We start from the raw sequence: 57,671 nt of genomic DNA on the forward strand, positions 1-57,671 counted from the left end.
AGCGAACACTCCCCCGACCGCACCGACCGCACCGCCAGATCCAACGCCACCAACGACGACGAACACGCCGTATCCACCGTCAACGCCGGCCCCCGTAACCCCAGCACATACGCGATCCGACCCGACGCCACACTGATGCTGCCTCCGGTGAGGAGGTAGCCGTCGGACGCGCCGTCGCCCTCGTGGAGGCGGGGGGTGTAGTCCGACGCGGTCGCGCCGATGAACACGCCCGTGTCGCTCTCCTTCAACGACAGCGGATCGATGCCCGCCCGCTCCAACGCCTCCCACGCCACCTGCAACAACAGACGCTGCTGCGGATCGGTCGCCAACGCCTCCCTCGGACTCATCCCGAAAAACCCGGCGTCGAACTCACCGGCACCGCTCAGGAAACCGCCCTGCCGGGTATAGGAGGTGCCGGGACGCTCGGGGTCGGGGTGGTAGAGGGCCTCCAGGTCCCAGCCGCGATCGGCGGGAAACTCCCCGATCGCGTCCGTCCCCGACGCCACCAGCTCCCACAAATCCTCGGGCGAGGCCACCCCACCGGGAAACCGGCACCCCATCCCCACGATCACCACCGGGTCGTCGCGGTGACCGGTGATGGGGGCCGGCGCGTCCGGGGCCGTATCGGCGGTCAGGTGCCTGACCAGGGCGGCGGTGGTGGGATATCCGAACAGGGTGGCCGCGGGCAGGTCGACCTCGAGGGCGGCACCGACCCTGTCGCGCAGCTCGACCATGCCCAGCGAGTCCAGGCCCAGGTCCTTGAAGGTGGCCTCCTGGTCGACGCGGGCCGGATCCGAGAAGCCCAGCACCGCCGCCACCTCACCGAGGACGCGGCGCCCCACGTCGGCCTTCCCGGTGGAGAGGGCGGGGGCGGCGGAGACGGGTCCCCTGCCGGAAACCGGGACCTCGGCGACAGCCGGTTCCCCGCCGGGAACGGCGTCCAGCCAGTGGTGCTCGCGCTGGAACGGATAGGTGGGCAGGGCGAGGCGAGGGCCGCCGGGTGGGAAGACCGCGTCCCAGTCCATCGGTACACCGGCGGTGAACAGCCCGCCGACGGCGACCTCCACCTCGTCGTGCCTGCCGAGGACCGGCACGAATGCCGCTTTCCTGCCCTCCGCCTCCCGGCCGAGCCCGCTCAGGGTCGCCCCGGGTCCCGCCTCCACGAAGATCCCGGCACCCAGCTCGCGGAGCCGGGTGAGCCCGTCGGCGAACCGCACCGGTCGGCGGGCGTGCTCCACCCAGTACTCCGGATCGGTGCTCTCGACGAGCTCACCGGTCACGGTGGACACGAACGGGATGCGGGATCCGCCGAACGAGATCCCGGCGAGCACCTCCCGGAAGTCGTCGAGCACCGGGTCCATCAGCGGGGAGTGGAACGCGTGGCTCACCGGGAGCCTGCGCGTGCGGTACCCCCGAGCGGTACCGAGCGCGGCGACCTCCTCCAGCGTGCGCGTCCCGCCCGCGACGACCACGGACTCCGGGCCGTTGACGGCGGCGATCACCGCGGTTCCGCCGGCCAGGGCGAGCAGCTCCGCGGCGTCCGCCTCCCCCGCGCTCACGGCGAGCATGCCGCCGCCCGCGGGCAGCGACTCCATGAGCCGGCCCCTGGCGACGATCAGTTCCGCGGCGGAGGGCAGGTCGAGGATGCCCGAGACGTGTGCGGCGGCCACCTCTCCGATGGAGTGACCGGCCACGAAGGACGGCTCGACCCCCAGGGAGGCGAGCAGGCGGAAGGTCGCCACCTCGACCGCGAAGATCGCGGGCTGGGTGAAGGCGGTCCGGTCGAGCAGCCGGGCCTCGGCACTGCCGGGCTCTGCCCAGACGATGTCCTTGATCGGGCGTGACAGCCGATCGTCCAGAGCGGCGGCCACCTCGTCGAACGCCGACCGCCAGACGGGAAAGTCCCGGTGTGCCCGGCGTCCCATGCCGAGCCGCTGGCTGCCCTGCCCGGGGAACAGCACCGCGACCGGCGCGCTCCCTGCCCGTCCCGTCACGACCCCGGCCGCGGGACGGCCGTCGGCCAGCGCCTCCAGCCCGGCCGGCGCGTCACCGGTGACGGCGGCGCGCCACTCGAACGCGGTCCGTGTGGTGGCGAGGCTCCGCGGCAGCCCCGGAGGGATCTCACCGTGTTCGGCGACGAGGTCTCGCAGCCGCGCCGCCTGCTCCCTCAGCGCGGGCTCGGTCCTGGCACTGAGGACCAGCGGGGTCCGCGGCGCGCGGACGTCCGGCTCCCGAGAAGGTCCCGGCACCGTGGAATGTCCGTGCAGCGTGGAATGTCCGTGCGGCTCGGGCGCCTCGGCCACCACGATGTGGCAGTTGGTCCCGCCCATGCCGAACGAGCTGACACCGGCGACGAGCCTCTCGTCCTCTCGGGGCCAGACGCCGCCCTGGTCGCGTACCGTCAGGCGCCAGGCGTCCAGATCGATGTCCGGGTTCGGCTCGGAGTAGTTGAGGCTCGCGGGCAGCCGGCGCTCGCTGACGCTGAGAACGGTCTTCAGCAGGCCGGCGATCCCGGCCGCGCCCTCCAGGTGGCCGATGTTGGTCTTGACGGAGCCGACGTGCAGCACGGGGCCGCCGTCCCGGGCGAGGCCGAGGGCTCTGGCCTCCACCGGGTCCCCGACCCGCGTGCCGGTGCCGTGCAGCTCGACGTACTGCACATCAGACGGTGACACCCCGGCCGCCGCCCACGCCTTCCCGATCACCTCGGCCTGCGCCCGCGCGTTCGGCACGGTGAGCCCGTCGGTCGTGCCGTCGTTGTTGACGGCGCTCCCGAGCAGCACCGCGTAGACGCGGTCGCCGTCCTCGACCGCCGCGTCCAGCGGCTTGAGCAGCACCAGCCCGGCGCCCTCACCGCGAACGTAGCCGTTGGCCCGGCGGTCGAAGGTGTGGCAGCGCCCGTCAGGGGACAGCCCGCCGAAGCGCGCGACCGCGGCGGTGCCGGCGGGGTCCACGATGAGATTCACTCCACCGGCGAGCGCGAGCCGGCTCTCGCCGCGCCGCAGGCTCTCGACGGCCAGGTGCACGGCGACCAGCGACGACGACTGGGCGGTGTCCACCGCGATGCTCGGCCCCCGCAGGCCGAGGGCGTAGGACACCCGGTTGGCGATGATGCCCCGGGTCGTTCCCGTGAGCGTGTGACGCCCGATCGCCGAGGCGCGTGACAGCGCGGCGTACTCGTCGGCGATGGAGCCGACGAACACGCCGGTCGCGCTGTCGCGGAGCGTGGCGGGGACCAGCCCGGCGTCCTCCAGCACCTCCCAGGCCAGCTCCAGTACGAGCCGTTGCTGCGGGTCCATCGCGGCGGCCTCGCGCGGTGAGACCCCGAAGAACTCGGGATCGAACCCGGCGATGTCGTCGAGATAGCCGCCGTAGCGGAGGCCCGGATTGTCCTGGGCGAGCTCGGCCGGGACGGCGGAGAGGCCCCGATGAGCGGGGATCTCCCGAACGGCACCGCGCCCCTCGTCGAGCAACCGCCAGAAAGCGCGCGGGTCCGATGCCCCGGGGAGACGGCACGCTGCTCCGATCACCGCGATCGGCCGGGACACCCGCTGGTCGTTGCTGCTCAACTGCTGCCTCACTCTCGCTCGTGACGGCATGACGGCAGGGCCGTGCGAGGCCGTGGGTGTGGTGTCGTACCGGTGTCGTGGCGGTGTCGTGGGTTTGATGTCGTGGTGGGAGGTACGCGAGCTCAGTCCCGGCCGGTGAGCGCCAGCCACACCGTCTCCGCCACGTCCCGCGACCGCGGGGTCAGGTAGAAGTGGTCCCCGGGAAAGGCCCTGAGCCGGAACCTGCCGGAGGTGTTCTCGCGCCACCGCTCCACCTCGACGACGGCCGCGAGCGGGTCACGGTCCCCGGTCAGCGCCACGATCGGGCAGCCGACCCGCGCGCCCGGTGCCGGGACGTACGCCCGCAGGGCGCGGTAGTCGCTGCGCAGCGCGGGAAGGACGAGGTCGCGCAGGGTCTCGTCCTCCAGTACCCGCCGGGAGGTCCCGCCGAGGCGCACGACCTCCTCGATCAGGGAGCGGTCGTCTCGCAGGATCCGCGGGTCGACCCGGGTCAGGGCCGGGGCACGCCCGCCGGAGACGAAGAGCAGGTCGGGTACGGCACCGAAGCCCTTTTCGCCGAGCAGCGCGGCCTCGAAGGCCACCAGGGCGCCCATGCTGTGCCCGAAGAAGGCGAGGGGCGCGGCCGGCCGCTCCTCGGCGATCACCGCGGCGATCCTGCGGGCGAGTTCCCGCAGGTCCTCGACGGCCGGTTCGCCGCGCCGGTCCAGGCGGCCCGGGTACTGGACGGCGAGCACGCGCACCGCCGGTGAGAGCTCCTGGGCCAGCGGGGTGAAGAAGGCGGCCGACCCACCGGCGTGGGGGAACACCACCACGCAGGGGGCGTCGGCGTCGGCCGGGGCGAACTGCCGCAGCCAGTCGCTCCTCGCCGCCGTTCCCGTCGCGGTCATCGGCCCGTCCCCGCGCGGGCCGCCTCAAGGGCGGCGCCGAGCGCCGCCGTGACCCGGGGGTCGGCGTCGGGCCGCATCTCCTGTATCGCGAGCAGGCTCCACGCCCGGGTCTCCGCCAGGTGCGACGGGGCGCCGTGCACGTCGGAGTGCTCGATCAGCCTCAGGTCGCGCACGGAGCGTTTGAGCCGCTCGGTGTCGCCAGGCGGGATTATCTCGTCCCTGGTCGCGGTCACGGTGGCGAACGGGACCTCCAGGTCGCGCAGGCTCTCGTCGTCGAGCGCCCAGTCCCGGATACGCGCGAACACCGCCTGGGGCGGCACACCCACCAGATGCGCCAGGGTGTCCCTGGTGATCGTCGGCACCCGCGCCTGCCAGGCGGTGTCGGTGAAGAAGTCGTGGATCGGCGTTCCGTTGCCGACCAGGCCGCGGATCCGCCGATCGCGCAGCGCGGCGGTGAGCGCCAGATGACCGCCGAAGCTCAGCGCGAGCAGATATGTCTCGGACACCTTCGCCCGCCCGGCCAGGGCGTCCAGTATCGCGGTGAACAGCCGCCAGCCGTCCGGACCGTAGCGCAGGGGGTTCTCGCCGACGCCGGGGAGTTCGGCCACGACCCCGGCCATCCCGAAGGCCGCGATCTGCGGCAGCACCGGGGCCCACTGCTCCTTGGGGCTCACGATGCCGCCGGTCATCACCAGCAGCGGGCGCGGCTCCTCGGCGGACAGGCCCGTGGCCCACACCTTGACGGGCAGCCCATCGACCTCGACGGTGACCGCTTCGATCCCCGGCCACTCCCGCCGCCAGCGTTCGAACGCCTCGACGCAGCGCGCGAGCGCCCGCTTGCGGCCTGGGCCGTCGACGAACGGGAACCGTCCCAGGTTGTAGTACTGGCAGGCCGCCAGCGTCTCACCCGTAGCCTCCGCCTCCTCCCCCGCGCGGATCCACTCATACGGCCACGAGCCCGGCTCGTCACCGCTGTCGGAGGTGATCCGCTCCAGCGGGCTCGCGTAGTGGCCGGTGGGCAGGTTCTGGGAGATCGCGTGCGCCACCACGAACCGTTTGAGCTCGGCCAGGTCGTTCATTCGGCGTATCCCTCCAGCGCGTCCTTGATCTCGGTGAGTACGTCGGCGCCCTCCGCTCCGTCGATCACGCGGTGGTCGAACGCCATGGAGAGCCGCATGACCGGGGCGATCACGATCTCGCCGTCCCTGACGACCGGGCGGTCGGCGATCCGGCCGACCCCCAGGGTGATCGTGGTGCCGCCGACGGAGTGGAAGCCGTCGACCGCCCGGTGGCCGAGCGAGGTGACGCTGAACGTCCCGGTGACGGCGGGGCGCCGCTCCAGCAGTCCCGCGGCCTCCCGGAACCGGTCGAGCGCCACCTGCCAGGGAAGCAGCCGCAGGGCCCGGATACCGGCGAACTCCTCTGCGGTGTCGGGATCGGCCTCGATCGCCCGGTCCAGGTGCGCCTGGACGTCGGCGAGGCTCGCGTTCTCCAGGCGGGGGATCACCGTCGCCAGCACGACCCTGCGGCCGTCCAGCGTCTTGTCGAGGGTGACCTTGGCGGCGACGGTGTCGTACGTGGCGACGACCGGGTCCAGGCGGCCCTGGATCGCCGTGTTCGCCTCGGGGTGCTTGCGCAGCACGCCCGCGGCCGCGTGCACGACGTAGGAGACCACCGAGCGGCGCTCCCCCGCTCGCCGCGCCCGCTCGCGTCCCGCGACGATCGCCGTCGCGTCGATCTCGGTGTCGAGGAAGACCGGCGAGAAGTCACGGATCTGGTCGAGGAAGAACAGGGTGTGGCGGCGCTGGTCGGCGAAAGGCTGCTCGGTCAACGGTTCACCACCTCGTAGATCGATTCGAGGTTCGCCGCCTCCAGGAAGTCGGGGAGCGACAACGGCTTTCCCAGGTGCTTCTCCAGCAGGACGAGCATCGCCAGGAGCCGTACCGAATCCCAGCCGGGAAGATCGTCGAAGGCCCGCTCCAGGTTCTCCGCGTCGACGTCGAGCCCGATCTCGTCCTGGAGCAGGTCCACGAACTCCGCCCGCGAGATCCCGGCCGTCATCGGTCACGCTCCAGTGCGAGGCCCGCTCTGATCCACTTGCTCGACTCGATCGCCACGGCGACCGCGCGCGACGGTGTCGCCATCTCCGGCAGCAGGCGGTCGAGCTGGAAGAACAGCAGGGCGTTGCCGTTGTTGCCGGTCTCGCCGACGCAGGAGATCTCCTTGGCCGACGAGAAGTCCAGCCGCTTGGCGATCTTGTCGGTCATGGTGACGGACAGCTGGGGAGGCAGCAGATAGTCGACCTGGTCCCGCTCCCAGCCGAGGTCGTCCAGGAGTTCTTCTGCGACCTCCTCGGCCAGGACGGGCACGAGCTTCTCGATGGCCTTGTAGTCCTCACTCGCCGGCGCCTCGGCGGTGTCGCGGTCCGCCAGGCCGTACCACCGCAGGGTCTGGCCGGGGGCGCGGTCCAGGCCCGACAGCCTGGTGAGCACAGAGCGGACCACCGGCGCCCGGGGGTGGTCCTCGGTGCTGAGCACCGCGGCTCCGGCTCCGTCACCGAACAGCAGGTAGTTGACGACCTCGTCGGGCGGCAACGCGGCCAGGTCGGCCTTGAGGTCGTAGTGCTTGGCGATGACGTCCCCGCCGATCACCAGCGCGGTCCGGTACCGGCCGGTGCCCAGCAGCGCGGCCGCCACGTCGAAGGTCTGCACGGCCCCCGAGCAGCCCGACTGGAGCTGGAAGGTCGGCACGCCGTCGATACGCAGCCGGTCGGCGATCACGTTCACGGTGGTCGGCATCAGCGTGTCCGGGGTGGCGGTACCGAGCACCACCACGTCGATCTCCGCGGCGGAGATCCCCGCTCGGTCGAGGGCCTGAACCGCCGCGCGCTCGCCGAGATCGGCCAGGTCGTGGTGGCGCTCGCCCGATTTCAGGTCGATCGCGAGGTGCCGGGTCCGTGTGCCGATGAAGGTGTCGACCCACTGCCGCCAGAGGTCGTCCATTCCGAAGCGCTCGGCCAGTGCGGCGGTGTCGACGGGGGGCCCGGGAAGGGCCGTCCCCACGGACAGAACTCGTATCGGGCTTTCCCCCATGCTGCTCCTCCATCGAGCCGTGTCCGCGTCACGCGTGTCGTCGCCAGGCGGTCCGGTACTCCCGAGGTGGCGTCGCGGATCCCACGTCGGCCTTCCTCGTCGGAACGCTAATGACGCCTGCTAAAGCAGCACTAAGCGAGTGATGAACCGCCCCGCCGGACGGAGGCGCCGGACGATGGACGCCTTCGGCAAGTACCCGGTCGACGCCGAGCACCGTGCCCACGCTCTCGGCGACCTCGGCCCGGTCCCCGGTGAGCATGATCACTCGCTCGATGCCGGCGGTGCGCAGCCGCCGCAGGGTCCGTGCCGCGTCCGCCCGTACGGCGTCGCGGAGCAGGATCACGCCCGCCGTCTCGCCGTCCACGGTCACCCAGACCGTGATGGCCCCGTCCAGTGCGGCCCGCGCCCGCTGGGCCCGCTCCCACCCCGGGGAGTCCGCGGCAGGGGATGCCGTCGCCTTGCCGACCGCTGTCCGGCGGCCCTCCACCACCCCCTCGGTACCGATTCCCGGCCGCTCCAGAACCTCGGTCGGCCTCGAAAGCTCGGCCCGGCGGGACCGGGCGGCCTCGACGATCGCGGCGGCCAGGACGTGGGAGGACATCTGATCCACCGCCGCCGCCCAGCGCAGCACGTCGTCGGCGCGGACGCCGGGCGCGGCCACGACGTCGACGACCTGGGGGCGTCCCGCGGTGAGCATTCCGGTCTTGTCCACGATGAGGGTGCGGGCCTGTCTCAGCCTTTCCAGCGCCGCCCCGCCCTTCACCACCACGCCGTGCCGCGCCGTACGCGACAGTCCTGAGGCGATGGCCGCCGGTGCGGCGAGCAGCAGCGGGCAGGGGGTGGCCACGACCAGTACGGCCACAGCCCGTACCGGCTGGCCGGACAGCAGCCAGGCGGCTCCCGCCAGCAGGAGCGTGAGGGGCAGGAACCAGGCGCCGAACCGGTGGCCGTCCCGGCCCGGGGACGGAGGTCTGCTTCGGTCAGGGCTCCGGGACCGCGGACGGACGTCGGCGGCGGGAGCCGACGCGCGGCGTCCGGCTCATCCCGCGGGGACCTGGGACGGCAGCACCGGGACCAGGCGGAACATCCCCGTCATCAGCTCCGGCGGCTCCGGTTGCTCGGTGACGCGGCCGGCCACGGCTCGCAGCACGTCGGTGGCGGTCATCATCCCCACCAGCCGGTGATTTCTCCCCATGACCCCGATCGCGTCGACGCCGGCGTCGATCATCGCGGCGGCGGCGTCGGTCAGAGGCGTGTCGGGTGTGGCGTGCGGCCGGCGTCGGTCGGCCAGCAACGCGTGGACCGGCACGCGTGACTGTTCGATCGGGCCGCCGGACCAGTGGGCGGTGAGGTCCTCCCGGGTCAGGATCCCGCGCAGGCGGCCGTGCCCGTCGACGACCGGCAGGTGGTGGACCCCCGCTCGCTGCATGATCTCCCAGGCCATGAGCGGGGACTCCCCGAGGTCGACGGCGACCAGCGTCCGGCTCATCACCTGCGCCACCGTGAGGTTACCGGTGTCCATCACGCCTCCCCTCGGGCCTGGACGACGGCGACGGGGCAGCGGGCGTGGTGCAGGACTCCGTGACCGACCGAGCCCAGCAGGGCCGAACCGGCCCTGCCCAGTCCCCGGGAACCGACGACGACCAGGTCGGCGGTGGCCGAGGACTCGCAGATGACGCCGACCGGATGCCCGCAGACGAGTGTCTGTTCGACCTCGACCCGCGGGTACTTCTCCCGCCAGGCGGTGAGCGTGTCCGTGCAGAGGTTCTGCTGGGCGGCGAGGATGTCCTCGACCAGCGGGGTGTAGACGAGGGCGCCCGGTCCCACCACGGGCATCTGCCAGGTGTGGATCGCCCGCAGCCCGGCGCCGCGGCGGGCGGCCTCCTCGAAGGCGTACTCCAGCGCCACCGCCGAGTGGTCGGAGCCGTCGAAGCCCACGACGATGCGGCCGTAGGTCCGCTCGGGGACGGTCCTGACGACCACGACGGGGGCGGCGGCATGCCCGGCCAGGGCCAGCGAGACCGATCCGAGCAGCAGCCCGGTGAATCCGCCCAGCCCTCGGCTGCCCAGCACGACCTGCTCGGCGTCCTCGGCCTCCCGCCGCAGGACCTCGATCACCGGGCCCGTCCCCAGCAGGGTGTCCACCTCCAGGTGCGGGGCGCGCTCCCGGGCGAGTGCGGCCGCGCGTTCCAGCGTCCGGAGGCCGTACTCGGCGACGGAGTCACGAAAACCCGGAGGGGTCTGCAGCGGGATGTCGCCGGGCCACGCCTCGCACGCATAAACGATCTTCAAGGCGCATCCGCGCCGGACCGCGTCGTCGGCGGCCCATTCGACCGCGACGTCCGAGGGAGATGAGCCGTCCACGCCCACCACTGTGTGCGCTGCCATGTCGACCTCCTTGGGTTCTGCTTCCATTCGACCGGCCGGCGGCGTTTCGCGCAGCGGGCCAAAGGCCCGTCCGTCAGGGACTTCCGACCCGCCGCGCGAAACGCCGCCGGCCCGTCGCCCGCGGGTCCGATCATCGGACCGGCCGCTCTCGCGGCCCGCTTTCGCCGGACGAGGTCTCCTCGTGCCGGGCCACCGGGATCAGCATCACCGGGACGCGGGCGTCGGCCAGGGTTTCGCGTACGGTCCGTGCCCTTCCCTCGTCGAGGTGCTGTGACCATCCCAGTGCGATGAGATCCACGTGTTCGGCCGCCGCCACGCTCACCACCTGCTCTCCGGCGACTCCGCTGCGAAGCTCCAGGCGTACCCCGGGACACGCGCAGTGACGGGCCAGGAACTCCTGCTCCCACGCCTGTCTGGCGTGTGCGGCCTGATCCCAGAAGCGGGGAACGGTCACCTCGTCGAAGACGTGCAGGACCACCAGATCGACGCCGGTGCGGGTGAAAAGCCGCGCGGTCTCGATGACGGCCGCCGCGGCCTCGAAGGATCCGTCCAGCGGCAGGAGCACCCGGGAGATGACGTGGTGAGGTGTCAGCGGCGTCCCTCGCGCCACCGGTGTCGCCGGAGGCATCACAGGCACCGGTGAGGGAGGCAGCAGGACGACCGGCTTGGTGCAGCGGCGCACGACCCACCAGGACATGACCCCGGGCGGGGCGCCGTCGGCGAGGACGCCGAGAAGCGTGCTCGCCCGCTCCAGTTCGCGGAGCACCGTCGTCGCGGTCTCCCGTGCCCCGGAGCCGGGGACGAGGTGGATCTCTCGAATGCCCGTGCGGAGAATTTCCGCCACCGCCCGGGCGACGCCGGTCACGGCCGCGGCCTCATCCTCGTCGCCGCCGTCGTCGACCACGGCCAGCACGTCCGCCATGTTCACTTCGTCCACTCCTCTCCCTTTTCTCCGCGTCATCGGCCCAGCGGCAGGCGGGCGGAGCCGATCACCTCCCGCGGGTCGTCCGCGCCCAGCCGCACCCGCAGCGCCCCGTCGGTCCGCACGTCGACCGCCTCCGGGGTGATGTCCAGCCGCACCCGGCGGCCCAGGCACCGAAATCGCACGCCCAGGCTTCCCCACGACGCGGGAAGCCGGGGATCCAGGCACAGGATCCCTCCGCTTACGCTCGCTCCTGCGAAGCCGGTGAGCAGCGCCTGCCACACGCCCCCGAACGTGGCCATGTGCAGGCCGGTGGCCGTGGTCCCGGTGAGGTCGTCCAGATCCAGGACCAGCGCGGTGCGCAGCAGGCCGAGCGCCTCCTCCGGGCGGCCCGCCCTGGCCAGCAGGCAGGCGGTGATCGCCGGTGAGAGCGACGAGCCATGGGCGGTACGGGGACCGTAGAAGTCGAGGTTCGCCTCCAGCGAGCCCGCCTCGGCCTCCTCGGGCACCAGGTGGTGGAGCATGAGGACATCGGGCTGTTTGATGATCTGGGTGGCGGCGAGCCGTTCGTGGCCGAGCAGCAGGTCGGCGGCGACCGGCGGGACGGCGATTCCCTCCATCGTGAGCGGCTCCAGCCGGAAATATCCAGCGAACTGCTCATATCTTCCCGAGGTGGGATCGTAGCCGTCCACCAGGCGGTCGGCGAGCGCGCGCCACCGGCGGCCCTCCTCGCAGCCCGGGGCGACGAGATCGGCCGCCTGCCGCAGGTTCCACCGGGCCATCACGTTGGTGAACGCGTTGTCCGTCACCGCCTCGTGGTATTCGTCCGGCCCGATCACCTCCCCGATGTGGGCCCGCCCCTCCTCGTCCACCCGGCAGCGCGACGCCCAGTAGCGGGCGGTCTCGATCACGAGAGGGCGCGCGGGTCCGGTCAGGAAGGCGCCGTCGCCGCTCCAGCGCGCGTAGTGGGCGGCGGCCCAGGCGACGTCGGCGGTGATGTGCTCCTCCATCCGCCCGGTGAGGATGGCGAGGGGCTCGCAGCCCAGACACCCCCGGGCGGGGGTCACCTCCTCTCCGGTGGCGGCGGACTCCCAGGGAAAGCGCGCGCCGGAAAGGCCCAGGGCCGCGGCGCGGGCCCGCGCCGCGGCCAGGCGGCGGATCCGGTAGACGACCATCGCCCTGGCCGCGGCCGGATGAATGCTCACCAGGGCGGGCAGGACGAACACGTCGGCGTCCCAGAAGACATGACCGGCGTAGCCGCCACCGGAGAGCCCTCGCGCGCCGACGGCCAGTTCCTCACCGCGCCCGGCGACGCTCCACAGGTGGAACAGCGCGAACCGGACGGCGAGCTGCGCCTGGGGGTCATCGGGGATGCGGACGTCCACGGCCTCCCAGCGTGCGGCCCACGCCGCCCGCTGCTCGGCGAGCAGCCGGTCGAAGCCGAGCTCTCTGGCCGCCTCCAGCGCCGCAACGGCGTCGCGCGGCACCGGCCGGCGAGCGGGGTCGGCCGTGTAGGCGACGATCCGCTCCAGGGTGCGTACCTCGCCGTCGCGGCCCGTACGCTGCGTCGCCACGGCGGCCATGCCCGCGTGGTCGGCGGTGACGCGCGACCAGGTGTGGCCGTCGAGCCGGCCCTCGGTGACCTGGCCCTCCGAGGGCGATCGCAGGGCCGGCCCCGCCCGCAGCCGCCCGGCGCCCGCCTCGGCGCGCATCGCCACCACCCCCGGCCGGCTCACGCACGCGAACCGCAGCGTCCGTACCGGACAGGTGTGGCCGATCTCCTCCCGGACCAGTACGCCGGCGCGCAGGTCGAGCACGCGCAGGTCCTCCTCGGGAGGCGGGCGCAGGACGAGCCCGGTCCACTGAGGACCCGGCAGCAGGTGCTGCCCCGATCCGGTCCCGGTGTAGATCCCCTCGGCGAGCACCAGCGGAACCGATCCGGGAGCGGACTCCTCCACCGATCCGCGGGTGGCGAAACCTCCGGCGCCGAGGGTGAAGAGCGTCTCGGTCACCCGGTGCCGCGACGGATCGGTGCCCGTCTCGCGGATCGTCCACGCAGGATCGTCGTCCACCCGGGGAACCCGCCCGTCGCGAGCCCCGTGCGGCACCTCGGTGGCGCACCGGTCGAACACCACCGCCTCGAAGGTGCGATCACGCCGTCGGCGGTCCGGGTCGTTCATCGGCCCCCATATCGCCTCGCACCGGCGCCGGGAGCGGCGACGGCGGTCCCCACAGGTTCTCGCGGTCCCCGCCGTCGCGGCAGAGCCTTCCGCCCGGGCCAGAAAGGACTTTCGTCCCGGCAAGGCTCGCCGTCGGCGGGTGCCCGATCCTCTCCCCGGGTTTCCTGGGGGAGAGACCTCGGGTCTCAGGCCCCTGGCCAGGCGTCCCGCCGGTGACTCGGGCCGTCCGGCCACGCCGTGAAGGACTTTCGGCTCTGCTCACGAGCCCCAGGCACTCCATAGCGTGGAAATTTAGAAATCCATAGCGTGGAAATTTAGAAATATGCGGGGGTTTGTCATGAAAATGACTGTTCAGGATGTCATGAGCACCGGGGTCATCACGGTGCGGGAGAACACCGCGTTCCGCGAGGTCGCCGAGATCCTCATCGCCACCGACGTCGGCGGGGTACCGGTGGTGGACGAGGACGACCGCGTACTCGGCGTCGTCTCCGAGACCGACCTGCTGCGCAAGGAGGAGTTCAAACAGCGTTACCACTGCGAGCACTACCGGCCGCCGCTTCGCGCGTGGCTGCGTCACCGCATGAGCGGCGAGAGCGGCCTGCGGAGGAAGGCCGCGGGTGAGACCGCCGGCGAGCTGATGAGCCACCCCGCCGTCGTCATCACCGCCGACTCCCCCGTGCTGCTCGCCGCTCGCGTGATGGACCTGCACGGGGTGAGACGACTGCCGGTCGTACGCGCCGACGGCAGGCTGGCCGGTATCGTCAGCCGCCGGGACCTGATCAAGGTCTTCGTCCGCAGCGACGACGAGATCGGGCGCCGCATCCGCGAGAACCTCGTCGTCCACGAGCTGGGGATGGATCCCGCAGGCGTCGGGATCGAGGTCCGAGGCGGCCTCGTGCGGCTCTCGGGGCAGGTGGACGAGCACAGCCAGGCCGTCACCCTCGCGCAGAAGGCACGAAACCTCAACGGGGTCGTCAAGGTGACCAACGAGCTCACCTGGCGGCAGGACGACGTCGTACCTCTCTCGGTCATCTGGGGCGGGGCCTGAGCCGCCGCACCACCCGCCGATGACGTCGTAGTCGCCGACCAACGCAAGTGCGGCCTTGTGCGCGCCGTCGAGGCGTTGACGGCGGACCGTTCCGTGCGGGGCGGCGACCCGCGCCACCGCTTTACGCCGCCGGTTGGAGCCGCGTTCCTTGCGGGCGAGGTCCCCCTGGGCGCTCGCGCCGCCGGCGCGTTAGAGGCCAAGATCCCTCAGGCATCCGGGCCGGGGCACGCCGAGCGGCACGGCGCGCCTCGGCGAGGTGGCTGCGACGCCTCTCAGCTCACCGGTGGGCCGAAGTGGCGGGCGAACCACTCCTGCGCGAGAGCCGCGACGCTCTCAAGCGTTCCAGGCTCTTCGAACAGGTGACCGGCGCCGGGGACGATCCGGAGCAGGTTCTCGCAACGCAACCGTTCCTGTGCCGCCCTGTTGAGGTCGATCACCGCCTCGTCGTGACCTCCCACGATCAGCAGGGTCGCCGCCCGCACCGCGGGAAGTCGCGGATCGGCCAGATCGGGCCGCCCACCCCGGCAGACGACGGCGGCGACCTCGCAGCCCGGCTCCGCCGCCGCCCACAGCGCGGCCGCGGCTCCGGTGCTGGCCCCGAAATAACCGATCGGGACGCCCGCCACCTCAGGCCGATCCCCCAGCCGGCCGGTGACCCGGACAAGTCTTTCCGCCAGCAACCCGATGTCGAACACGTTGCCCCGGTCGAACTCCTCCTCGGGGGTGAGCAGGTCGAACAGCAGCGTCGCCAGACCCGCGCGGTTGAATGTCGAGGCCACGTACCGGTTGCGCGGGCTGTGGCGGCTACTGCCGCTGCCGTGCACGAACACGACCACCCCCGCGCGGTTCTCGGGAACGACGAGCCTGCCGGGCAGCCGGACCCGGCCGGCGTCCACCCAGACCTCCTCGGCGGGGCCGGGAGGGTCGCCTCCCCCCGCGTGCCTCTCACCCCTGCCGCCCCAGGCTTCGGCCCGCCGCAGCAACTCGACCACTTCGTCATCGGTACCCTGGCTGAAATCGAGGTACCAGGCACCGATCGCGTAGAAGGCGTGCGGTGTTCGCAGGCAGACCACCTCGTCGGCGACCTCACGCAGGCTCTCGATCGTTCCCGGCGCTCCGACCGGAACCGCCAGCACCACTCGGGAGGCCCCGCGCGCCCGAGCAACCTGGCAGGCGGCACGAGCCGTTCCGCCGGTGGCGACACCGTCGTCCACCACGATCACCGTACGGCCCGTCAGATCCGCCGGGGCGCGCTCACCGCGCAGGTGGCGACCGCGGCGCAGGAGCTCGGCGCGCTCCCGCTCCTCCACCGCGGCCATCTCCTCCTCGGTCAGATTCGCGCGCCACACGATGTCGCGATCGACGACGCGTACCCCTCCCTCCCCGAGGGCACCGAACCCGACCTCCGGCTGGAACGGCACCCCGAGCTTGCGGACGATGATCACATCCAGCGGAGCGCCGAGGGCCTTGGCCACCTCGAACGCCACCGGCACTCCCCCTCTGGGCAGTCCCACGACGACTGTGTCCCCGGCGTTCCCGGTGTTACCGGTGTTCCCGGCGTTCTTGACATCGACGAGCCCGCGCAGTCGCTCGGCCAGCCGCATTCCCGCCTCATGGCGATCGACGAACACCCCGTCCACCTCGCAATCCGCGAAACCACACCCCCGTTCACCAGCGTCGATGGAAGAATCATGCCGGCGACAGGGCTGAAGGCCCCGATTCACCTCCCTGTGTGCGGGAAACGTCCCCCTCTCAGACAGTGATCAGACGGTGACGTCGTCGGCGGTGTTCAGGTCCGGATGTGCCTGCCGCTCGTCGCGCAGCACGCCGCCGACGACGGCACCGTCGACCGTCTCCTTCTCGACCAGGATCGCGGCGAGCCGGTCCAGGGCGCCACGGTGCACCCTCAGCAGGTCGACCGCGCGTTTCTCGGCCTCGCGGATCAGGCGGGCGACCTCCTCGTCGATGACCTGCTGCGTCCGCTCCGAGTACGGCCTGCGCTGGAGCTCCTCACCGTCCTCGCCGAGGAACTGAGGGCCTGCGGGAGAGTAGCCGACCGGACCGAGCGCGGGTGACAGGCCGAAGTCGCGCACCATGCGGGTGGCGATCTGCGTGGCGGCCGCGAGATCGTTGGCGGCGCCGGTGGAGCCCTCACCGAAGACGACCAGTTCCGCGGCCCGGCCGCCCAGCCGCACGGTGAGCAGATCGGTGAGGTAGGTCTCGCTGTAGAGATGCCGTTCGGCCTCGGGCAGTTGCTCGGTGACGCCGAGTGTCAGGCCGGCGGGCAGGATGGTCACCTTCGCGACCGGGTCGGCCTGCTCGCACAGCGTGGCGAGCAGGGCGTGCCCGGACTCGTGCACGGCCACCGAGTGGCGTTCCTGGGGAAGCAGCGCGTTGGTCGTCTCCCGCCGTCCCAGCAGCACCCGCTCGCGTGCCGCGTCGAGGTCCCTGGCGTTGATGGTCGTGCGGCCGGCCCTGACCGCGTTGATCGCGGCCTCGTTGACGAGGTTGGCCAGGTCGGCGCCGGAGAATCCCGGAGTGGCACGGGCGATCACGCCGAGGTCGACGTCCGGGGCCAGATGCTTGCCGGCCGCGTGAACGGCCAGTATCGCCGCGCGTTCGACCTGGTTGGGCAGCGGGACGGTGACCTGCCGGTCGAAACGGCCGGGACGCAGCAGAGCGGGGTCAAGGGTCTCCGGCCGGTTCGTCGCGGCCAGGACGACGATCCCGCTGCTCTGGTCGAAGCCGTCCATCTCCGCCAGCAGCTGGTTGAGCGTCTGCTCGCGTTCGTCGTTGCCGGCGATCGCCCTGCCACGCCGGCCGCCGATGGCGTCGATCTCGTCGATGAAGACGATCGAGGGGGCGCGTTTACGCGCCTCGTCGAAGAGGTCGCGGACTCGTGAGGCGCCCACGCCGACGAACATCTCCACGAACGCCGAGCCGGTGACCGACAGGAACGGCACGGCCGCCTCTCCGGCCACCGCCCGGGCGATGAGCGTCTTGCCCGTTCCCGGAGGACCGACCATGATCACTCCCCGGGGTGGTTTCGCGCCCGCGGCCGCGTACCGATCAGGGGCGCGCAGGAATTCCACCATCTCGCTGATCTCCTGCTTGACGCCGTCGTAGCCGGCGATGTCGCCGAACCGGGTCGCCGGCCGCTGGGCCTCGATGATCTTCGCCTTCGACCGGCCGAAACCTCCCATCCCACCGGCCATGGACTGCTGCGCCTTTCTTCCCATCCAGCCGAACAGGGCGATGAGCAGCACCAGCGGCAGAAAGCCGACCAGGAGCGAGATCAGGGAGTTCTCCGCCCGCGTCGCGGTGATCTGGACGTGATTGGAGCGAAGCTGGTCCTCCAGCCGGGTGGCGTTGAGCGCGGTGGGGATCTGGCTGGTGAAGGTGGCGCCGTTGTTCAGCGTGCCCGACACCGTGCCCTGATCGTCGATCGTCACCGCCTTGACCTGTCCCGTGCTCACCTTGGCGACGAAATCGCTGTAGGGGTACGACGCGCTCGACGGCCCGGTGAACAGCAGGGGCACCAGCAGCCACAGCGCGACGATCAGCATGCCGATCGTCGGCAGCCAGCGCCGCCAGCCGGTGGGCGGCGGAGACGACGAAGGGGGCGTCGGTGGCGGCTCGTTCGGCGGCCCGGGCTTCGCCTTACCGGTCATGTGCCGACTGTGCCGGCCATGCGGCCGGATTCGCGTGATCACCACCTGGCCTCCCAGATATGCCCCTCACCTGCCAGTTTTCAGCCACCCGGCAGGGATCGTGCAGGGTCTAAAGACCCGAAATCAGGACATAAATCCTTTTTGGGTAGGCCGCGAGCAAGGCGAGCGGCAGACACATCCGTCCTGTCCACACCGTGTTTCCCCGCGCCCCCTCGCACCTCTGCCCCCCTCTGCGCCCTTTGGTGCTCTTTGATGGCCTTCGCTGCCTCCCTGTGCCGCCCTGACCGATCATCGGCGGCCGCGTCACAGGTCGCGACCAGGGGAAGGACCGGGAGATGGGGAGTCCGCCCACCCGCCCGAGACCACCTCAACGGCGGATCCGGCCGTTCAACCGGGGTTTCGGTCATCCGAGGGGTGGAGCTGAGCGTGGAAGGCATTGCCGATGGGACCGTGGGCGCAGATCAAGGAGACGCACATCGCCGTCGTGCTCCTGCTCGGAGATCGTGTTTTCAAGCTCAAGAAGCCGGTGGACCTCGGCTTCCTGGACTTCACCACCCGTGAGGCCCGGCGGGCCGCCTGCCTGCGGGAGGTGGAACTCAACCGGCGGCTCGCCCCGGACGTCTACGAGGGGGTCGCCGACGTACTGGGCCCGGACGGAGAGGTCTGCGATCATCTCGTCGTGATGCGGCGCATGCCGGAGGAACGCCGCCTCGCCGTCATGGTCCGTCTGGGCCAACCGGTCGAGGAGCCCCTGCGAAGCATCGCACGGATGATCGCGAGCATGCACGCCCGATCCCCCCACAGCCCGCGCATCGACCGGAGCGGGGAGAGACAGGCACTGCGGTCCCGCTGGAACGCGAGCTTCGACCAGATCCGCGCGCTTCCCGACGCGGTTCTCGACCCCGAGATCGTCACGGAGATCGAACGGCTCACGCTGCGTTTCCTCGACGGCCGCGACCCCCTGCTCACCGCCCGCGTCGAGGAGGGCCGCATCGTGGACGGCCACGGCGACCTGCTCGCGGAAGACATCTTCTGCCTGCACGACGGGCCGAGGATCCTGGACTGCCTGGAGTTCGACGAACGGCTCCGCTTTCTCGACGGCCTTGACGACGTGGCCTTCCTCGCCATGGACCTGGAGCGGCTCGGGGCACCTCGCCTGGCCGAGACCTTCCTGCACCACTACATCGAGTTCACCGCCGATCCCGCCCCGCCCTCGCTCTGGCACCACTACGTCGCCTACCGAGCCTTCGTCCGCGCCAAGGTCGCCTGCCTGCGGCAACGGCAGGAGGAGTCCGGCTCGGCGCGGGAGGCCCGGCAACTCGCCGAGCTCACACTTCGCCACCTGCGAGCGGGGGCGATCTCCCTGGTCCTCGTCGGCGGAGGTCCGGGAACCGGCAAGTCGACCCTGGCCGCCGCCCTCGCCGACCGCCTCGGACACACGCTGCTGAACAGCGACCGCGTTCGCAAGGAACTCGCCGGCATCGCGCCGGAACAACCGGCGGCGGCCCCCTTCGGCGAGGGCATCTACGATCGCCGGCGCACCGAGCGCACCTATGACGAGTTGCTGTTTCGAGCCGAGAAGCTGCTCCGGCACGGCGAGCCGGTCATCCTCGACGCCTCCTAGATCGACGCCGAGCACCGGACGGCCGCCGAGCACCTCGCCCGGCGCACCTTCAGCGACCTCGTGGCGCTACGCTGCACCGCCCCTCCACAGATCACCGCCGAGCGGCTCGCCCGGCGAACCGGCGGGGTGTCCGACGCCGATCAGGCGATCGCCGCGACCATGGCGGCGAGGACGGCGCCCTGGCCGGAGGCGACCGAGATCGACACCGGCACGACCGTGGAACAGGCACTTGAGCGGGCCTTGGCCGCGATCCACCCTCCCTCGGCCGTCGTCGCCCGGCGGTTCCGGCGCCCTCAGCTGGAACCCGGCTGAGGACGCCATCGGAGGCCGAAGAAAAGATCGACACGAAACCCGGATCCGTCACCGGACGTTAGGACGGTGACCTTGAGAGCGACCTTGGCAGCGATCCTAAGGGTGACTTTGACGGTGACTTTCGGCCGGGCGATGAGGCCGAAGGACCCCTGACAGGCGGCGGAGCACCGGGAAAGGCTTGCTTCATGTCGATCCTGGACGAATGTGACGCACTGCTTCGAACCGGGGAGATCGCCCACATCAGACCGCTGCGCGACACGGACCGCGCGGCCCTGCACGCCCTGGTGGACCACACCTCGGAGAAATCGGCCTACCTGCGGTTCTTCACCGGAGGTCGCGCCACGGCCCACCTGTACATGGACCGGCTGACCGACCCCGACTACCGCGGGCACGCCCAGGTCGCCCTCCTTTCCGGGCGGCTCGTCGCGGTCGCGGAGTACATCCCCGACGAGAGGCGGCACAGCGCCGACGTGGCCGTCCTCATCGACGACCACGTCCACGGCCGTGGCCTGGGCACCCTTCTGCTGGAACACCTCGCGCTCGACGCCGCGGCCCGCGGCGTGGGCGAGCTGGTGGCCGACGTGCTCACCGGAAACGGGACGATGCTGAAAGTCCTCTCCGACCTCGGCCTCACCACGACGCGCGAGTTCACCGGCGACGAGATACGCGTCCGGATCGACCTGCGCCCCACGGACACGCTCACGGCCGCGATCGAGCGGCGCGACCACGAGGCGGAGCGCGCCTCGCTGAGGCGAGTGCTGTCTCCCCGCTCGGTCGCCGTCGTGGGAGCGAGCCGCGAGCCGGACCGGGTGGGGCATCGGCTGCTGGGAAACCTGCTCGGCGGCGGATTTCCCGGCCCGGTCTACCCGGTGAATCCGAAGGCGACTCACATCCTCGGCCTCCCCGCCCATCCCGACCTGTCCTCGATCGACGAGACGGTCGACCTGGTCGTCGTGGCCACGCCCGCGAGCGCGGTCCTGGACGTCGCACGCCAGTGCGCCGGCCACGGCGTGGCCGGGCTCGTCGTGGTCGGCGCCGGCTTCGCGGAGACCGGCCCGCAGGGAGCGAAGCGCCAGGCCGAACTGCTGCGCATCTGCCGTACCGGAGGGATGCGGCTGATCGGCCCCAACTGCCTTGGAATCGTCAACACCGGCGCCGCCCTCAACGCCAGTTTCCTGCCCCATCCTCCGCTGCCGGGCGCCGTCGCGCTGATGTCACAGTCGGGAGCGGTGGCCGCCGGGCTCGTCGCCCGGGCCACCACACTCGACATCGGGATCTCCTCCTTCGTCTCGGTCGGCAACAAGGCCGACGTCAGCGGCAACGACCTGCTGGAGTACTGGGAGGACGACCCCCAGAGCAAGGTCATCGCCCTGTACCTGGAGTCCTTCGGCAACCCGCGGAAGTTCGGCAGGATCGCCCGCCGGGTGGGACGGCACAAGCCGATCGTCGTGATCAAGAGCGGCCGCAGCACCTCGGGAGATCGGGCCGTACACTCGCACACCGCCGCCGCCGTGACCCCGGACGTCGCCGTCGACGCCCTGCTGCGCGCCGCCGGAGTCATCCGCGTCGACGGCATGCAGGAGTTGCTGGACACCGCACGACTACTGGCCACCCAGCCGCTGCCCGCCGGAGGCCGGATGGCGATCGTCGGCAACTCCGGCGGGCCACAGGCGCTCGCCGCCGACGCCTGTGAACGCCACGGCCTTCTCGTCCCGGAACTGTCGCCCGGCACCCAGCGACGGATGCGCTCCGGGCCGCGCCCGGCCGCCGCCGTCGCCAACCCGGTCGACCTGACGGCCGACGGGCAGGCCGAGGAGCTGGAATTCGCCGCTTTGACCGCGCTGGAAGACCCGGAGATCGACACCGTACTGATCGTCTACACCCCGCCGTTCGGTTCGGGTACCGAACGCACCTGTGAGGCGATCGCACGGGTAGCGAGCTCGGCGAACAAGACCGTCGTCGCCTGCGTGGTCGGCCGTGACGGGACGACCGGCCCGGTGCCCGTCTACGCCTTTCCCGAGCAGGCCGTGCAGGCGGTGAGCCGGGCCGCGGCCTACGCGCGGTGGCGCTCACGTCCGGTCCCGCCCTTCGTCCCCCCTGCGGGGACGGACATCCAGGCGGCACGGGAACTCGTCGCGGAAGACCTGTCGCGCCATCCTCAGGGCCGCTGGCTCGACCCGGTGACGGCCGCCCGGCTTCTCGGCTGCTACGGGGTCGCCGTGGCGAAGTTCATCAAGGTGGACTCTCCGCAAGAGGCCGCCCTCGCCGCCGCCCACCTCGGATTCCCCGTCGCGCTGAAGGCGACGGGACCGGTGCACAAGAGCGACGTCGGCGGCGTCCGTCTCGGGCTGCGCACCTCGGCGGAGGTTCGCGGCGCCTACCGGGCGATGAAGGACACGGTCGGCCGGGAGATGACCGGCGCGATCGTCCAGCCGATGGCACCCGACGGCGTGGAGATCATCGTCGGCGCGGTCCGCCACCCCTCCTTCGGTCCTCTGGTCATGGTCGGCATGGGAGGCGTGAGCGCCGAACTGCTCACCGACCGCGCCTTCCGCAGTCCTCCGCTGAGCGGCCAGGACGCCGCGGAAATGATCCGGGAGCTGCACTGCGCCCCCCTTCTGTTCGGCTACCGGGGGCGTCCGGTGGCCGACACCGCCACCTTGGAAGATCACATCGTCAGGGTGGCGAAACTCGCAGAAGATCTTCCCCAGATCGCCGAGCTGGACCTGAACCCGATCGTCGTCGGTCCCGCCGACGCCGTCGTGGTGGACGTGCGGATCCGGCTGGCCCCGGCCTCGCCCGTCCCCTCCCCCCTGCGCCGCCGGCTCCGCTGACGAGCAGGCGTCCCGCAACCGGCACACGACCGGCATACGGCCCGGCGTGCGACCGGCGTGCGACCGACAAGCGACCGACAAGGTCACCTGGCCGCGGCGCACAGGACTTTCGACCCTTTTATCGCCCCCTCCCCGCGCCATAGCGTTCCCAGTGAAGAGATTCCCCGAAGGCCGGCCACCAGAGCCCGGCGTCGCATGCGACGCGGCCGCCGTACGCGGGGAGATTCGAAAAACACCGCGACGGCATGAAACGCCCGCCTCCGCGGACGACACCCACCTTGAAAGGGGAAAACCCCATGGCTGAACGCCTCGCCGCTCCCGGTGACCTCGGCCGCCGGATCACCCGACGACGTGAAAGCCTCGGCCTCGACCGGGAAGAACTGGCGAAGCGCGCGGGAATCAACCCCTCCTACCTCGCCTACGTGGAGCAGAGGGCGGCCGCACCCGCCATCGAGACCATCGAGCGCCTGGCCTCCGCCCTGGACACCAGCACCGCCGAACTCCTCGGGGGGACCGTCGACCAGCCCCCCGGGCAGGGACGAGCCGCACTTCACCCTGAGCTGAAGCGCCTGGACGCGAAGGAGTGCCTGCGGCTCATCTCCCCCGGCGGGGTCGGCCGGCTGGCTTTCGACGACCTCGGCGGCCCGATGATCCTGCCGGTCAACTACGTTCTGCACGAAGGCTGCGTGATCTTCCGTACCGCCTTCGGCGGCCCCCTCGACGAGAGCCTGAGGACCGGCGTGAAGGGGGTCGAGTTCAAAGTCGCCTTCGAGGTCGATCGGATCGACGACGCCAACCGCGAGGGCTGGAGCGTCCTCATCCGAGGCGGCGTCCGTCATGTCTCCACCGCCGAGGAGCAGGCGGCCGTGATGACCCTGGGCGTCCACCCCTGGGCCGGTGGCGACCGCGAACTCTACGTCAAGATCACTCCTTCCGAGATCACCGGCCGCCGCATCCTGCACGGCCCGTGATCCACACCGGTGCGGCCGCCCGGGCGACCGTCCACCTCCGGCACGTCGCCTTCGGGGAAGGGCGCCGGCCTGCGGGACCGTCAGGGCCGACCGGCCCCGACGGCGGGATCGGGCAGCCGCCGTACCCGGCGGGAAGGGACACCGCTTCATGACGCCTCCCGCAGTGGTGGACCTCGAAGAGATCTCCGCGATGATCTTCGATACCGACGGGGTCATCACCGACACGGCCACCGTGCACGCCGCCGCGTGGAAACAGGTCTTCGACGCCTTCCTGTGCGAGCACGCCAGACGGTCCGGCGAGCCGTTCCGGCCGTTCGACGCCGACGAGGACTATCTGTCTCACGTCGACGGCAAATCCCGACTGGACGGGGTGAACGACTTCCTACGATCCCGAAACATCACCATCGATCCGAACACGGCGGCGAATCTCGCCGCCTCAAAGGACGCCTTCTTCCTGGCCGAACTCGACACCCACGGCGTGGCCCCCTTCCGCTCGACCCTTGCACTCGTTCGCGAACTGCGACGCAGAAAAGTACTCACCGCAGCCGTCTCCGCGAGCCGCAACTGCGCACGGGTGCTCGACGCCACGCACGCCACCGGCCTGTTCGACGTCCTGGTCGACGGTGTGACCGCCGCACGGCTTGGACTCGCGAGCAAACCCGATCCCGCACTGTTCCTGTACGCGGCCCGGCGACTGGGGGTGGCCCCGAGCCGGGCAGCCGTCGTGGAGGACTCCCTGGCCGGTGTGCGAGCGGGCAGGCGAGGCCACTTCAAACTCGTCATCGGCGTCGATCGGCATGCCCGGGGACAGGCCCTGCTGGCCGCCGGAGCCGACCTGGCCGTCACCGACCTGGCCGAACTACGACTGAAACCACCCCCTGATCGCTCAGGCGCCCCGCACCCCCTTAGAGCCGACAGTCCCGGCTCATAAGAGCCCTTGGACCCTGGAAAACGCCGCGAGCCCGAACGATGCTGCCCGTATGGACGAATCACGGCCGACGAGCGCAAAAGCTCCGATGACCAGGCCGGCCCGTGTCACCACCTGTTCGGAGGCGAGATGCACCACCTCACCGTCAAGGACGTGATGGCCCGGAAGGTGATCTCGGTCGGTGAGAACACCTGTTTCAAGGACATCGCGGAAACGCTTCTCACCCACACGGTGAGCGCCCTGCCGGTGGTGGACGGCGACGGCCACGTGGTGGGGATCGTCTCCGAGGCCGACCTGCTCCGCAGACAGGAATCCAAGAACACGCTCTCCGGCGAGCACCTTCCACCACCCACTCCGCACGAACGGCAGCCCTACGCGCACCGAACCGGAGGCGAGATCGCCAGGGAGCTGATGCACACCCCCGCGATCACGATCTCGAAGGACGCCCCGGTGACGGACGCCGGCCACCTCATGAGGGAGAACAACGTCAAACGGCTCCCGGTGGTCGACGGACAAGGCCGCCTGGTGGGCATCGTCAGCCGATGCGACCTACTGAAGGCATACATCCGCTCCGACCACGACATCGAACGCGAGGTCCGCCTGGACGTCCTGACCCGCTCGTTGTGGATGAACACCTCCCTCGTCCAGGTCACCGTCAAGGACGGCGTGGTGACACTGAGCGGACGAATGACCTTGCGCGGGGACACCAGGATCGCCCTGGAGATGACCCGCCAGATCAACGGAGTCATCGACGTGATCAACGAACTCACCTGGGACCGGGACAACACCCGCACCGGGGAACGGCTGTGAACTTCGCGGTCACGACCCGCCCTCACCTAATGGAACGCTCCACACCAACCGGGTGCCACCCTCCGGCGAGCAGCCGACGACGAAGGACCCACCCAGCCGCTCGGCCCGCTCCCGCAGATCACGCAGCCCATCGTTCCCGCCGTCCGCGGCCACGGCGGCCCCGTTGTCGACCACGGTCAGGACGAGCCGCTCCTGACCGGCCTCCACCGATACCTCCACCTTCGAGGCCTCGGCGTGACGCACCACATCGGACAACGCCTCACGCAACGCGGCCAGCAGGTCCTCGGCCACCGGCTCCGGCACCGCACCGTCCAGCCTCCCCCCCATCTCCAGGCCCGGCATGAAACCCAGTTGACCGCGCACCCCCTCCACCAGGGCCACGATCCCCGCACGCAAACCGGAATCGCCCTCCTGAGGGAAGGCACGCAAGGCGAAAATGGTGGAACGGATCTGCCGAATCGTGCCGTCGAGCTCGTCGATGGAGCCGCGCAGCCGCGACGAGACCTCCGGCCGCTCGATCAACGGCACCGTGCTCATCAAGGTCAGTGCCACGGCGAACAACCGCTGGATCACCACATCGTGCAGGTCCTTGGCGATCCGGTCGCGATCCTCCAGCAGACTCAGCCGCTCGGCGTCCATCCGGCTCTCGGCCAGCTTCAGGGCGATCGCGGCCTGCCCCGCGAAAGAGTGCAGGGTGCGCAGCTCATCCCTGCTGAACGGGAGACGCCCCGAACGCTTACCCAGCGACAACACCCCCCGCACACCTCCCGACGCTCCGATCGGCACCGCGGCCACCGGGCCGAGCGAGATGTAGTCGGCGATCACGACCTGGATCTTCACCTCATCCGGATCAGCCGCCATGAGCGGCTCACCGGTGACGAAAGCGCGACCGGCCAGAGAATCGGCGACCAACGCCTCGGCATGAGCCACCTGATCACAGGCCTCCCCCTCGGCGATCAACGTACGCAGAACCCGACCACCCTCGTCAGGCAGCAGAACGGCCACGACATCGGCCCCCGCCATCTCCCGCGCCCGCCGCGCGATCAGCCCGAGCACCTCGCGCGGCTCCGCCCCCGACAGCAGACTGGTGGTCACCTCCGCCGACGCCTGCAACCACATCTCCCTGCGCCGCGTCTCCTCATACAGACGAGCGTTCTCGATCGCCACCCCCGCGGCGGTGGCCAACGCCGTCACGATCGCCTCGTCCTCCTCGTCGAACTCCCCCCCACCACGCTTCTCGGTCAGATAGAGATTGCCGAACACCTCCTCACGCACCCGCACCGGCACCCCCAGAAACGACCCCATCGGCGGATGACCGGACGGAAACCCACAGGAGGCGGGATGGTCGGAGATGTGGGCCAGCCGCAGAACCTGCGGCTCCTTGATCAGCAACCCGAGCAGGCCCAGCCCGTGCGGCCAGTGCTCGATCCGCGCGATCTCCTCCTCACTCAGCCCCACCGGGACGAACTGAACGAGCGTGCTGTGCTCACCGGCCACCCCCAGCGCGCCGTAGGTGGCGTCCACCAGCGCGGTAGCGGCCTCCACGATCCTGCGCAGCACCGTCTCCAGATCCAGGTCGCCACCCACCGCGACCACGGCCTCGAGCAGCGCGTGCACCCGGTCACGGGTCGCCAGCACCGCCTCCAGACGCACCCGCAACTCCGCCAAGAGCTCGTCCAGGCGCATGTGCGTGATCAACGCACCCGGCTCGATCTTCGCCATACCCCAAGTTTCGCACCCGGGCACGCGGACACCCGCCCGCCAAGGAGGCCGTATCCACTCTTCCGGCCATCGTTTACCCCCCGATGACGAACACCTGACCGACGAGACGCGACCTCGCCGACCGGCTCGGGAATCCTGCCACCCGGTGGCCGAAAGACCTCCACATCGAGGACCTGTGGCCCCTGCCCGGACAGCCCTGCCGGCGGTGAGATGGAGATCCGGGAACCCGGCGGGCAGCGGCGAGCCACCCTCGATCCGTGCGGGGCCGCCACACCCACGAAGGACCCGCGTCCAGGAGGAGGTCGCCGATGTACGCCACGGTCAAAGACGTCATGACCACGAAGGTGATGTCGGTCAGGGGCGACGCCCCGTTCAAGGACGTCGCCGAGGCGCTCATCACCCACACGGTGAGCGCGCTCCCCGTCGTCGACGACGAAGGGCACGTCATCGGCATCGTCTCCGAAGAGGATCTCCTCCACAAGGAAGGCTTCAAGGAGCGCTACTACCGCGAGGACTACCATCCGCCGCTACGCGTCCGGCTGCTCCACCGCCTGGGCCAGAAGGGCGGCGACGGCCGCGTCAAAGCCCGCGGCGACACCGCCGCCGACCTGATGACCGCCCCCGCGATCACGGTCCAGCAGCACGCCTCCGTCGTGTCCGCCATACGCCTCATGATCGAACACGGCGTCAAAAGACTGCCGGTAGTGGATGCCGACGGATCGCTCCAGGGCATCGTCAGCCGCCACGACCTGCTCAAGGTCTTCGTCCGCGGTGACGCCGACATCGCCCGCGAGGTGGAGGAGAACATTCTCGGACACTCCCTGTGGGCCGCCCCCAACACCGCCACCGCCACCGTCGCACACGGCGTCGTCACCCTGAGCGGCCACATGCACCGACGTGAGGACGCCCAACTCGCGGTACGGATAACCCAGCGGGTGAACGGAGTCGTCGACGTGATCGACAACCTGGAGTGGGACGTCGACGACGTCCCAGCCCGGACAAGACACCGAAGGTAAAAAATTCACCTCTCCCCGGGTCCTTCAGCCCCTCGACCGTGATCCAGACGGCTTCGAAGACCCGAGGCCTTTCACCCCATCGGCCCCGCCGAATGCCCGAAGAGACCTCAAAGGTCACCGGAGGTGTCGAAACCCGACAGAGCGGGCTCACTCCGCGGCGGACTCTCCCAGCCCGCGGGAACGACCGCCACGGGGCAGAAGCCGTGCTGAAGAACCGACCTGGAAGTCGAGCCGAGCCTGCCGTGATCACGCACTCCGCCGACCACCACCAGACTCGCCTCCCTGGACACGTCCTCCAGCAGGTCCTTCGCGGACGTCGCGGCGAAACAGGCACGGACCGACACCCCGGGGTAGGCGATCCGCCATGGCCCCAGCCGCTCCAGCATGCCGTCCTCCGCCGCGTGCATCGCGACCCGCGTGTCGTGCACCAACGGCTGCAGGCGCCCGGCATGCACCGCCGTCAGCTCCAACCGCCTCAGGGCGGCCTCACGAAAAGCGAACTCGATCACCCCGTCAGGGGTGTCGCCGCTCATCCCCAGAGCCACGGCACCGCGCTCCCTCGGCACCGGGATCGGCCCGGGCCCGCGCACCACGATCACCGGACACCCCGCATGAGCCGCCACATACCCGGCGACCGACCCCAGAATGGTCCTGGCCAGGGTGCCCATGCCCCGAGAACCCACGACGATCATCGCCGCGCGCTCCGACAGCTCGACCAGCCGTTCGGCGGCCGCGCCCTCATACAGATCCGTCCTGACATCGGTCAGCGTGCTACACGCGCGAGCGCAGTCGGCCCCGTGATACAGCACATGCTCGGCGGCGTTACGCAGATGAAGCCTGGCATCCTCATCGGCCTCCCCGTACGGCCACCGCCACGTGTGAGCCACCTTCAGCGGCAACCCCCCGAGCTCGGCCTCGTCCATCGCCCACTCCAGGGCCTGCATGGAGAAGTCGGAACCGTCATAGCCGACGACAACCTCACGAATATCGCTCATCGCGCTCTCCCCTCCCTCTCCATGCTCGCCAGGGCATACGCAGAAGAGCAGGGCGGAAGGTCCCACCACGATGGGACCTTCCGCCCTGCTCACCTCACGGGACCCACCCGCGAAACCCAGGCGACGAACCCTGATCCTCCCCCCGCCCTCACCCGGCGGGCGACGAGGCGGCCCCCGAGGAAACCCTGGGGACCTTTGTCCCTACCCGGCGAACGACGGAGCCACGAAGAATGAGACAAGCCAGCGGCACACGCGAGAATCCGCCGGATCTCGGGCCCGGCCACCGGGATCAGAGCATCGGCCCCTGAACGCACCGAGGGCGGTCACCATGACAGCACCCATCGTCGTCGGCGTCGACGGCTCGACGCCCTCGCTACAGGCCCTGACCTGGGCAACGCGGGAGGCGACCCTGAGAAAGGCGCCGTTGCGCGTCGTCCACGCCGCCCTGCGCTGGGCCTACGACGTCCCGCTCGTCCCCCAGCCCGGCCACTGGGGCCCCGCCGAGGAAGCCGCCTGCGAGGAACTCCTTCACCGGGCAGCCGAACAGGTCCGCTCCCACGACCCCGCGCCGAAGGTCACCACCGAGATCCTCGACGGAAACGCCGCGGAGGCGATCGCCGCCGTGGCCGAGAGCGCACAGCTGGTCGTCGTCGGCCATCGGGGCCTGGGCGGATTCGCCGGCCTGCTACTGGGCTCGGTCAGCCACGACCTGGCAGCCCGATCCCCGTGCCCGGTAGTGATCGTCAATCAGCCGCACACCACCCAGGGCAGCGAGATCGTCGTCGGCGTCACCGGACGTCCCGACCAGGAGCCCGTCCTGGAGTTCGCCTTCGGCGAGGCGGCCCTGCACCGGCGCCCACTGCGAGCGCTCCACGCCTGGACCCACCCGGCCAGCAGAGCACCCGGCGACATGCAGCCACTCGTCTACGATGTCGAAGAGGTCGGTGACGAGGAGGCCCGCCTGCTGGCCGAGTCGCTCGGCGGCCGGCGGGAGAGGTTCCCCGACGTGCCCCTCATCGAGCAGGTCGTGCACAAGCATCCGGCCAAGGCGCTCATCGACGCCTCCGAGACCGCTGAACTGGTCGTCGTGGGCGCCCGCGGCCGGGCGATGTTCCTCAGCTCGACCGTACGCGCCCTGCTCCACCACGCTCGGGCGTCCGTCGCCGTCCATCACCCCGCGCACGACCATCGGAGTTGAGCCCTCCCGGCACAGACACCGTGGCGCCAGCTGCCAGGCCGGGAGAAAGGCACGTGTGGCGACATTGGGCACCTTATGAGCGAACGACGGCCCGCCTTCCCGTAGCGCACGCCGGACCTGACACGCCCTTGTTGTTCAATGCTGCCTTTAGTCCTTTTGTCCTGTTTGTCTGTTTTGAACTAGTCAGCACCTTTACAAAGTAGATCAGTAATGTCTTTCACATCCCCGTCGAACCTTTCGAGCACGCGCCACCACCACCGGACCGGCGGCACAGCGCATGCCCACCGTCATGCCCACCGCGTCCGGCGATGATCCCGATGGTGCGCCGGCCTACAGCAGGGGCGGGAGGACGAGCAGGTCGTCGTCACCGTGCTCAAGCCGTGAGGTGACGTCGACGACGCCTTCGAGCCGGCGGATCGCCTCGACGAGCTGGACGACCTGTGAGCGGCGTTCGACCTTGCCGTCGAGCGTCACCACACCGTTCTCGACACCGATCACCACCTCCGAAGCGGTGGTGTTCAGGTCGCGGGCGACGGCTTCGGCCTCGGCGCGCAGTTCGGCCTCGGCGCGGTCGAAGACGCGCAACAGGTTCGCCCGGTGCAGGATGCCGGCGAGGCGGCCGGTCACCGGGTCGATCACCGGAAGCTGCTGGATCCTCTTGTCGTGCATGAGTCGCGCCGCCTCCCTGACGGGCATGCCCGGCGTAACGGTGATCGCGGGCGAGGTCATCAGGTCCTTGGCCACGACCGCCGCGGCCTTCTCGTGCTCGCGCCGGCGAGCGGCGCTCTCGAAGATGGAGATGCTGTGGCGCACCGCGTCACTCTCCTTGAGCAGCAGATCGTCCTGCGAGACCACCCCGACCGGACGGCGCTCCACGTCCACGACCGTCACCGCGCCCACGGCGAAGCGTCGCATCACGGCCACGATGTCGGCGAAACCCGCGTCCTGCCGCACGGCGATGGCGGTGCGGCCCATCACGTCACTCACGGTGATCGACATTTTCTTCCCCAATTCCTGCGAGTCCTCACGGATGTTCCCGGCCTCCGGGCGCCGCCCGGAGTGGACGACCCCCACATCGCGACGCGCGTGGTGTCCTCCGTCCTCTCCCCCATCAGACCTCCCTCCGGGCGGTCCGCTCCAGGGCCACAGGTCCCGATCTCACCGCGTGAGGGCAGAGTCTTTCGTCCCGGATCCGGCACGCGTCATCGATCAATGTCCCGTCGACGTCCCGTCGGCGCCCGGCCCGAGGGCAGATCGTCGGTGATGAAGGGGACTTTCGCCCCTAACGTCGCCGGAGAGCGACCGGGCAGCCTTAGGGGCATGAAGCTCGACTCGGCAGGTCTGCAGATCCTCTCGCGCCAGGAGTGCGTCACGCTCCTGGCGTCGGCCTCGATCGGGCGCATCGTGTTCACCGACCGGGCCCTGCCCGCGGTGCAACCGGTCAACTTCGTGCTCGACGGCGAGAACATCGTGATCCGCACGGGTTTCGGGTCCAAGCTCGCCGCCGCGGCCAGCGACGCGATCGTCGCCTTCGAGGCCGACGAGTTCGACCTCACCGCCCGCACCGGCTGGTCGGTCACCGCCGTGGGCCCCGCACGCGCCGTACGCGAACCGAACGAGATCAAGCGCCTGTCCGCACTCCCCCTGCGCACCTGGGCGCCCGCCAACCGTGACCACTACATCGTGGTACGCGCCGAACAGATCACCGGCCGCCGCCTCTCGTCCAGGCATGACGAGCGGGAGACCTGACAGCCCGTTTCCGGCACGCCCACGGGCCGCGTCCGGTGGCAGCCGGCCAGGGACCTCCGGCCCTGCATACGGTTCCCCGACGGGGGTGAGATGGGGATGAGAAGAGCCGGGCAGATGACCACACTCATCCGCAGGAAGTGGAAGAGACCGTTCCCGGAGAACTCCGCCCGGCTCGAAGGTCCGCCCGGCGGACCTTCGAGCCGGGCGAGTGGGCCCGCATCATCACGGGTGGAGAACATGCCATGCGCACCAAGGTAGAGAACGTCATGACCAGGAACGTGGCGCTGGTCACCGCCGACACCCCGTTCAAGGACATCGCCGAGACGCTCATCGCGTGCGCGGTGAGCGCCGTCCCCGTCGTGGACGGGGACGGCCGTGTCATCGGCGTCGTCTCCGAGGCGGACCTGCTCGCCAAGGAGGAGTTCCGGGAACAGTATTACCGCGAGGGCTACCAGCCGCCGCTGCGCGCCCGGCTGCGGCACCGGCTGAACCAGGAGGTCCGCGCCCCGAAGGCCAGGGCGCGAGGCGACGTCGCCGCCGAACTGATGTCCTCCCCCGCGATCACCGTCACCGGAAAGACGCCGACGGTCGGCGCCGCCAGGCTCATGGAGGCGCACGGCATCAAGCGGCTCCCCGTCGTCGACCAGGATGGCCGCCTGGTGGGCATCGTCAGCCGCCGCGACCTGATCAGGATTTTCGTCCGGCCCGACTCCGACATCGCCGACGAGGTGCGCGAGGAGGTCCTCGGCCGCTCCCTGCGCATGGAGACCGCGCAGGTCAACGTCCGGGTCGACCACGGTGTCGTCACCCTGACGGGCACCATGGAACGTCGCAGCGAAGCCGAGATAGCGGCCCGGGTGATCGGCCGCGTCAACGGCGTCGTCGACGTGGTGAACGAGGTGCGCTGGATCCAGGACGACGACACCTGGAGCGGAGGCTGAACCGGCCACTCCCCACCCCTCACGCGTCCGGGCCGGGATCCTTCCGAGCGGCGAGCGATCCTGGAAGAAGAACGCGATCCGATCGCCGGAAAGCGCGACGCCACGCGATTCGGCTTCGCGATCCCACGACCGCGCGGCAGCGAAACAAGAACGTAACGCGCGATGACTCACCGTTAATCACACCGTCCTTAGGACGCTCAATAAAGAACCGTTCTCCCGCCCGCCCGAAAACCCGCTATCGACACCGACGAAGACCTTTATTTCGACAGACAGCAATCTCTTACCATCGTGGCACCGAATGGTTCTGTGATCTTGCTGACGGTGACACCTTGCTGGTGGAAAAGGTGACGACACTCATCGCCACGGCATCGAGAGTCGATTGATATTCGACTCTCGCGCCCCCCGCTCATTTATTTCTCCCACTGCCGGATGACGAGACAGTCGACCGTGCCTACGATAACGATCGTCACCGACACAGCCCGCTCCGGCGGGCAGGAATGGGAGTGCAGATGGCGACGAACGAACCACTCCACCTCGATCTGGAGGCGCTCGACGTGATGACGGTCGAGCTCCCCGGCGAGGATCTCGTGAAGGCCCTGGGCATGGGTCTCGGTAACACCGAAGTGGGCGCCTCGGGTCTCACCGGGCGCACGAGCTGGCTCATCTAGGTTCCCCGCACATGGTCTCGACGCGTCGTGGCCTGCCGGGACGCGTCGAGATCGACGCGGCTCATCGCACGGTGGACGCGACCGTGGTCGCCAGAATCGCCGCGCTGCCGGTGGCGGCACTCGCGGAGCTGAGGTGCACGGCCACCTGGCGGAGCGTCCAGGAAATCCTGGCGATTCGTCGCCGGCTGGCCGACGAGGGCCGGCGGCTCGCGGACGAGCTGGAGCCGGTGATCGGAGCGGTCGGACCAGGTCCGCGGCGGCCGGCGCTGGTGGCGTTGCGCCGGGCGCTGTACAACGCGAGACGCCCGGCGGGCCGCGCCTGGCCGGTGGAGGTCGGTTCCGGCCTCGCTCCGCGCGTCGCGGACTGGATCGCGGACCTCGACCGGCACGACGCGCTCGTCCGGCGGCTGCCGGAGGAGCTCGATCAGGAGCGCCGGGACACCTACGAGGTGCTGCGCCGATGGGTCGGCACCGACGCCTTCGGCCATGGCGTGCTCCAGGCGGGACCGGCGATATCCGCCGCGCTGCACCGGTGGCTGGCCGCGCCGCCCGGCACCGCCCCGCCGCGCCAGGTCGCGCTCCGCCTCACCCGCTACCTGGCCCGCGTCGTGGCGAAGACGAGCCCGCACGCGACCTTCATGATGGCGGCTCTCGGACGGTGGAGCGACGACGGCGAGCCGGTCCGCTGGGACGGGCCGTGGGCGTGGCGCAGCGCGGTCGAGCCGAACGTCCCCCTGCTGCTGCGGCTGCTCACCGACCTGGCCCGCGCCGACGACGGCCTCGCGGACCTCTTCGAGATCAGGCCCAACCCGAGCCTCGACGAGGACGACGGCCGCCTGTGGTACGTGACCGGCCAGGAGGACGCCTACAACGGCATCGCCGCCTCCGAACCGCTCCGGCGGCTGCTGCGCCCGCCGTACGGCGATCTCCGTACCGGGGCCGGTGGCGCGCTCGGCCGGCTGCTCGACCTGGGAGCGCTGGAACTCCATCCCCCGGTCGCCGACCAGGCCGCGGCGCACCTCGCCGACCTGACCGATCGGCTCGGCACGCATCCCGCGGGCAAGGCGCTCGCCGCCGCGCAGGAGGCGCTCGCCCGTTACCCGGAGGCGGCCCGCGTGTCGGAACGCGAGGCGCTGCGACGGAAGGTGCGCTCGGCGTTCATCCGGCTGGCCGAAGACGACGCCGATCGCCTGCCGGACCGCAACCTCTTCCACGAGAACGCGGTGCTCACCACGCCCGGACCTCGGCTGGGCCTGACCGCCTGGCGTCCCGCCCTGGGCGACCTGCACACGATCACCGACTTCGCCGCGGTCTTCGATCGGGACGGCGTCGCCCGGCTGCTCGCCGCCGACCTGTTCGCGCGGTGGTTCGGCGTCGGCGCGCGGGTGCCGTTCGGCCGGTTCCACCGAACGCTCGCCGAGCGAACCCGTCGGGCCGCACCCGGCACCCTCGCCGGTGAGCTGCACGCGCTCATGTATCCGTGGCAGGAGCGGCCCCCGGAAGGCCTGACGCCCGCCGTGCCCCGGCTCGACGAGCTTCGAGACGCCCGCGCGGCGGCGCTGGCCGCGGTGCGCGGGCTGCTGCCGCAGACACCGGACCCGCTCACCGTCGATCCGGCGGTGCTGGCCGGTCTTACCGCCGGCCGTCCCGCGTTCGTCCGTCCCGTGGGGTCGCTGTCGTGCTTCGTGCAGACGATCGGCCCGCCGGAGGAGACGCCGGTTCGGCTGGTGCTCAACGGGCTCGGCCCGGGGCACGGCGCGATGCGCAGCCGCGTGCACCGCCTGCTGCGGGTCGCCGGGGTTCCCGCCGGTGAGAACCGCCCGCTCGGGACGGAACGCGGCGTGCCGGTGGAGATCACCGGGCTGTTCGGCAGCAACGTCAACCTGCGTTCCACGGTGGCGGCCCAGGAGATCGGCTATCCGGGTGTGGTCCCGAGCGGCCCGGCCGTGTTCGACCTGCGTGACCTCGCCGTCCGGCACGAGCCCGGCGCCGGCGGTCTCGTTCTGGCGCGCGCCGGGCACGACACCCCGCTCCTGCCGGTGTACACCGGGATGGTCGCGCCCATGCTGCTGCCGCGTACGGCACGCCTCCTGCTCCAGCTCTTCGGCGACATGCCCAGCCCGGTGATGGGGCTGGAGTCGATCTTCTCCCGGCCGCCGGAGTCGGTGCCGGCCCGCGTCGAGCGTACGGCCCGGGTGTCGGTCGGCCGGGTCACCGTGGCCCGTGCCGCCTGGTACGTCCCGGTGCGCGAGATCCCGCGCCGAGGCAGGGGTGACTCCGCCGCGGCGCATCTGCTCGCGCTCGCGGCCTGGTTCGCCGAGCACGCCCTGCCGGAACGTTGTTTCGTCTCCTCGGCCGATCCCGGCGCGCCGGTCCGCGACAGGCTGCGCCTGGGGCGGCTCGCCAAGCCGACCTATCTCGATCTGGCCGATCCGGCGCTGGTCGCGCTGTTCGACCGAGGGCTGGACGCGAGCGGATCGATGGTCGTCTTTCGTGAGCCGCTCCCGGACCTCGATACGGCGGCCGACCTCGGAGGCGGCGGCGACCACCCCGATCACCGCCGCCATGTGAGCGAGTACGTGGTCGAGGTGGGCCATGCCTGACCGCTGGATCTCCCTGCACGCCTTCCACCGGACCGACACCGACCTGCTGCTCCGCACGGCCGTCGACGGGCTGGTGCGGGAGCTGGACGAACGGCTCGACCGGTTCTTCTTCCTGCGGTACTGGGAGGGCGGCCCGCATCTGCGGCTCCGCCTGCTGCCGCGCGTCCCCGGCGACGCGACGACGATCGAGAAACACGCCACAGCCGTGCTGCGAGAGCACCTCGCGGCGCATCCGACGACGGCTCCGTGGGACCGCGAGGGCTACACGCTGCTCGCCCGGGAGTTCGCCGGGCGGGAGGGCATGGACACCTACGACAAGCGACTGCGGCCCGACGACCACGTGGAGGCCGTCGCCTACCGGCCCGAGTACGCGACGTTCGGCGGGCCGGAGGCGATCACCGCCGTCGAGCGGCACTTCACCGACTCCAGCCGGATCGCGCTCGCGATCCTGCGCGGCGAGCACGACCACCGCCGGCGGCTGGGCCACGCCCTCGCCTCGATGATGCTCACCCTCATCGCCTGGGAACCCGACCCCCGCCGCCTGGGCCTCCTGCTGGCCGGAGAGCGTGACCGATGGGATCCGGCACCGGCCCGTGCCCGGCAGGTGGAGATCTTCACCAAGCAGCGCGAAGCCCTCACCGAACAGGCGGAGAGGTGCCGGCTCATCGCCGCCCGCGCCGTCTCCTCCCGGAACCACGTCACGGCCGGCCGCTCCGCCGGCGGGCCGTCTTCCGGCGGCGTCCCCGACACCGGCGACGCGTACGGCTCGCCCGGCGCCTGGTGGCGCTCGGTCGACACCCTGCACCGGCGCCTTGTCGCGCTCCAGCGGGCCGGGCGCTTCTCCCCGGTCCGCGCCCGCACGGCGTTCCGTACTTCCGGCGCCGTCGACGCCCCGGCGGACGCGGACCGCCACGACGTCCTGAGCGTGCTGGACCGATGCGTCCACCTGTTCTGCAACCGTCTCGGCCTGTCGATCGCCGAAGAGGCGCACCTGCGCTACCTGACCGCAGTCACCCTGGAGGGGTTTGCACGATGCGAGGAAACCTCATGAGCGACCTCCCCTGGCACGGCATCCAGATCCGCTACTACGACCAGGACAAGGACGCGCTGATCCTGGACTGCGTCCGCCCGCTGTTCCAGCGCCTGGACGGCCTCATCCGGCAGCCCTACCTCGTCCGCCACTGGCGCCGGGGACCGCACCTGCGGCTCAACTTCCGCGCGACCCCGCGAGACTGGGAACGCGAGATCCTCCCCGTCGCGACCGAGGCGATCACCGGTTATCTGCGTGAGCATCCCTCCACCACCCGCCTCGACGAGCACGAGCATCTCGCCGCCCACCGCCTGCTCGCCGTACGGGAGCACGAGACCGGGCCGCTGCTGCCGTGGTATCCGGACAACTCCCTGCAGACCGAGCCGTACGACGACCGGTTGCGCGTCTTCGGCGGCCGGTCGCTGGCGGACCTGATCGACGTGTCCGCCGCGGAGAGCACCCGGCTCGTCTTCGGCACGCTGGACCGGGTCCGCCGGGGTGAGCTCGCGCTGTTCGCGGTCGCCATCGACCTCATGGTCGCCGTGGCGCACGTGAGCGTCCCTCCGGTCAGCCGCGGTTACATGTCGTACCGCTCGCACGTCGCGGCGGCCACCTCGTGCTGTGAGGACCGGGACGCGGTCATGGCCGCGTTCGAGGCCAGGTACCGCGAGAACGCCGGGCAGATGCGCGCGACGGTGGTCGACGTGGTCGCGTCGATCGACGCGGGCGACCCGGCGCCGCATGTACGCGACTGGATCGCCTTCACCCAGCGCCACAAGGAGATCGCCCTGCCGCTGCTGGCCCGTAAGGAGATCGATCTGGACGCCTCCGAGCAGCCGGTGCTCCAGCGCCACCGGGTCGACTATTTCGACGTGCTCATGTCCACCGACCGGCACCGCACCGAGATCCTCGAGTCGGACTGGTTCCTCGCCCACCGCCTCGTGGTCAACATGCTCTACGCCCACCTGGCCCGGCTCGGCGTCACCCCGATCCAGCGGCACCTGTTCTGCCATCTGATCGCTTCTGCGGTGGAGGAGGAGTACGGCGTCTCCCCGCTGGAGAAGGCCCGCGAGTACCTGCTCAGCGGCTGAGCCACCGTCCGCCGGACAGGACCGGGCACGGCGTCGCTTGACAGGCCGCCTCCGGTGAACGCTAATCTTTATATATGAATAGTTCTTCAGATGAGCGATTTGTGGCGATAGATGGGTGTACAGCCCGGATCGTGGACGCGCCGCGGGTGGCGGTGGTGCGTGAGCGGATGCCCGCCGCGCAGGATCTGACCGACACCGCCGAGGTGTTCGGACTGCTGTCCGATCCCGGCCGCCTGCGGTTGCTGCTCGCTCTGCTGGAGGGCGAGATGTGCGTGTGCGATCTGGCGGCGGTGAGCGGCCAGAGCGAGTCGGCGGTCTCCCACGCGTTGCGGCTGCTGCGGGCGCACCGCGTCGTGACGGCTCGCCGGGCCGGCCGGATGGCCTTCTACCGGCTGGAGGACGCGCACGTGCGGATGCTGCTCGACCTCGCGCTCGCCCACACCGAGCACACCCAGGCCATCCACCCCGAACGTGACGGAACCCGCTGATGGGCACCGGGCACGGCCACGGGCACGCGGCGGGCCGGCACCGATGGCGGCTCGCGGTCTCCTTCGCCCTGATCGGCTCCTTCTTCGTGGTCGAGCTGGTCTACGGGCTGCTGTCGGGCTCGCTGGCACTGCTGTCGGACGCCGGGCACATGGCCGCCGACGTGGTGACCCTGGGCGCCGCCCTCGTGGCCACCCGCATCGCCACCCGTCCCGACACCACGGGGCGCCGTAGCTACGGCTCCTACCGCGCGGAGGTGTTCGCCTCCCTGCTGGCCGTGCTGCTGATGCTCGGCGTGGCGGTGTACGTGGTGGCCGAGGCGGTGGACCGCATCGGCACCACCGCCGAGGTCTCCTTCGGCCCGATGCTCATCGTGGGAGCCATCGGCCTGGTGATCAACGTGATCGTGTTGCTGCTGCTGCGCGCGGGCGCGGCCGAGAGCCTGAACGTCAAGGGCGCCTACTACGAGGTGGTGGCCGACACCGCCGGGTCGGTCGGTGTCATCGTCGCCGGATGGCTGGTCGCGACGACCGGCCAGCCGGTCTGGGACACGCTGATCGCACTCGCCATCGGTGTCTTCGTCGCGGTGCGCGCCACCTCGCTCGGGCGGCAGGTGTTCGCGGTCCTTGGCCAGCACGTACCGGCCGGGATGGACGCCTCCGCCGTCGCCAGGGACCTGGAGTCCGTCGAGGGCGTGCGCGACGTCCACGACCTGCACCTGTGGACGTTGACCTCCGGCATGAACGTCGCCACCGCCCACCTGGTCACCTCCGACGGCGCCGACAGCCACGCCGTCCTGGACCAGGCCCGCGACCTGCTGCTCAGGCGCCACAACGTGGCCCACGCAACCTTGCAGGTCGAACCGGCCGACCACCTGGGCTGCGACGAGCTGGGCTGGTGACAACCTCACCGTCGCCGCGCTCACCCGGCGACGGTGTCGGCACGGTGGAGGACGTCCGGACCACCCCGGGCCGGCACGAGAAGGCCCGCTCCCCGTACGGGGGGGGCGAGCCTTGGGTGATCCGGGGGTGGTGTTCGGAGGACGGATGTGTCCGGGGGACGGTTATCGAAGGACGGGGTAGCGACGCACCAGGGGGGTGGCGGCCCACCAGGTGCCCAGGCCCCAGGTGGTGCCGGCGCCGCTCAGGGCCAGGCCGGTCAGCACGACGGCGTAGACGAGGTGGTCGTCCATGAAGGGGTTGGTCTGCAGAGGGAGTTCGGCGGCCCACATCAGGACCATCATCAGGCCGCCCGCCACGGCGGCGACGCGCAGGCCCGCGCCCAGCAGGAGGGCGGCACCGACGCCCAGCAGGCCGAGCATGAACAGCCAGTCCACCCACGCCTGTCCGGCCAGGCCGCCGAACACCCCGCCCAGGGCGTTCTCGCCGGTGCCCTTGAGGAAGCCGGTGGTGGGGCTGCCGCCGTTGATCCAGGCGCGCTCGGCGGGGGTGGCGAACCCCCAGCCGAAGGTCTTGTCCAGGAACGCCCACAGGAAGATCCAGCCCAGGCTGATCCGGGCGATCGCCCAGACGTAGTCGACCGGACGCCTGGCGGCCGGCGCGGGGACGGTGTCCATGACCGGCCCGGTGTGAACGTCGTGCCTGTGAGTGGTGGCCATGACGGCTCCCCTTTTCGTGGTGTCGCGTGATGTTCGGCGGTCTTCGTGACGTACTCATCACACCGTTTCCCCGAGCCCGGCCACAGTGCCGTACGGACCGCGTCACGCTCTCGAACGTCCCCTCGGCGCGGGACCTTCGGCCCTGTCACACCGCGCACGACGGGAACGGGGAGTCTCACCGTCGGGAAGAGGACGGCACGCCTGCGAACGCCGGCGAAGCCGCCGACGTTCACGGATCGGCGACGGCGGCGACACGCACCGCCTTCGGCCATACCGCTCTCCGACCGCTGCCGCTCGAAGGGGGCACCGGTCGCGGGAGGGGCCGGTCAGGAGGAGCCGGGAGAGGCCGGAGCGGGGGTGACGACCAGGGGGCAGCCGGCGTGGTGCAGCAGCGAGTGGCTCACCGACCCCAGCAACAGGCCGGTCAGCTCGCCGCGACCACGTGAGCCGACGACCAGCAGGCCGGAACGGGCCGAGACCTCGGCCAGGACGCGCACCGGGTGACCGTCTTCGAGCTGCTCGGTGACCTTGACGTCGGGATAACGCTCGCTCCAGCCGGCGAGGGCCTCGGCCAGCAGACGACGTTCGACCTCGGCGGTATCCTCCGCGAAGGGACCGCCCCCGACGACCGGACGGCTCCAGGCGTGCACCGCCCGCAGGCCGACGCCGCGCAGGGACGCCTCGAAGAAGGCGAAGCCCAGGGCGCCCGTGCCCGCCTTCGAACCGTCGACACCGACGACCACCTCCCCGGCGGGCCAGGCGGACGGAGCGCGGATGACGGCCACCGGGCAGGCGGCCCGCCCGACGACCCCCAGCGCGACCGAACCGAGCAGCATCCCCGCGAAACCACCCAGCCCGTGGTTGCCGACCACCAGTAGCTCCGCGTCCGCGGCGGCCTCGATCAGGATGGCGCGCGGGTCGCCGCCCAGCAGCCGCGGCTCCGCCACGACGCGTGGATCCTCCTGCCGGACGCGTTCCACCGCCGCGTCCAGCATGGACGTGGCCCCTTCGCGCATCCAGCGGCCCACATCGGCGTAACGGTCTTTTTCCGAGATCTCCAAGGGCCAGGCGGGCATGGCGTGCACGACGCTCAGCGTGCCACCGCGCGCTGCGGCCTCCCGCGCCGCCCATCCCGCGGCCGCGAGCGCGGCCGGCGAACCGTCGACTCCTACTACGATCATGACGTCCTCCCCCTCCCCATGGTGCCCAAGGCGCCGTCACACCGGCGGGCGACCGGCCCGCGACGGCGGTAAAGATCCCTTGGCCGAGGAGCCTCCGTCACCGTGTCCGAGGCCCCGGTGCCGTCCCGCCGTCAGGTGAGGGGGACGTGCCAGGTCAGCCGGGTCCCCTCCCGCGGGGAGGAGTCGACCTCGAAGGAGCCGCCGAGCGCCGTGGCGCGTTCCTGCATGTTGCGCAGGCCGCTGCGTTTGCCCTCGCCGGGCAGGCCGACGCCGTTGTCGGTGACGGTGAGGGTGAGCCGGTCGTCGGCCGCCTCGGCGAAGACGTCGGCCTTGGAAGCCTTGGCGTGGCGCACGATGTTGGACAGCGCCTCGCGCAGGACGGCCAGCAGGTGCTCGGCGACCGGGGCGGGCACCTTGTGGTCGAGCTGTCCTTCCATCCGCAGGCCGGGCATGAAGCCCAGGTGCCCGCGCGCGCCCTCGACCAGTTCCACGATCCGCGCGCGCAGGCTGGGCTCGTCGGCATCGCGGGGAGTCTGCAGGGCGAAGATGGTCGAGCGGATCTGCCGGATGGTCTCGTCCAGCTCGTTGATCCCGTGCTGGAGCCGCTCGGAGGCCTCCGGATGCTCGACGAGACGCACGATGCTCATCAGGGTCATCGCGATGGCGAAGAGCCGCTGGATGACGACGTCGTGCAGGTCCTTGGCGATCCGGTCGCGGTCTTCCAGCAGTCCCAGCCGCTCGGCGTCCTGACGGGCCTCGGCCAGTTCCAGCGCGACCGCCGCCTGCCCGGCGAAGGAGTGCAGTGCCCGCAGCTCGCTGCCGCTGAACGGGATGCGGCCCGGTCGCTTACCCAGCACCAGCACTCCCCGCACCACCCCGGCCACGCCCAGCGGCACCGCGGCGGCGGGGCCCACCGTCAGATCCCGGACGAGGGCCGCGGGCAGGTCCGCCTCGCCGAGATCGGCGACCATGACCGGCTCGCCGCCCAGCAGCGCCCTGCCGGGGAGCGAACCCGTGACGTCCACCCCGGCCCGGTCGAGCCTGCCGGCCTCCGGGCCGTCGGCGATCATCACGCGCAGGACCTCGCGGTCCGCGTCGGGAAGCATGATCATCGTGATGTCGGCGGCGGCCAGGTCCCGCGCCCGCCGCGCGATCAGCCCGAGCACCTCGCGCGGCTCCGCCCCCGACAGCAGACTGGTGGTCACCTCCGCCGACGCCTGCAACCACATCTCCCTGCGCCGCGTCTCCTCATACAGACGAGCGTTCTCGATCGCCACCCCCGCGGCGGTGGCCAACGCCGTCACGATCGCCTCGTCCTCCTCGTCGAACTCCCCCCCACCACGCTTCTCGGTCAGATAGAGATTGCCGAACACCTCCTCACGCACCCGCACCGGCACCCCCAGAAACGACCCCATCGGCGGATGACCGGGCGGGAAACCGTAGGAGGCGGGATGGTCGGAGATGTGGGCCAGCCGCAGGACCTGCGGCTCCTTGATCAGCAACCCGAGCAGGCCCAGCCCGTGCGGCCAGTGCTCGATCCGCGCGATCTCCTCCTCACTCAGCCCCACCGGGACGAACTGAACGAGTGTGTTCTGCTCGCCGGCCACCCCCAGCGCGCCGTAGGTGGCGTCGACGAGGGTGGTGGCGGTCTCCACGATCCTGCGCAGCACCGTCTCCAGATCCAGGTCGCTGCCCACCGCGACCACGGCCTCGAGCAGCGCGTGCACCCGGTCACGGGTCGCCAGCACCGCCTCCAGGCGCCCCTGCAGCTCTGACAGCAACTCGTCCAGCCGCATGTGCGGGATCAGGGAACGCGACTCCTTTTCCGTCATAGCGCGAAGTCTCGCATCCGGGCAACGCTCAAGACAGTCGGGCGCCGCTCTTCGGCCAGGACACCGCGGTCCCGACGAAGATCACCATGGGTTGTCCTTGAGGTGGCCCTCGACGGTGTCCCGCCCCCACAGCCCGTCGGCGACGACGATCCGGTAACGGCGGGCCAGCGTGTCGCCGTCCGGCAGGACGAGTTCCTCGTGGAAGGCGAGAGAGGGGGCGACCGCGGGGAAGGGCTGGTTGCGCACGAACCAGTGGGTGGGCGCGTCGGCGTTGTCCGGGTGCTGCTCGAAGATCAGGGTGGAGGCGGCGTCGACCTCGTCGTGCGGCGAGCCGTAGGCGAGCCAGCCCGCTCTGCGTCCCATGACCTCCTCGCCTTCGAGGTCCCCCTCGGCCAGGATGCCTCCCCAGGTCATGTCGCGGGGCCCTCGCCAGAACAGGCCGGTGTATCCGGCGTTGGGCCGGCCCGCCGTGGTGGGGCTGCCGATCCTGAGCTCCTGCCCGCGCACGTTGGTCAGCTCGGTGCCGAACTCCAGGATCCATGATCGGTTCGCGAGGTCGACGCCGTGGACGCGCACGGTGCGCAGCTCGGTGATCCACCGCTCACCGCGCGCGGTCAGCCAGGTGACCCGCTCGGTGAACGTCAGTTCCCGGCCGTCGCACTCCAGGGCGTCGAATCCCTCGTGGCGCAGGGTCCCGACGTTGTCGCGCTGGACGTAGCCGTGTCCGGGGCCGCCCTCGAAGGTGGGGCCGCCCCAGAAGTTCTGCCCGGACAGGTGGGAGAGGGTCATGGCCAGACCCTTGTGCCAGCGGTGATCGTGCGGCCGGTGCCCCGAGACGACCTGACCGCCCAGGGTACGCAGCGGATGGAAGTAGGGCGCCGGACACTCCGAGGGCGCGGCGTCGGAGCCGAAGGTGTAGCCGAGCAGTTCGACGCCGTGCCCGGTCAGGGTGAAGGCGGTGTCGTCCGGACGGGTCAGTGCCAGAGCGGATTCGGTCGAGGTCACGATCGGTTTCCTCCTGTGGTGGCCGTCGGCGCCCAGCCGTCGACGTCGCCGTGCAGCCGGTGGTAGAAGGGGTCGCCGGGGGTCAGGTCGGTGCGCGCCACCGTTGTCCCGGTGAACGCCGAACGGTAGATCGCCGTCACGAGTTCAAGGGTGCGGCGCCCGTCGTGGCCGCTGGCCGGAGGCCGTTCTTCCCGGTCGTAGGCGTCGAGCAGCGCGGTCAGCTGCGCGGTGTGGGAGCTGCGCGTCTCAGAGCCGGGAGCCGACCAGCGCTCCTGGCGTGCCGCGCCGTCCGCGGCTCCGGTCAGATGCGGCGCCGCGGTGTAGGTCCAGTCGTCGTTGCCGTAGCCGTACAGGTGCCTGAGCTCGACGGTCGCCTCGACGAGGTCGACGCGCACGTAGCTCTCCTCCCGCGGCGACAGCACACTGTTGACGATCGTCGCCAGGGCCCCGCTGTCGAAGCGCACACTCGCCACCGACACGTCCTCGGTCTGCACGTCGCGGTCCAGGCGCCCCGCCATGGCGGTGACCTGCGACCAGTCGCCGAGCAACGTCAGCAACAGGTCCATCTGGTGGATGCCGTGGCCCATGGTCGGGCCGCCGCCCTCGGTGTCCCAGCGCCCGCGCCAGGGCACCTCGAAGTAGGAGTGCGGCCGGTACCAGGTGGTGCTGCAGTGCGCGACGAGGGGACGGCCCAGCTCGCCGGAGGCGATCAGCCTCGCGGCGTGCAGGCCCGCCGCGCCGAACCGGTGCTGGAAGACGACGCTGGCGTAGGCGCCGCCGGCCTGCTCGGCCGCGGTGATCGTGTCGTACTCGGCCAGCGACAGGCACGGGGGTTTCTCCAGCCACACCCACGCCCCGGCGAGCAGGCACTGCTCGGCCTGCCGGGCGTGAAGCCCAGGCGGGGTGCACAGGTGCACCAGGTCGGGCCGGGCGACCTCCAGCATCTCGGCCAGGTCGGTGTGGACGCCGGGAATGGAGTTCTCGGCGCAGAAGGCCTTGACGCGTTCGGTGTCGACGTCGCAGGCCGCGACGATCCGCACCCGGTCGCCTTGGGCTTTCAGCGCGGGCAGGTGACAGACCGTCGCGATTCCGCCGGTGCCGACGATCGCGACCCGTACGGGTGTTCTCTTCGTCATCGAATGTGAGACTCCTTTGGGTTTGACGGCGGCCACCTGACGGTGGAGGCGACCTCTCGACGCTCGGCGCTCAGGCCGTGAATCTCTCCCTCACCTCGGCGATCATCGTGCGGCCGTTCAGCAGGAGCAGCGAGGCCAGCACCGAGGCGAGCAGCACCGCCGCCACCTCGGAGGCGATCAGCGTGACGGTCGCCGCCAGGACCAGCAGGCAGGCGTTGCCCAGCGACGCCCGGGGGGAACGGGTGAGAAAGTACGCGGCCAGGCGGGCGACGTCTCGCGCGCGGAACGCGAAAAGAGAGGTGATCACCAGCGCGTTCGCGATCCAGAGGGTCGCCGCCACGGCGATGACGACCGACGACACCGCCCACCATCCCCCGACGCCGGCGACGGCGAGGTTCGATCCGATGACGGCCATCCACAGCAGCCAGGGGACCCAGAGTTTCACGACCCCTCGGAGGTTGACCCGGTAGCCACGCCAGAACGCCGCCCCGGGACGGAGATCGGTGAGATCCAGGCGGCGGTGGTGCAGCGCGTACAGCGCGGCCGAGAGGGCGGGACCGGCCGGGATCAGGCAGAGCGCCGCCAGCGGGATGTTGCCGGCGTCGCGGCTGAGCAGCACCAGCCCGGCCAGGCCGGGCACGGCCGTGAGCAGGAAGAGCGACTCGACCACCGCGAGGGTGTAGACGAGCGCGCAGGCGCGCGCCAGGGGCCCTTCGCCGAACCGGATTCCGGCCGTCGTGTCGCTCATCGAACATCTCCAGTGTGGAAACCCTCGTCCTGGTGGGCGGCCGGCGGTGCGGCGGGAGTTCCCGCGGGGGTAGCCCTTCTCCTTCCGGCAGGGGTGGCTGTCAACCGTGCTGCTTCTTGTATCGCTCGTAGGCGCCATTCACCATGTCGACGAAGGCGCGCATGTTGTTCGCCTCGAGTTCCTTGACGTAGGCGTCCCACTCGCTCAGATCGCGTTTGCCGAGGATGAACCGGAGCGTGTTCTGGGTGACGTGGTCCTTCAGCGGCGTCTGCCACAGCGTCACCTGCTCGCGCTCCTCGTCGGTGAGCGGGTGCGGGGGCGGCACCGGCAGGGTCTTCCTCGCGTTCATCTCCTTCTGGAACGCGATCTCCTCCTCGGAGAAGGTCGACTGCAGGAGCTCGGTGGACCCGCCGTAGGCGAAGACGCCGTTGGAGAAGCCGAAGTCCTTCTGCAGGTGCTTGGGCGCCTTGGGGTTGAGCCCGACGAAGTCGACGTCGGGGGTGAGCTTGTACTTCCCCGACGCGTCCTTGGTGTAGGTGACCCCCTCGACGCCCCACTTGGCGAACGCCTGCCCCTCGTCGGAGTACCACAGCCAGTCGATGAACTGCATCATGGCGACGAAGTTCTTGCTGTCGCGGGCCTTCTTGGAGATCATGACGCCGTTCTCCAGGCGGGTGTTGCCCGCGCCGTACTTGATGGGTCCGAGCGGGCCGACGGGCACGGGGATCTTCACGAGCCTCGCCTTCGGGTTCGCCTTCTTCAGCGGCGGCCGGTACTCGTTGACCAGGGTCTGCGCGTTCGAACTGATCACGAAGGACTTGCCGGAGACCAGTTTCTGGATCGCCTGGTCGTCGGACTGCGTGAAGCTCTCCGGGTCGAGCAGCTTCTCCTCCACCAGCGTGTGCAGATACTCCAGCATCTGCCGGTACTGATCCATCGCGCCGGTGAAGGCGAACTTCTGCAGGGCGGGGTCCCATTTCACCCCTTCCCCGTAGCCCCAGCCGCCGGGAGCGCCGTAGGAGGTGCCGATGACGTTCAGCAGGCTGGCGCCGGGCGTGAGGGTCCCCCAGCGGTCGGACAGGGGGTAGGAGTCGGGATACTTCTCCTTCATCGCCTTCAGCACGGTGCGAAACTCCTCCCAGGTCCCCGGGATCTCCAGCCCGAGTTCCTCCAGGATGTCCGCGCGCATCGCCAGGGAGTACTCCACCCAGGGCTCCTGGTGGAGACCGGGCAGGAGATAGAAGCGGCCGTCTGACTGCCGCAGCGTGTCCAGGTCAGGCTGCAGGTTCCACTTGGCGACCTTCTCCTTGAAGTTCGGCATCAGGTCCAGGTAGTCGCTCACCGGCAGAATGGCGCCGGAGGCGACGAAGGGGGTCTCCTGGCTGGGATACGTCTTGGGGATGATGAGCGGGGCGTCACCCGCGCCGATCACCAGGCTGCGCTTGTTCTCGTAGTCGCTGAGCGGTACCACACTCGGCTGGAACGTCACGTTGGTCCGCTTGCCGAGCTCCGACCAGAACAGCCAGTCGTTCTTGATCGGGTAGATCGGGTGGTTGTTGTACAGGACGGTGAACGAGAGCGGGGCGGTGGCCTTGAACCCGGTGCCGGCGCCGTAGCCGGGCATCGCGCCCTCCCGGTTCGCCGAGAGGTCGTCGGCCTGCTTCTTGGAGTCGTCACTGCCGCAGCCCACGAGTACGGCGAAGGCGCCCATCGCGACCATCGCCTGACGCCGGTTCATCTGGTACATGGAGCCCCTTTTTCTCGGATTCGGAAACGGGTTGAGTGCGGGCGGCGGGGCTACCCCTTGACCGCGCCGAGCGTGACACCGGTGACGAAGTAGCGCTGGACGAAGGGGTAGACCCCCAGGATGGGCAGGATGGTGAGCACCATCGTCACCGCCTTGATGTTGGCGGCCACCGTCATGTTCGTCGCGTCGGCGCCTACCGACGACGCGCCGGTGGCTCCGGCGATCAGGTTGCGCAGGAAGACGGTCACCGGGAAGAGGTCGGACTGGCTCATGTAGAGGAAGGCGGCGAACCACGAGTTCCAGAAGGCGACGGCGTAGAAGAGCACCATCGTGGCGATCACCGCCTTCGACAGCGGCAGCACGATGCGCAGCAGGATGCCGTAGGTGCTCATGCCGTCGATCGCGGCGGCCTCCTCCAGCTCGACCGGCAGCGCCTCGAAGAACGCCTTCATGATCAGAAGATTGAAGACGCTGATGGCGTTCGGCAGGACGATGGCCCAGATGCTGTCCTTCATCCCGAGACTGGTGATCAGGACGTAGTTGGGGATGATGCCGCCGGAGAAGAACATGGTGAAGACGGCGATCCCGATCAGGAACCTGCGCCCCTTGAGATGCTTCTTGGACAGGACGTAGGCGTAACAGGTGGTCATGAACATCGCGATCATCGTGGCCACGACCGTGTACACCACGGTGTTGCGGTAGTTCGTCCAGAACGTCGGATCAGAGATCAGGTACTCGTACGTCGTGAGGGTGAACCCGCGAGGGATGAGGTTGACCTGACCCGAGCGGATGGCGGCCTCGTCGCTCAGCGAACGGGCGACGACGTTGACGAAGGGATACAGGGTCACGATCACGACGGCGGCCAGGACGACGGCGTTGACCGCCTGGAACACCCGGTAGCCCCTGGAGGCGTCCACGGTCACCACAGGCTCGTCCCCACCGTGCGCCGGGAGATGAGATTCGCCGACAGGACCAGGATCAGCCCGATCAGGGCCTCGAACAGGCCGATCGCCGTGGCGTAGCTGAAGTTGTTGGAAACAACGCCCATGCGGTACAGGTACGTGGAGATCACGTCCGCGGTCGGGTACGTCAGCGGGTTGTAGAGCAGCAGGACCTTCTCGAACCCGACCGCCATGAACGCGCCGATATTCAAGATCAGCAAGGTGACCGCGGTCGGCCGGATGCCGGGGAGGGTCACGTGCCAGGTCTGACGCCACCGGCCCGCGCCGTCGATCCTCGCCGCCTCGTACAACTGGTCGTCGATGGTGGTGAGCGCGGCGAGATAGAGGATCGTCCCCCACCCGACGGTCTGCCACATCTCCGAGGAGACGTAGATCGTCCGAAACCACTCCGGCTGCTGCAGGAACGAGATGGGATCGTCGCCCGCCGCGCGCAGGATCTGGTTCACCGGCCCGTCGACCGAGAGCAGCTCTATGACGAGACCGGCCACGACCACGATCGACAGGAAGTGCGGCAGGTAGGAGATCGACTGGACGAACCGCTTGAGGCGCCGCTGCCGCACCTCGTTGATCAGCAGGGCGAGCACGATCGGCATCGGGAAGCAGAACAGCAGGGTCAGGGCGCCGAGCACCAGTGTGTTGGTGAACACCTGCCAGAACGTCGGGTCGTTCAGGAACATCCGCACGTAGCGCAGGCCCGCCCACTCCTCGCCCAGCACGCTGCCACCGGGTTCGAACTTCCGGAAGGCGATCACGTTGCCGATCATCGGCAGATACCGGAATATCGCGAAGAACAGCAGTGGGAGGATCGCCAGCGAGTACAGCTGCCAGTCGTGACGCAACGCCTGCCGCCAGGTGCGGCCCGAAGTGCGCTTCCGGCGGACCGGGCCGGGACTCGCCTCGCGCGGATCCTGATTGTCGGGCGAGGCGTCGATCGTCCTGGTCGCGCTCATTCGCGGGCCCCCGGCCTCATCCGGCGTCCTGGACGGCTCGGCCCGGCCGGCAGGAGAGGTCTGCGCTCCCCAGGGCCCCCTTCACCGGACGAACCCACTCGACGCGGAATCCAGGTCGTGGAGTTCCCTTTCTCGCATGCCATCCTTTCGGCCTGCGACGGCGTCACCTGACGCTGTCGGACAGAAGCATCGGAGATCCGGAGACTGAAACTTTCAAGATTTTTTATTAATATTGCGGAAATATAAGCGCCTTACAAAGGCTCGTCAAGGGATCAGTCAGATGACTCTGTCACCTGTGAAGGTCACGCACGCCTCACCTGCAGCTCAGACATGAGTGATTCGACGCCGTCGCGTCCGAAATGTTTCAGCCCGATCAGCGAGCCGGTCACCCGGTCTCCCCGCCGGTGCACGCCCCCGGCATCGCGGCGGTCAGAAAGATCGCGGCCCCCGCGCCGACCACGGCCGGCCGAAGACGACCGGGTGGTACGTCAGCCCCGTGAGGGTCCGGTGCTCTCCCTCACGATGAGTTCGGGCTCCACCAGCCGCCGTACCTGGCTCGACCTGCCCGCCATCTGGTCGAGCAACACGTGGAAGGCGTGACTGCCGACCTCTTCGAAATCCTGCCGGACCGTCGTGAGCGGAGGCCAGAAATAGGCGGACTCCGGCACATCGTCGAAACCCACCACGCTGACGTCCTCGGGAACGCGCCGCCCGGCCTCGCGCAACGCCCGCAGCACCCCCAACGCCATCTGGTCGTTGCCCACGAAGACGGCCGTGACCTCGGGGTCCTGCGCCAGACGCCGGCCGAGCTGGTAGCCGGAGCGCGAACTCCAGTCCCCGCGCGACACCTCGGGCACTCGATGCCCCCCGGCCTCCAGCACCTCGCGCCAGCCCTCGACCCGGCCGTTGGCGTCGATCCAGCTCGCCGGGCCCGCCAGATGCCACACCGTCTCATGGCCGAGGCTGAGCAGGTGCCTGGTCGCCCGCGCGGCTCCCGCCCGCTGATCCACCGTGACGACCGGAACGGAAAGGCCCGCCCCGGCGTCGACCGCGACCACCGGAATCTTCGACGACAGGTGACGCAGGCCGTCGGCCGCCGACTCGTGCGGCGCGACGATGATGACGCCGTCCACCGACTGGGACTGAAACTGGCGCAGGCTTTCCTCGATCGAGCGACGGGTGAGCATGCTCAGGCTCGCGATGCTCACGGAGTAGTCGTTGAGCCTGGCGGCGCGTTCGATGCTGTAGAGGGTCGAGGCCGGACCGTACAGGGTGGTGTCGATGCTGACCACGCCCAGCACCCCGGACCGTCCGGTGGCGAGCTGACGTGCGGCGGTGTTGGGCCGGTAGTCCAGCTCCCGCACCGCGGCCAGCACCCGCTCCCGGGTTTTCGCCTGCACCCGCTCGGGCGCGTTCAGGGTCCGCGACACGGTCATCGCCGACACCCCGGCGAGCGCGGCGACGTCTTCCAGCACCGCGGGCCTGGAACGTGGCAGGCCGTCATTCGATTTCGCCTTCAAAGCAGCTCAACCCCCATGCGGTAACGCTAACAGGACTTCGAGCCTCGCTCCGCTCCGGGCGATACCGTTCACGCGCCGTCGGCGGTGATGTTCTCCCCCGCTCACCGGCCTTTCGCCGTCTCGGCGGCGAAGGCGCTGGATGATACGGCCAAAAATGGACGGAGATCCTGGAAAACAGTAATCTCGGCGTCAGCTGTCCACCGGGTTCCCGGAGGAGAGCGAGCAGATCAGGGAAAGGAGTCGTCAGTGGCTCAGAAGGTGGCTCGAAAGACGGGCGGGCCGGCGGCGGCCCGATCCCAGACCGACACCCGCCGGTCGAAAGCGACCGGCTACGTCGCCGCCGTCCTCGCCACCACCCTGATAGCCGGATCCCTCGGAGCCCTGATCGGCTACAACAGCGGCCGCCCCGACGCCACCCAGAACGCCATCGCCGAGATGCGAGAGGCGGAGGCCAAGCGAGACGTCCAGCAGATCACCGAGCTGACCACCCTGGCGCGCACGACTGCCGACGACCTGAACAAGATCCTGGCCGGGCTCGCCGAGGCACTCCCGGTGGAAGGAACCTCCGACGCGCCACCGGCGGCGCGCGAGCGGGTCGAGGAATGGCAGCGGATCCTCCGCGAGACCGCGGAGAAGCACGCCCCCACCCCCTCGGGAGCGACCGGGACCAACGTGGCGCGCGGCGGACTCCGCAGCGCGGTGACCGCTCTGGTCACCGCGGTCGACACCTACGCGGCCGGCCTGCGGCTCCCCGAGGGGTCCCGCAAGGACCTCCTCGACCTCGCCGCACGCCAGCGCTCCACCGCCGTCACGATGTGGTCCGTCGCGGCCACCCAGCTCGACCAGCTCAACGTCGACGCCGGCAACGGCCACCAGCACGCCTACCTGACGAGCACGCCAGGAGACGGCGCCATCACCTCCGACGGCGTCCCGGAGGGCCACCACGACGACTGAGCGACCGAACTCCTCCTGGCCGTCCAGGACGGGACGGCTCAAAGGAGTCACGCTCCCGGCCGGGCCGCACTGAAACTTTCAGTACCGAGCCGACTCCGCTGCGAAGCGGGAAGACGACGTCGGCCCGCGGCTCCGGCCGCCGGGGAAGCGCAGGTGACGCACAAAGTGGCCACCGGCCGGCGATGACCGCGAGAGCCATGCGGAACACCGGCCGCGCGTCAGGGACTCCGGGAATCTCGCACCTCTCTTGACGGCCGTGACGCCGATGCCAACACTTGGCACACATCCGCCTTCCCGCCTGTGAGGTTCCAGGCATCCGGCGGAAACATCAGCGCCATCAGCATCCGTCGCGCGTTCGTGGACCTATCGTCCGTAACGAGAGGTACCCCCCCGTGAACAGACCCGCCAGCCCTCCCCCGCGACGCGTGCGCCGCCGTACCGGCATCGCCTGCGCGGCAGCCGTCGCGCTGCTGCTCGCGTTGTGCCAGTCACTGGTGGCCGCCGGCCCGGCCGCCGCCGCGACGATCGACACCAGTGCCTGGTATCTCCTGGTGAACCGGCACAGCGGCAAGGCCATCGACGTCCTCGACCTCGCCACCAACGACGGCGCCCCCCTCGTCCAGTGGTCCCGCAACGACGGCGCCTGGCAGCAGTGGCAGTTCGTCGACTCCGGTGGCGGCTACTACCGGCTGCGCTCCCGCCACAGCGGCAAGGTCATCGACATCGCCTCCCGCTCCACCGCCGACGGCGCCAACGTCGTGCAGTGGAGCGACAACAACGGCACCAACCAGCAGTTCCGCGTCGTCGACAGCGACGCCAACCATATCCGCCTGATCAACCGCAACAGCGGCAAAGCCCTCGAAAACTGGGAATGGTCCACCGCCGACGGCGGCCGCGTCTCCCAGTACACCGACCTCAACGGCGCCAACCAGCAGTGGCAACTCGTGAAGATCGGCGGCACCGACCCGGTGCCCGGCGACGCCAAGCAGATGGAGAAGCTGAACCGCGGGCTGATCAGCGTGCGCTCCGGCAACGGCAACCTGGTCTCCTGGCGCCTGCTGGGCACCGAGTCCCGCGACACCACGTTCAACGTCTACCGGGGTGGCACCCGGATCGCCGGCGTCACCGACTCCACCAACTACCTGGACCAGGGTGCCGCGGCCGACGCCTCGTACACGGTGCGCGCCGTGGTCGGCGGCACCGAGCAGGCGGACTCGGAGACCTCGCTGCGCTTCGGCAACGGCTACCTGGACGTGCCGATCAGCCCGCCCAGCGGCAATCACACGGCCAGTGACGCGAGCACCGGCGACCTGGACGGCGACGGCAGGCTGGACCTGGTGCTCAAGTGGGAGCCCAACGACGCCAAGGACAACTCCCAGTCGGGGACCACCAGCCCGGTCTACATCGACGGGATCAAACTCGACGGCACCCGGCTGTGGCGGATCAACCTGGGCCGCAACATCCGCGCCGGCGCCCACTACACCCAGTTCCAGGTGTACGACTACGACGGCGACGGCCGGGCCGAGGTGGCGATGAAAACCGCCGACGGCACGGTCGACGGCCGCGGTACCACCATCGGCAACGGCGGCGCCAACCACGTCAACTCCTCCGGATACATCCTGGCCGGTCCCGAGTACCTGACGATGTTCAACGGCCAGACCGGCGCGGCGATGTCGACCGTCAACTACGAGCCGCCGCGCGGCACCGTCTCCTCCTGGGGCGACAACTACGGCAACCGGGTGGACCGGTTCCTGGCGGGCACCGCCTACCTGGACGGACGGCGGCCGAGCCTGATCATGGCGCGCGGCTACTACACCCGATCGGTCGTCGTCGCCTGGGACTTCCGCAACGGCTCGCTGACCCGCCGCTGGACGTTCGACTCCAACTCCTCGGGCAACGGCGGCTACGCCGGGCAGGGCAACCACAGCCTGTCCATCGCCGACGTGGACGCCGACGGCAGACAGGAGATCATCTACGGCTCGGCCACGATCGACGACAACGGCGTCGGCATGTACCGCACCGGCTTCGGGCACGGCGACGCGTTGCACGTGGGCGACCTGATCCCGAGCCGGTCCGGCCTGGAGGTGTTCACCATCCACGAGGCGGGTGACCAGCCCGCGGCCGACGTGCACGACGCCCGCACCGGGCAGGTCATCTGGCAGCGTCCGGGCAACGGCGGCGTGGAGGGACCCGGCCGCGGCGTGGCCGCCGACATCTACGCGGGCAGCCCGGGAGCGGAGTTCTGGGGCGCGGGAACCAACATGGGCAACCTGTACAACTCCTCCGGGGCCTCGGTCGGCCGCACCCCCTCCTCGGCCAACTTCCTCGCCTGGTGGGACGGCGACCCGGTCCGCGAGCTGGTGGACGCCACCCGCATCGACAAGTACGGCACCGGCGGGGACACCCGGCTGCTGACCGCCTCCGGGGTGCACTCCAACAACGGCACCAAGTCCACTCCGTCCCTCTCGGGCGACCTGCTCGGCGACTGGCGCGAGGAGGTCATCTGGCCCACCTCGAACAACACCGCGCTGCGGATCTACAGCACGCCGACCGTGACCACCACCAAGATCCACACCCTGCTGCACGACCCGCAGTACCGGGTCGCCCTGGCCTGGCAGAACACCGCCTACAACCAGCCACCGCACCCGGGCTTCTTCATCGGCGACGGCATGTCCACCCCGCCGCAGCCGAACATCTACCTGCCCTGATCCTTCGCCCTTTCGGACCCCGACCTCCGTGGCCCGGCCCCGGCACCGCCTGACACCGCGGACCGGGCCACGGACCGATGGGCGGGTGCCCGCGTCCGCGGCCACCTGCCCATCGCCGCTCCACTCGAGATCACCGGCCGTTGATGTGGCAGTCGACCGCTGTCCTGCAACGCCACTCGCCACCCCACAGGTCGACCGCGCCACGCACGGCATCCCTACTCGAAGAGGGACGGGTCTCCGGTGCCCCGGCGGAGGATCTCGGGCTCGTCCTGCGAGAGGTCGAGGACCGTTGTCGGGACGGCGCCGCACTCGCCGGAGTCGATGACGGCGTCCACCGCGTGGTCGAGCCTCTCCTTGATGTCCCAGCCCAGTGTCAGGGGCTCGGTCTCGTCGGGCAGCAGCAGCGTGCTCGACACCAGCGGTTCGCCGAGCTCGGCCAGCAGCGCCTGCACGACGACGTGATCGGGGATCCGGACGCCGACCGTCTTCTTCTTGGGGTGCAGCAGCCGCCGCGGCACCTCCTTGGTGGCGGGCAGGATGAACGTGTAACCGCCGGGGGTCGCCGCCTTGACCGAACGGAACAGCGCGTTGCTCACATGCACGAACTGACCGAACTGCGCGAAGTCCCTGCAGACCAGGGTGAAGTGATGGTCACTTCCGAGGTCGCGGATCTCTCTGATCCGGTCGATGCCCTCCTTGTTGCCCAGCCGGCAACCCAGCGCGTAGCCCGAGTCCGTCGGGTACGCGATCAGCCCGTCGGCACGTAGAAGATCGACCACCTGCCCGATGAGCCGGGGCTGGGGACTGCTCGGATGCACATCAAAGTATTTCGCCACCCCCCGAGCTTAGAAGCAGGAAACCGCCCCGTACGACACACGGGCCCCGAACATGACACGCGTGCCTCCAGGAATGGCCCGAGGCCGGTCGCCCGCCGAGGCGGTGTCGGGCCCGGCGGCACCGCGGTTCCCGGCCGGGCCGGTCCCTCATCCGATCCTCGTACGGACGCTCAGGTGAAGCGCCGGTAGGTGATGGGGTGCGCGCCGGCCACCGACTGGATCTTGACGTGGTCTCCCGGCTTCGGGGCGGCGATCATCATGCCGTCGCCCAGGTAGACGCCGCAGTGGCTCGCCGGATATCCGAAGAAGACGATGTCGCCCGGCTGCGGCGGACCGGTGATCGGCTTGCCGCTCGCCTGGTATCCGGCGGCGGTGTTGTCCCCGATCCTGATTCCCGCCTCGTTCAGCGAGACGTGCACCAGGCCACTGCAGTCGAACGCGTCGGGGCCGTCCGCGCCCCAGACGTAGGGCTTGCCGATGTGGCTCCTCGCGGCGGCCACGATGTCGGCTCCGCTGCCGTCGCCGGTCACCGTGAACGGGATCGCCCGGCCTCCTCCGCCGCCACCGCCCGAGCCGCCCTCGTGGTTCCCCGACGACGATCCCCCGCCACCCTGTCCGCCACCGCTGCCGCCTTGCGAGCCGGGTTCCGTACCGGCGAGCGCGGTGGTGCGGGGCTCGTCCTCCCGGGCCACCGGCACCCATGGGGTGACGCGCCCGGGGCCGGGGACGAAACTCTGGTCTCCCGCGGCCGGGATGGCGGAGAACACCGTGGCGTCGCCGAGATGCTTGTCGATCTCGCGCCGCGCGGTGGACAGCGCGGTCTCGGCCGAGTCGACGTGTCCCCGCACGAGGAACACCGCCCTCTCGACCTCCTCGCCGATGCCCGGTTCGAGCTGCTCCGGGGTGGCGTGCGGGTTGCGACGCCGGTATTCCGCCACCCGGGCCAGCAGGTCGTCGCAGACGCGCTCGGCGTTCGTCCTCGCCGTCTCGACGGCGCCGGCGGCGGCCTCCAGGGAGGTCGCGCAGTCGCCCATCGTGTCCCGCAGGGAGGTGCCCGCACTGTGGTAGCGCCGCATGTACGCCACGAAGGCGTCGGCGGAGGCGCCCTTCCAGGCGGTGTCCACCTGGTCGACCGCCTTCTTCAGGAGCGTGAACGGCTCGGCGGACGAGCCGGCCGCCCCGCGCCACCGGGTGGCGATCGCCCGGATCGCGACGGGATCCCCGTCCGTCCTCTTCACCAGCGCGGCCAGGACCTGCCCTCCGGGCAGCGCCGCCACGGCGTTCATGTCGGTCATAGGACGGGCAGGTGGTTACCGGTGTTCCGCTCGGCTCTGGTCACGTTCTCCTCGATGGTGTCGAGGGCACGCTCGACGCCGTCAAGGCGGCTCTTCACCGTGCCCAGCTCCCGGTCGGCGTACCCTTCGCCCCTGCCGATCGCGTCGGCGAGCTCCTCGGCACCCGCCAGGGTCCCGAAGATCGAGGAACTCGCGCCGCCCTTGGCCGGGAAGTCGTCGCCGACGCCGGCGAGTCTTCCCCCCTGGGTGTTCACCGTGACGCGCAGCTTGGCCAGCGCCTCACGGTTCAGGTCGAATCTTCCCACCGGAGCCGACTCCCCTCCGCGGTCGCCGGGAGACCGGCTGCCCGGACGACGATCTGGCTCGTTGGCCGGTTGCCTGCCCACCGTCCGGCCATGTCCACCAAGAGGCGATCCTATCCGCCCGACAACGATCATCGCAGCACAG

Annotated in this window: 47 protein-coding genes and 1 pseudogene; 19 read left to right on the forward strand and 29 right to left on the reverse strand. The window is 70.5% G+C overall.

What is annotated here, in order from left to right:
- The 11 genes and pseudogenes from ACFY3D_RS32025 to ACFY3D_RS32075 all read right to left on the reverse strand — a co-directional run.
- A partial coding sequence (locus ACFY3D_RS32025) for a type I polyketide synthase (protein ID WP_389986385.1) occupies window positions 1-3,566 on the reverse strand: 3,566 nt, incomplete at its 3' end.
- 122 nt (window positions 3,567-3,688) lie between these two features.
- Window positions 3,689-4,453 carry a thioesterase II family protein gene (locus tag ACFY3D_RS32030; RefSeq protein ID WP_389986389.1) on the reverse strand — a complete coding sequence of 255 codons (765 nt, stop codon included), beginning with the start codon at window positions 4,451-4,453 and terminating at the stop codon, window positions 3,689-3,691.
- Window positions 4,450-5,532 (reverse strand): alpha/beta fold hydrolase, encoded by a 1,083-nt coding sequence (locus ACFY3D_RS32035; RefSeq protein WP_389986392.1) that lies wholly within the window; start codon window positions 5,530-5,532, stop codon window positions 4,450-4,452. Before ACFY3D_RS32035 ends, ACFY3D_RS32030 begins: the two co-directional genes overlap by 4 nt.
- Window positions 5,529-6,284 (reverse strand): 2-oxo acid dehydrogenase subunit E2, encoded by a 756-nt coding sequence (locus tag ACFY3D_RS32040; protein ID WP_350946119.1) that lies wholly within the window; start codon window positions 6,282-6,284, stop codon window positions 5,529-5,531. The genes ACFY3D_RS32035 and ACFY3D_RS32040 overlap by 4 nt, the downstream gene beginning before the upstream one ends.
- A complete protein-coding gene (locus ACFY3D_RS32045; RefSeq protein WP_389986395.1) occupies window positions 6,281-6,514 on the reverse strand; it encodes an acyl carrier protein in 234 nt (77 codons plus the stop codon). Before ACFY3D_RS32045 ends, ACFY3D_RS32040 begins: the two co-directional genes overlap by 4 nt.
- Window positions 6,511-7,545: a 3-oxoacyl-ACP synthase III family protein gene (locus ACFY3D_RS32050; protein ID WP_389986398.1), complete on the reverse strand. Its 1,035-nt coding sequence runs from the start codon at window positions 7,543-7,545 to the stop codon at window positions 6,511-6,513. The genes ACFY3D_RS32045 and ACFY3D_RS32050 overlap by 4 nt, the downstream gene beginning before the upstream one ends.
- Window positions 7,546-7,573: 28 nt before the next feature.
- Window positions 7,574-8,482 (reverse strand): annotated as a pseudogene (locus ACFY3D_RS32055) (HAD-IC family P-type ATPase); the annotation flags it as partial.
- A 102-nt stretch (window positions 8,483-8,584) separates the two neighbouring features.
- Entirely contained in the window at window positions 8,585-9,067 is a 483-nt protein-coding gene (locus ACFY3D_RS32060; protein ID WP_389986401.1) for an HPP family protein, read from the reverse strand.
- A complete protein-coding gene (locus ACFY3D_RS32065; RefSeq protein ID WP_389986404.1) occupies window positions 9,067-9,933 on the reverse strand; it encodes a universal stress protein in 867 nt (288 codons plus the stop codon). The genes ACFY3D_RS32060 and ACFY3D_RS32065 overlap by 1 nt, the downstream gene beginning before the upstream one ends.
- Before the next feature lie 130 nt (window positions 9,934-10,063).
- Window positions 10,064-10,870 carry a universal stress protein gene (locus ACFY3D_RS32070; protein ID WP_389986407.1) on the reverse strand — a complete coding sequence of 269 codons (807 nt, stop codon included), beginning with the start codon at window positions 10,868-10,870 and terminating at the stop codon, window positions 10,064-10,066.
- Window positions 10,871-10,890: 20 nt separating this feature from the next.
- On the reverse strand, window positions 10,891-13,035 hold the full coding sequence (locus ACFY3D_RS32075) for a glycosyl hydrolase family 65 protein (protein ID WP_389986410.1): 2,145 nt from the start codon (window positions 13,033-13,035) through the stop codon (window positions 10,891-10,893).
- A gap of 361 nt (window positions 13,036-13,396) precedes the next feature.
- On the opposite strand from ACFY3D_RS32075, the gene ACFY3D_RS32080 reads away from it, so the two are divergent.
- Window positions 13,397-14,083: a CBS domain-containing protein gene (locus ACFY3D_RS32080; RefSeq protein WP_389986413.1), complete on the forward strand. Its 687-nt coding sequence runs from the start codon at window positions 13,397-13,399 to the stop codon at window positions 14,081-14,083.
- 272 nt (window positions 14,084-14,355) lie between these two features.
- On the opposite strand, the gene ACFY3D_RS32085 is transcribed toward ACFY3D_RS32080, so the two are convergent.
- The gene (locus ACFY3D_RS32085; protein WP_389986415.1) at window positions 14,356-15,714 is read right to left on the reverse strand and encodes a phosphoribosyltransferase family protein; all 1,359 of its coding nucleotides are present in this window, start codon (window positions 15,712-15,714) and stop codon (window positions 14,356-14,358) included.
- Between the two features lie 132 nt (window positions 15,715-15,846).
- Window positions 15,847-17,754 (reverse strand): ATP-dependent zinc metalloprotease FtsH, encoded by a 1,908-nt coding sequence (gene ftsH, locus ACFY3D_RS32090; RefSeq protein WP_389986417.1) that lies wholly within the window; start codon window positions 17,752-17,754, stop codon window positions 15,847-15,849.
- Window positions 17,755-18,196: 442 nt separating this feature from the next.
- Between ftsH and ACFY3D_RS32095 the strand changes: the two genes are divergently transcribed.
- The 6 genes from ACFY3D_RS32095 (at window position 18,197) to ACFY3D_RS32120 (ending at window position 25,233) form a co-directional block, all read left to right on the forward strand.
- A complete protein-coding gene (locus ACFY3D_RS32095) occupies window positions 18,197-19,378 on the forward strand; it encodes an AAA family ATPase (protein ID WP_389986420.1) in 1,182 nt (393 codons plus the stop codon).
- A gap of 60 nt (window positions 19,379-19,438) precedes the next feature.
- Window positions 19,439-19,690: a hypothetical protein gene (locus ACFY3D_RS32100; RefSeq protein ID WP_389986423.1), complete on the forward strand. Its 252-nt coding sequence runs from the start codon at window positions 19,439-19,441 to the stop codon at window positions 19,688-19,690.
- Between the two features lie 185 nt (window positions 19,691-19,875).
- Entirely contained in the window at window positions 19,876-22,524 is a 2,649-nt protein-coding gene (locus tag ACFY3D_RS32105; protein ID WP_389986426.1) for a GNAT family N-acetyltransferase, read from the forward strand.
- Window positions 22,525-22,820: 296 nt separating this feature from the next.
- Window positions 22,821-23,495, forward strand: a complete 675-nt coding sequence (locus tag ACFY3D_RS32110; RefSeq protein ID WP_389986429.1) for a pyridoxamine 5'-phosphate oxidase family protein — start codon at window positions 22,821-22,823, stop codon at window positions 23,493-23,495.
- Window positions 23,496-23,643: 148 nt separating this feature from the next.
- The gene (locus ACFY3D_RS32115) at window positions 23,644-24,426 is read left to right on the forward strand and encodes an HAD family hydrolase (RefSeq protein WP_389986432.1); all 783 of its coding nucleotides are present in this window, start codon (window positions 23,644-23,646) and stop codon (window positions 24,424-24,426) included.
- A 126-nt stretch (window positions 24,427-24,552) separates the two neighbouring features.
- Window positions 24,553-25,233 carry a CBS domain-containing protein gene (locus tag ACFY3D_RS32120; protein WP_389986436.1) on the forward strand — a complete coding sequence of 227 codons (681 nt, stop codon included), beginning with the start codon at window positions 24,553-24,555 and terminating at the stop codon, window positions 25,231-25,233.
- A gap of 9 nt (window positions 25,234-25,242) precedes the next feature.
- On the opposite strand, the gene ACFY3D_RS32125 is transcribed toward ACFY3D_RS32120, so the two are convergent.
- The gene (locus ACFY3D_RS32125; protein WP_389986439.1) at window positions 25,243-26,955 is read right to left on the reverse strand and encodes a GAF domain-containing protein; all 1,713 of its coding nucleotides are present in this window, start codon (window positions 26,953-26,955) and stop codon (window positions 25,243-25,245) included.
- A 308-nt stretch (window positions 26,956-27,263) separates the two neighbouring features.
- Here ACFY3D_RS32125 and ACFY3D_RS32130 point away from each other — a divergent pair, with 308 nt between their 5' ends.
- Complete coding sequence (locus tag ACFY3D_RS32130) at window positions 27,264-27,971, forward strand: CBS domain-containing protein (RefSeq protein WP_389986442.1); 708 nt, start codon at window positions 27,264-27,266, stop codon at window positions 27,969-27,971.
- Between the two features lie 107 nt (window positions 27,972-28,078).
- Here ACFY3D_RS32130 and ACFY3D_RS32135 read toward each other — a convergent pair whose 3' ends face one another.
- Window positions 28,079-28,966, reverse strand: a complete 888-nt coding sequence (locus ACFY3D_RS32135) for a universal stress protein (RefSeq protein WP_389986445.1) — start codon at window positions 28,964-28,966, stop codon at window positions 28,079-28,081.
- Between the two features lie 328 nt (window positions 28,967-29,294).
- Here ACFY3D_RS32135 and ACFY3D_RS32140 point away from each other — a divergent pair, with 328 nt between their 5' ends.
- Window positions 29,295-30,164 (forward strand): universal stress protein, encoded by an 870-nt coding sequence (locus ACFY3D_RS32140; RefSeq protein ID WP_389986449.1) that lies wholly within the window; start codon window positions 29,295-29,297, stop codon window positions 30,162-30,164.
- Between the two features lie 330 nt (window positions 30,165-30,494).
- Here ACFY3D_RS32140 and ACFY3D_RS32145 read toward each other — a convergent pair whose 3' ends face one another.
- Window positions 30,495-31,163 (reverse strand): CBS domain-containing protein, encoded by a 669-nt coding sequence (locus ACFY3D_RS32145; protein ID WP_389986452.1) that lies wholly within the window; start codon window positions 31,161-31,163, stop codon window positions 30,495-30,497.
- A gap of 321 nt (window positions 31,164-31,484) precedes the next feature.
- Between ACFY3D_RS32145 and ACFY3D_RS32150 the strand changes: the two genes are divergently transcribed.
- From ACFY3D_RS32150 to ACFY3D_RS32185, 8 genes are all read left to right on the forward strand, one after another.
- Complete coding sequence (locus ACFY3D_RS32150; RefSeq protein WP_389986455.1) at window positions 31,485-31,913, forward strand: pyridoxamine 5'-phosphate oxidase family protein; 429 nt, start codon at window positions 31,485-31,487, stop codon at window positions 31,911-31,913.
- Between the two features lie 242 nt (window positions 31,914-32,155).
- The gene (locus tag ACFY3D_RS32155; protein ID WP_389986458.1) at window positions 32,156-32,854 is read left to right on the forward strand and encodes a CBS domain-containing protein; all 699 of its coding nucleotides are present in this window, start codon (window positions 32,156-32,158) and stop codon (window positions 32,852-32,854) included.
- 509 nt (window positions 32,855-33,363) lie between these two features.
- On the forward strand, window positions 33,364-33,522 hold the full coding sequence (locus tag ACFY3D_RS32160; protein WP_350946147.1) for a hypothetical protein: 159 nt from the start codon (window positions 33,364-33,366) through the stop codon (window positions 33,520-33,522).
- 11 nt (window positions 33,523-33,533) lie between these two features.
- A complete protein-coding gene (locus ACFY3D_RS32165) occupies window positions 33,534-36,125 on the forward strand; it encodes a lantibiotic dehydratase (RefSeq protein ID WP_389986461.1) in 2,592 nt (863 codons plus the stop codon).
- On the forward strand, window positions 36,118-37,176 hold the full coding sequence (locus ACFY3D_RS32170) for a lantibiotic dehydratase C-terminal domain-containing protein (RefSeq protein ID WP_389986464.1): 1,059 nt from the start codon (window positions 36,118-36,120) through the stop codon (window positions 37,174-37,176). Before ACFY3D_RS32165 ends, ACFY3D_RS32170 begins: the two co-directional genes overlap by 8 nt.
- Window positions 37,173-38,246, forward strand: coding sequence for a thiopeptide maturation pyridine synthase (locus ACFY3D_RS32175; RefSeq protein WP_389986467.1), 1,074 nt, complete (start codon window positions 37,173-37,175; stop codon window positions 38,244-38,246). Before ACFY3D_RS32170 ends, ACFY3D_RS32175 begins: the two co-directional genes overlap by 4 nt.
- Window positions 38,247-38,377: 131 nt before the next feature.
- A complete protein-coding gene (locus ACFY3D_RS32180; RefSeq protein ID WP_350946151.1) occupies window positions 38,378-38,734 on the forward strand; it encodes a metalloregulator ArsR/SmtB family transcription factor in 357 nt (118 codons plus the stop codon).
- Window positions 38,734-39,633, forward strand: a complete 900-nt coding sequence (locus tag ACFY3D_RS32185; RefSeq protein WP_389986470.1) for a cation diffusion facilitator family transporter — start codon at window positions 38,734-38,736, stop codon at window positions 39,631-39,633. The genes ACFY3D_RS32180 and ACFY3D_RS32185 overlap by 1 nt, the downstream gene beginning before the upstream one ends.
- A 162-nt stretch (window positions 39,634-39,795) precedes the next feature.
- Here ACFY3D_RS32185 and ACFY3D_RS32190 read toward each other — a convergent pair whose 3' ends face one another.
- The 10 genes from ACFY3D_RS32190 to ACFY3D_RS32235 all read right to left on the reverse strand — a co-directional run bounded on the left by ACFY3D_RS32190 (window position 39,796) and on the right by ACFY3D_RS32235 (window position 51,431).
- Window positions 39,796-40,350 carry a hypothetical protein gene (locus ACFY3D_RS32190; RefSeq protein ID WP_389778299.1) on the reverse strand — a complete coding sequence of 185 codons (555 nt, stop codon included), beginning with the start codon at window positions 40,348-40,350 and terminating at the stop codon, window positions 39,796-39,798.
- 326 nt (window positions 40,351-40,676) lie between these two features.
- Window positions 40,677-41,531 carry a universal stress protein gene (locus ACFY3D_RS32195; RefSeq protein WP_389986473.1) on the reverse strand — a complete coding sequence of 285 codons (855 nt, stop codon included), beginning with the start codon at window positions 41,529-41,531 and terminating at the stop codon, window positions 40,677-40,679.
- Between the two features lie 131 nt (window positions 41,532-41,662).
- Window positions 41,663-43,363 (reverse strand): GAF domain-containing protein, encoded by a 1,701-nt coding sequence (locus ACFY3D_RS32200; RefSeq protein WP_389986476.1) that lies wholly within the window; start codon window positions 43,361-43,363, stop codon window positions 41,663-41,665.
- An 81-nt stretch (window positions 43,364-43,444) separates the two neighbouring features.
- Window positions 43,445-44,368 (reverse strand): PmoA family protein, encoded by a 924-nt coding sequence (locus tag ACFY3D_RS32205; protein ID WP_362921408.1) that lies wholly within the window; start codon window positions 44,366-44,368, stop codon window positions 43,445-43,447.
- Window positions 44,365-45,504 (reverse strand): Gfo/Idh/MocA family protein, encoded by a 1,140-nt coding sequence (locus ACFY3D_RS32210; protein ID WP_389986480.1) that lies wholly within the window; start codon window positions 45,502-45,504, stop codon window positions 44,365-44,367. The genes ACFY3D_RS32205 and ACFY3D_RS32210 overlap by 4 nt, the downstream gene beginning before the upstream one ends.
- Window positions 45,505-45,574: 70 nt before the next feature.
- Window positions 45,575-46,252, reverse strand: a complete 678-nt coding sequence (locus tag ACFY3D_RS32215) for a hypothetical protein (protein WP_389986483.1) — start codon at window positions 46,250-46,252, stop codon at window positions 45,575-45,577.
- 100 nt (window positions 46,253-46,352) lie between these two features.
- Window positions 46,353-47,999: an extracellular solute-binding protein gene (locus tag ACFY3D_RS32220; protein WP_389986486.1), complete on the reverse strand. Its 1,647-nt coding sequence runs from the start codon at window positions 47,997-47,999 to the stop codon at window positions 46,353-46,355.
- Window positions 48,000-48,049: 50 nt separating this feature from the next.
- Complete coding sequence (locus ACFY3D_RS32225) at window positions 48,050-48,925, reverse strand: carbohydrate ABC transporter permease (protein WP_389778291.1); 876 nt, start codon at window positions 48,923-48,925, stop codon at window positions 48,050-48,052.
- On the reverse strand, window positions 48,919-49,911 hold the full coding sequence (locus ACFY3D_RS32230) for an ABC transporter permease (RefSeq protein WP_389986489.1): 993 nt from the start codon (window positions 49,909-49,911) through the stop codon (window positions 48,919-48,921). Before ACFY3D_RS32230 ends, ACFY3D_RS32225 begins: the two co-directional genes overlap by 7 nt.
- Before the next feature lie 488 nt (window positions 49,912-50,399).
- Entirely contained in the window at window positions 50,400-51,431 is a 1,032-nt protein-coding gene (locus tag ACFY3D_RS32235) for a LacI family DNA-binding transcriptional regulator (protein ID WP_389778289.1), read from the reverse strand.
- 246 nt (window positions 51,432-51,677) lie between these two features.
- Between ACFY3D_RS32235 and ACFY3D_RS32240 the strand changes: the two genes are divergently transcribed.
- Window positions 51,678-52,385, forward strand: coding sequence for a hypothetical protein (locus ACFY3D_RS32240; RefSeq protein ID WP_389986492.1), 708 nt, complete (start codon window positions 51,678-51,680; stop codon window positions 52,383-52,385).
- 392 nt (window positions 52,386-52,777) lie between these two features.
- Window positions 52,778-55,093, forward strand: a complete 2,316-nt coding sequence (locus tag ACFY3D_RS32245) for an RICIN domain-containing protein (RefSeq protein ID WP_389986495.1) — start codon at window positions 52,778-52,780, stop codon at window positions 55,091-55,093.
- A 215-nt stretch (window positions 55,094-55,308) separates the two neighbouring features.
- Here the strand turns inward: ACFY3D_RS32245 and ACFY3D_RS32250 are convergent, their stop codons facing one another.
- The 3 genes from ACFY3D_RS32250 to ACFY3D_RS32260 form a co-directional block, all read right to left on the reverse strand.
- On the reverse strand, window positions 55,309-55,929 hold the full coding sequence (locus tag ACFY3D_RS32250) for an L-threonylcarbamoyladenylate synthase (RefSeq protein WP_389986498.1): 621 nt from the start codon (window positions 55,927-55,929) through the stop codon (window positions 55,309-55,311).
- Between the two features lie 170 nt (window positions 55,930-56,099).
- A complete protein-coding gene (locus ACFY3D_RS32255) occupies window positions 56,100-57,215 on the reverse strand; it encodes an NlpC/P60 family protein (RefSeq protein ID WP_389986501.1) in 1,116 nt (371 codons plus the stop codon).
- Between the two features lie 5 nt (window positions 57,216-57,220).
- The gene (locus tag ACFY3D_RS32260; RefSeq protein ID WP_389986504.1) at window positions 57,221-57,529 is read right to left on the reverse strand and encodes a hypothetical protein; all 309 of its coding nucleotides are present in this window, start codon (window positions 57,527-57,529) and stop codon (window positions 57,221-57,223) included.
- Window positions 57,530-57,671: the final 142 nt, after the last annotated feature.

It is taken from the genome of Streptosporangium sp. NPDC000509 (genome assembly GCF_042898365.1).
Classification (GTDB): domain Bacteria; phylum Actinomycetota; class Actinomycetes; order Streptosporangiales; family Streptosporangiaceae; genus Streptosporangium.

Bases quoted from the DNA above. Each gene is read 5' to 3' on its own strand.
- ftsH (WP_389986417.1), bottom strand. From the start codon at position 17,754: ATGACCGGTAAGGCGAAGCCCGGGCCGCCGAACGAGCCGCCACCGACG.
- ACFY3D_RS32175 (WP_389986467.1), top strand. From the start codon at position 37,173: ATGAGCGACCTCCCCTGGCACGGCATCCAGATCCGCTACTACGACCAG.
- ACFY3D_RS32130 (WP_389986442.1), top strand. From the start codon at position 27,264: ATGTACGCCACGGTCAAAGACGTCATGACCACGAAGGTGATGTCGGTC.
- ACFY3D_RS32200 (WP_389986476.1), bottom strand. From the start codon at position 43,363: ATGACGGAAAAGGAGTCGCGTTCCCTGATCCCGCACATGCGGCTGGAC.
- ACFY3D_RS32215 (WP_389986483.1), bottom strand. From the start codon at position 46,252: ATGAGCGACACGACGGCCGGAATCCGGTTCGGCGAAGGGCCCCTGGCG.
- ACFY3D_RS32170 (WP_389986464.1), top strand. From the start codon at position 36,118: ATGCCTGACCGCTGGATCTCCCTGCACGCCTTCCACCGGACCGACACC.
- ACFY3D_RS32110 (WP_389986429.1), top strand. From the start codon at position 22,821: ATGGCTGAACGCCTCGCCGCTCCCGGTGACCTCGGCCGCCGGATCACC.
- ACFY3D_RS32075 (WP_389986410.1), bottom strand. From the start codon at position 13,035: ATGAACGACCCGGACCGCCGACGGCGTGATCGCACCTTCGAGGCGGTG.
- ACFY3D_RS32125 (WP_389986439.1), bottom strand. From the start codon at position 26,955: ATGGCGAAGATCGAGCCGGGTGCGTTGATCACGCACATGCGCCTGGAC.
- ACFY3D_RS32150 (WP_389986455.1), top strand. From the start codon at position 31,485: ATGAAGCTCGACTCGGCAGGTCTGCAGATCCTCTCGCGCCAGGAGTGC.
- ACFY3D_RS32220 (WP_389986486.1), bottom strand. From the start codon at position 47,999: ATGTACCAGATGAACCGGCGTCAGGCGATGGTCGCGATGGGCGCCTTC.
- ACFY3D_RS32160 (WP_350946147.1), top strand. From the start codon at position 33,364: ATGGCGACGAACGAACCACTCCACCTCGATCTGGAGGCGCTCGACGTG.
- ACFY3D_RS32155 (WP_389986458.1), top strand. From the start codon at position 32,156: ATGCGCACCAAGGTAGAGAACGTCATGACCAGGAACGTGGCGCTGGTC.
- ACFY3D_RS32230 (WP_389986489.1), bottom strand. From the start codon at position 49,911: ATGAGCGCGACCAGGACGATCGACGCCTCGCCCGACAATCAGGATCCG.
- ACFY3D_RS32095 (WP_389986420.1), top strand. From the start codon at position 18,197: ATGGGACCGTGGGCGCAGATCAAGGAGACGCACATCGCCGTCGTGCTC.
- ACFY3D_RS32165 (WP_389986461.1), top strand. From the start codon at position 33,534: ATGGTCTCGACGCGTCGTGGCCTGCCGGGACGCGTCGAGATCGACGCG.
- ACFY3D_RS32115 (WP_389986432.1), top strand. From the start codon at position 23,644: ATGACGCCTCCCGCAGTGGTGGACCTCGAAGAGATCTCCGCGATGATC.
- ACFY3D_RS32105 (WP_389986426.1), top strand. From the start codon at position 19,876: ATGTCGATCCTGGACGAATGTGACGCACTGCTTCGAACCGGGGAGATC.
- ACFY3D_RS32185 (WP_389986470.1), top strand. From the start codon at position 38,734: ATGGGCACCGGGCACGGCCACGGGCACGCGGCGGGCCGGCACCGATGG.
- ACFY3D_RS32030 (WP_389986389.1), bottom strand. From the start codon at position 4,453: ATGACCGCGACGGGAACGGCGGCGAGGAGCGACTGGCTGCGGCAGTTC.
- ACFY3D_RS32195 (WP_389986473.1), bottom strand. From the start codon at position 41,531: ATGATCGTAGTAGGAGTCGACGGTTCGCCGGCCGCGCTCGCGGCCGCG.
- ACFY3D_RS32255 (WP_389986501.1), bottom strand. From the start codon at position 57,215: ATGAACGCCGTGGCGGCGCTGCCCGGAGGGCAGGTCCTGGCCGCGCTG.
- ACFY3D_RS32045 (WP_389986395.1), bottom strand. From the start codon at position 6,514: ATGACGGCCGGGATCTCGCGGGCGGAGTTCGTGGACCTGCTCCAGGAC.
- ACFY3D_RS32140 (WP_389986449.1), top strand. From the start codon at position 29,295: ATGACAGCACCCATCGTCGTCGGCGTCGACGGCTCGACGCCCTCGCTA.
- ACFY3D_RS32060 (WP_389986401.1), bottom strand. From the start codon at position 9,067: ATGGACACCGGTAACCTCACGGTGGCGCAGGTGATGAGCCGGACGCTG.
- ACFY3D_RS32120 (WP_389986436.1), top strand. From the start codon at position 24,553: ATGCACCACCTCACCGTCAAGGACGTGATGGCCCGGAAGGTGATCTCG.
- ACFY3D_RS32135 (WP_389986445.1), bottom strand. From the start codon at position 28,966: ATGAGCGATATTCGTGAGGTTGTCGTCGGCTATGACGGTTCCGACTTC.
- ACFY3D_RS32145 (WP_389986452.1), bottom strand. From the start codon at position 31,163: ATGTCGATCACCGTGAGTGACGTGATGGGCCGCACCGCCATCGCCGTG.
- ACFY3D_RS32065 (WP_389986404.1), bottom strand. From the start codon at position 9,933: ATGGCAGCGCACACAGTGGTGGGCGTGGACGGCTCATCTCCCTCGGAC.
- ACFY3D_RS32190 (WP_389778299.1), bottom strand. From the start codon at position 40,350: ATGGCCACCACTCACAGGCACGACGTTCACACCGGGCCGGTCATGGAC.
- ACFY3D_RS32050 (WP_389986398.1), bottom strand. From the start codon at position 7,545: ATGGGGGAAAGCCCGATACGAGTTCTGTCCGTGGGGACGGCCCTTCCC.
- ACFY3D_RS32035 (WP_389986392.1), bottom strand. From the start codon at position 5,532: ATGAACGACCTGGCCGAGCTCAAACGGTTCGTGGTGGCGCACGCGATC.
- ACFY3D_RS32210 (WP_389986480.1), bottom strand. From the start codon at position 45,504: ATGACGAAGAGAACACCCGTACGGGTCGCGATCGTCGGCACCGGCGGA.
- ACFY3D_RS32080 (WP_389986413.1), top strand. From the start codon at position 13,397: ATGAGCACCGGGGTCATCACGGTGCGGGAGAACACCGCGTTCCGCGAG.